This window comes from Onishia taeanensis, from assembly GCF_003268885.1.
In the GTDB taxonomy this organism is placed as follows: Bacteria; Pseudomonadota; Gammaproteobacteria; order Pseudomonadales; family Halomonadaceae; genus Onishia; species Onishia taeanensis_A.
Map to the genome: position 1 here is coordinate 115,344 of NZ_QLSX01000002.1, position 56,225 is coordinate 171,568.

50 protein-coding genes, 9 tRNA genes and 2 pseudogenes (2 of these 61 cut by a window edge) are annotated in these 56,225 nt (G+C 63.4%); 26 read left to right on the forward strand and 35 right to left on the reverse strand.

Annotated features, from left to right (window positions below):
• The 6 genes from coq7 to phaR all read right to left on the reverse strand — a co-directional run.
• On the reverse strand, positions 1-70 hold the start of the coding sequence (gene coq7, locus BCL93_RS03255) for a 2-polyprenyl-3-methyl-6-methoxy-1,4-benzoquinone monooxygenase (RefSeq protein ID WP_112053696.1). The gene continues 572 nt to the left of window position 1, outside the view; the window shows 70 of its 642 coding nt (coding positions 1-70); it begins with the start codon at positions 68-70; the stop codon falls past the left edge of the window.
• Positions 71-242: 172 nt separating this feature from the next.
• Positions 243-584 carry a histidine triad nucleotide-binding protein gene (locus BCL93_RS03260; protein WP_112053697.1) on the reverse strand — a complete coding sequence of 114 codons (342 nt, stop codon included), beginning with the start codon at positions 582-584 and terminating at the stop codon, positions 243-245.
• A gap of 74 nt (positions 585-658) precedes the next feature.
• On the reverse strand, positions 659-1,531 hold the full coding sequence (locus tag BCL93_RS03265) for a phosphoribulokinase (protein ID WP_112053698.1): 873 nt from the start codon (positions 1,529-1,531) through the stop codon (positions 659-661).
• Entirely contained in the window at positions 1,531-1,986 is a 456-nt protein-coding gene (locus BCL93_RS03270) for an acyl-CoA thioesterase (protein WP_112053699.1), read from the reverse strand. Before BCL93_RS03270 ends, BCL93_RS03265 begins: the two co-directional genes overlap by 1 nt.
• A gap of 149 nt (positions 1,987-2,135) precedes the next feature.
• Positions 2,136-3,422, reverse strand: coding sequence for a phosphoribosylamine--glycine ligase (gene purD / locus BCL93_RS03275; protein ID WP_112053700.1), 1,287 nt, complete (start codon positions 3,420-3,422; stop codon positions 2,136-2,138).
• Positions 3,423-3,508: 86 nt separating this feature from the next.
• A complete protein-coding gene (gene phaR, locus BCL93_RS03280) occupies positions 3,509-3,988 on the reverse strand; it encodes a polyhydroxyalkanoate synthesis repressor PhaR (RefSeq protein WP_112053701.1) in 480 nt (159 codons plus the stop codon).
• Positions 3,989-4,091: 103 nt separating this feature from the next.
• Here phaR and BCL93_RS03285 point away from each other — a divergent pair, with 103 nt between their 5' ends.
• Positions 4,092-4,805: a 16S rRNA (uracil(1498)-N(3))-methyltransferase gene (locus BCL93_RS03285; protein WP_112053702.1), complete on the forward strand. Its 714-nt coding sequence runs from the start codon at positions 4,092-4,094 to the stop codon at positions 4,803-4,805.
• Positions 4,806-4,811: 6 nt separating this feature from the next.
• Here the strand turns inward: BCL93_RS03285 and BCL93_RS03290 are convergent, their stop codons facing one another.
• The 4 genes from BCL93_RS03290 to BCL93_RS03305 all read right to left on the reverse strand — a co-directional run bounded on the left by BCL93_RS03290 (position 4,812) and on the right by BCL93_RS03305 (position 8,287).
• Positions 4,812-6,104: a lytic murein transglycosylase gene (locus BCL93_RS03290; RefSeq protein ID WP_112053703.1), complete on the reverse strand. Its 1,293-nt coding sequence runs from the start codon at positions 6,102-6,104 to the stop codon at positions 4,812-4,814.
• A 97-nt stretch (positions 6,105-6,201) separates the two neighbouring features.
• A complete protein-coding gene (locus BCL93_RS03295) occupies positions 6,202-6,669 on the reverse strand; it encodes a DUF3429 domain-containing protein (RefSeq protein ID WP_112053704.1) in 468 nt (155 codons plus the stop codon).
• A complete protein-coding gene (locus tag BCL93_RS03300; RefSeq protein WP_112053705.1) occupies positions 6,669-8,138 on the reverse strand; it encodes a DASH family cryptochrome in 1,470 nt (489 codons plus the stop codon). Before BCL93_RS03300 ends, BCL93_RS03295 begins: the two co-directional genes overlap by 1 nt.
• Entirely contained in the window at positions 8,135-8,287 is a 153-nt protein-coding gene (locus BCL93_RS03305) for a DUF2256 domain-containing protein (protein ID WP_112053706.1), read from the reverse strand. Before BCL93_RS03305 ends, BCL93_RS03300 begins: the two co-directional genes overlap by 4 nt.
• A gap of 393 nt (positions 8,288-8,680) precedes the next feature.
• Between BCL93_RS03305 and BCL93_RS03310 the strand changes: the two genes are divergently transcribed.
• The 6 genes from BCL93_RS03310 to BCL93_RS03335 are packed head-to-tail and all read left to right on the forward strand — an operon-like array spanning position 8,681 to position 14,513.
• Positions 8,681-11,494, forward strand: a complete 2,814-nt coding sequence (locus tag BCL93_RS03310) for a monovalent cation/H+ antiporter subunit A (RefSeq protein WP_112053707.1) — start codon at positions 8,681-8,683, stop codon at positions 11,492-11,494.
• The gene (locus tag BCL93_RS03315) at positions 11,494-11,841 is read left to right on the forward strand and encodes a Na+/H+ antiporter subunit C (protein ID WP_112053708.1); all 348 of its coding nucleotides are present in this window, start codon (positions 11,494-11,496) and stop codon (positions 11,839-11,841) included. Before BCL93_RS03310 ends, BCL93_RS03315 begins: the two co-directional genes overlap by 1 nt.
• A complete protein-coding gene (locus BCL93_RS03320) occupies positions 11,841-13,352 on the forward strand; it encodes a monovalent cation/H+ antiporter subunit D (RefSeq protein WP_112053709.1) in 1,512 nt (503 codons plus the stop codon). Before BCL93_RS03315 ends, BCL93_RS03320 begins: the two co-directional genes overlap by 1 nt.
• On the forward strand, positions 13,349-13,846 hold the full coding sequence (locus tag BCL93_RS03325) for a Na+/H+ antiporter subunit E (protein WP_112053710.1): 498 nt from the start codon (positions 13,349-13,351) through the stop codon (positions 13,844-13,846). Before BCL93_RS03320 ends, BCL93_RS03325 begins: the two co-directional genes overlap by 4 nt.
• Positions 13,840-14,109 carry a K+/H+ antiporter subunit F gene (locus tag BCL93_RS03330; protein WP_112053711.1) on the forward strand — a complete coding sequence of 90 codons (270 nt, stop codon included), beginning with the start codon at positions 13,840-13,842 and terminating at the stop codon, positions 14,107-14,109. Before BCL93_RS03325 ends, BCL93_RS03330 begins: the two co-directional genes overlap by 7 nt.
• Positions 14,110-14,123: 14 nt before the next feature.
• A complete protein-coding gene (locus BCL93_RS03335; protein WP_112053712.1) occupies positions 14,124-14,513 on the forward strand; it encodes a Na+/H+ antiporter subunit G in 390 nt (129 codons plus the stop codon).
• 147 nt (positions 14,514-14,660) lie between these two features.
• On the opposite strand, the gene hemH is transcribed toward BCL93_RS03335, so the two are convergent.
• Positions 14,661-15,761, reverse strand: coding sequence for a ferrochelatase (hemH, locus tag BCL93_RS03340; RefSeq protein WP_112053713.1), 1,101 nt, complete (start codon positions 15,759-15,761; stop codon positions 14,661-14,663).
• Between the two features lie 113 nt (positions 15,762-15,874).
• On the opposite strand from hemH, the gene BCL93_RS03345 reads away from it, so the two are divergent.
• Together BCL93_RS03345 and BCL93_RS03350 are read left to right on the forward strand one after the other, a co-directional pair.
• The gene (locus BCL93_RS03345; RefSeq protein ID WP_112053714.1) at positions 15,875-17,566 is read left to right on the forward strand and encodes a cryptochrome/photolyase family protein; all 1,692 of its coding nucleotides are present in this window, start codon (positions 15,875-15,877) and stop codon (positions 17,564-17,566) included.
• Positions 17,566-17,979, forward strand: coding sequence for a thiol-disulfide oxidoreductase DCC family protein (locus tag BCL93_RS03350; protein ID WP_112053715.1), 414 nt, complete (start codon positions 17,566-17,568; stop codon positions 17,977-17,979). Before BCL93_RS03345 ends, BCL93_RS03350 begins: the two co-directional genes overlap by 1 nt.
• Before the next feature lie 315 nt (positions 17,980-18,294).
• On the opposite strand, the gene BCL93_RS03355 is transcribed toward BCL93_RS03350, so the two are convergent.
• The 10 genes from BCL93_RS03355 to rnr form a co-directional block, all read right to left on the reverse strand.
• On the reverse strand, positions 18,295-18,597 hold the full coding sequence (locus tag BCL93_RS03355; RefSeq protein WP_112053716.1) for a DUF6482 family protein: 303 nt from the start codon (positions 18,595-18,597) through the stop codon (positions 18,295-18,297).
• A gap of 259 nt (positions 18,598-18,856) precedes the next feature.
• Positions 18,857-19,150, reverse strand: coding sequence for a hypothetical protein (locus tag BCL93_RS03360; protein ID WP_112053717.1), 294 nt, complete (start codon positions 19,148-19,150; stop codon positions 18,857-18,859).
• Positions 19,151-19,291: 141 nt separating this feature from the next.
• Positions 19,292-20,680: a replicative DNA helicase gene (gene dnaB / locus BCL93_RS03365; protein WP_112053718.1), complete on the reverse strand. Its 1,389-nt coding sequence runs from the start codon at positions 20,678-20,680 to the stop codon at positions 19,292-19,294.
• 208 nt (positions 20,681-20,888) lie between these two features.
• On the reverse strand, positions 20,889-22,406 hold the full coding sequence (locus BCL93_RS03370; protein ID WP_112053719.1) for a carbohydrate porin: 1,518 nt from the start codon (positions 22,404-22,406) through the stop codon (positions 20,889-20,891).
• 411 nt (positions 22,407-22,817) lie between these two features.
• Complete coding sequence (rplI, locus tag BCL93_RS03375) at positions 22,818-23,264, reverse strand: 50S ribosomal protein L9 (protein WP_112053720.1); 447 nt, start codon at positions 23,262-23,264, stop codon at positions 22,818-22,820.
• Positions 23,265-23,279: 15 nt separating this feature from the next.
• Positions 23,280-24,131 (reverse strand): hypothetical protein, encoded by an 852-nt coding sequence (locus BCL93_RS03380; protein ID WP_112053721.1) that lies wholly within the window; start codon positions 24,129-24,131, stop codon positions 23,280-23,282.
• A gap of 12 nt (positions 24,132-24,143) precedes the next feature.
• Positions 24,144-24,371 (reverse strand): 30S ribosomal protein S18, encoded by a 228-nt coding sequence (gene rpsR / locus BCL93_RS03385; protein WP_092523331.1) that lies wholly within the window; start codon positions 24,369-24,371, stop codon positions 24,144-24,146.
• A 24-nt stretch (positions 24,372-24,395) separates the two neighbouring features.
• Positions 24,396-24,779 carry a 30S ribosomal protein S6 gene (gene rpsF, locus BCL93_RS03390; protein ID WP_092523329.1) on the reverse strand — a complete coding sequence of 128 codons (384 nt, stop codon included), beginning with the start codon at positions 24,777-24,779 and terminating at the stop codon, positions 24,396-24,398.
• A gap of 143 nt (positions 24,780-24,922) precedes the next feature.
• Positions 24,923-25,711 carry a 23S rRNA (guanosine(2251)-2'-O)-methyltransferase RlmB gene (rlmB, locus tag BCL93_RS03395; RefSeq protein WP_112053722.1) on the reverse strand — a complete coding sequence of 263 codons (789 nt, stop codon included), beginning with the start codon at positions 25,709-25,711 and terminating at the stop codon, positions 24,923-24,925.
• Between the two features lie 101 nt (positions 25,712-25,812).
• Positions 25,813-28,206 (reverse strand): ribonuclease R, encoded by a 2,394-nt coding sequence (gene rnr, locus BCL93_RS03400; RefSeq protein ID WP_112053723.1) that lies wholly within the window; start codon positions 28,204-28,206, stop codon positions 25,813-25,815.
• 238 nt (positions 28,207-28,444) lie between these two features.
• Between rnr and BCL93_RS03405 the strand changes: the two genes are divergently transcribed.
• The 4 genes from BCL93_RS03405 to BCL93_RS03420 all read left to right on the forward strand — a co-directional run bounded on the left by BCL93_RS03405 (position 28,445) and on the right by BCL93_RS03420 (position 29,028).
• Positions 28,445-28,531 (forward strand) — tRNA-Leu (locus BCL93_RS03405).
• Positions 28,532-28,651: 120 nt separating this feature from the next.
• Positions 28,652-28,738, forward strand: a tRNA-Leu gene (locus BCL93_RS03410).
• 63 nt (positions 28,739-28,801) lie between these two features.
• Positions 28,802-28,888, forward strand: a tRNA-Leu gene (locus BCL93_RS03415).
• A gap of 53 nt (positions 28,889-28,941) precedes the next feature.
• A tRNA-Leu gene (locus BCL93_RS03420) sits at positions 28,942-29,028 on the forward strand.
• Positions 29,029-29,361: 333 nt separating this feature from the next.
• Here the strand turns inward: BCL93_RS03420 and BCL93_RS03425 are convergent.
• Complete coding sequence (locus BCL93_RS03425; RefSeq protein WP_181463021.1) at positions 29,362-30,219, reverse strand: DNA/RNA non-specific endonuclease; 858 nt, start codon at positions 30,217-30,219, stop codon at positions 29,362-29,364.
• A gap of 575 nt (positions 30,220-30,794) precedes the next feature.
• Here BCL93_RS03425 and BCL93_RS03430 point away from each other — a divergent pair.
• Positions 30,795-31,106: a high-potential iron-sulfur protein gene (locus BCL93_RS03430; RefSeq protein WP_112053724.1), complete on the forward strand. Its 312-nt coding sequence runs from the start codon at positions 30,795-30,797 to the stop codon at positions 31,104-31,106.
• Between the two features lie 199 nt (positions 31,107-31,305).
• Here the strand turns inward: BCL93_RS03430 and BCL93_RS03435 are convergent, their stop codons facing one another.
• The 11 genes from BCL93_RS03435 to BCL93_RS03485 all read right to left on the reverse strand — a co-directional run bounded on the left by BCL93_RS03435 (position 31,306) and on the right by BCL93_RS03485 (position 41,682).
• Positions 31,306-32,862: a SpoVR family protein gene (locus BCL93_RS03435; RefSeq protein WP_181463022.1), complete on the reverse strand. Its 1,557-nt coding sequence runs from the start codon at positions 32,860-32,862 to the stop codon at positions 31,306-31,308.
• Between the two features lie 18 nt (positions 32,863-32,880).
• Positions 32,881-34,161 (reverse strand): YeaH/YhbH family protein, encoded by a 1,281-nt coding sequence (locus BCL93_RS03440; RefSeq protein WP_112053725.1) that lies wholly within the window; start codon positions 34,159-34,161, stop codon positions 32,881-32,883.
• 134 nt (positions 34,162-34,295) lie between these two features.
• Positions 34,296-36,218, reverse strand: coding sequence for a PrkA family serine protein kinase (locus tag BCL93_RS03445; protein ID WP_112053726.1), 1,923 nt, complete (start codon positions 36,216-36,218; stop codon positions 34,296-34,298).
• A gap of 269 nt (positions 36,219-36,487) precedes the next feature.
• A complete protein-coding gene (locus BCL93_RS03450; RefSeq protein WP_112053727.1) occupies positions 36,488-37,537 on the reverse strand; it encodes a threonine aldolase family protein in 1,050 nt (349 codons plus the stop codon).
• Positions 37,538-37,699: 162 nt separating this feature from the next.
• Complete coding sequence (locus BCL93_RS03455) at positions 37,700-39,793, reverse strand: NADPH-dependent 2,4-dienoyl-CoA reductase (protein WP_258395951.1); 2,094 nt, start codon at positions 39,791-39,793, stop codon at positions 37,700-37,702.
• Positions 39,794-40,100: 307 nt separating this feature from the next.
• Positions 40,101-40,177, reverse strand: a tRNA-Asp gene (locus BCL93_RS03460).
• A 3-nt stretch (positions 40,178-40,180) separates the two neighbouring features.
• Positions 40,181-40,257: transfer RNA gene (locus BCL93_RS03465), tRNA-Val, on the reverse strand.
• Positions 40,258-40,293: 36 nt separating this feature from the next.
• Positions 40,294-40,370, reverse strand: a tRNA-Asp gene (locus BCL93_RS03470).
• Positions 40,371-40,426: 56 nt separating this feature from the next.
• Positions 40,427-40,503 (reverse strand) — tRNA-Asp (locus BCL93_RS03475).
• 38 nt (positions 40,504-40,541) lie between these two features.
• Positions 40,542-40,617: transfer RNA gene (locus BCL93_RS03480), tRNA-Val, on the reverse strand.
• Between the two features lie 285 nt (positions 40,618-40,902).
• Positions 40,903-41,682 (reverse strand): alpha/beta family hydrolase, encoded by a 780-nt coding sequence (locus BCL93_RS03485; protein WP_258395952.1) that lies wholly within the window; start codon positions 41,680-41,682, stop codon positions 40,903-40,905.
• Positions 41,683-41,867: 185 nt separating this feature from the next.
• Between BCL93_RS03485 and ccoN the strand changes: the two genes are divergently transcribed.
• From ccoN to fnr, 11 genes and pseudogenes are all read left to right on the forward strand, one after another.
• Positions 41,868-43,292: a cytochrome-c oxidase, cbb3-type subunit I gene (ccoN, locus tag BCL93_RS03490; RefSeq protein ID WP_112053729.1), complete on the forward strand. Its 1,425-nt coding sequence runs from the start codon at positions 41,868-41,870 to the stop codon at positions 43,290-43,292.
• A 16-nt stretch (positions 43,293-43,308) separates the two neighbouring features.
• A complete protein-coding gene (gene ccoO, locus BCL93_RS03495; protein WP_112053730.1) occupies positions 43,309-43,917 on the forward strand; it encodes a cytochrome-c oxidase, cbb3-type subunit II in 609 nt (202 codons plus the stop codon).
• Positions 43,918-43,919: 2 nt separating this feature from the next.
• Positions 43,920-44,135, forward strand: coding sequence for a cbb3-type cytochrome oxidase subunit 3 (locus tag BCL93_RS03500; RefSeq protein ID WP_112053731.1), 216 nt, complete (start codon positions 43,920-43,922; stop codon positions 44,133-44,135).
• Complete coding sequence (ccoP, locus tag BCL93_RS03505; RefSeq protein WP_112053732.1) at positions 44,132-45,055, forward strand: cytochrome-c oxidase, cbb3-type subunit III; 924 nt, start codon at positions 44,132-44,134, stop codon at positions 45,053-45,055. Before BCL93_RS03500 ends, ccoP begins: the two co-directional genes overlap by 4 nt.
• Before the next feature lie 125 nt (positions 45,056-45,180).
• Positions 45,181-46,614 carry a cytochrome c oxidase accessory protein CcoG gene (gene ccoG / locus BCL93_RS03510; protein ID WP_258395953.1) on the forward strand — a complete coding sequence of 478 codons (1,434 nt, stop codon included), beginning with the start codon at positions 45,181-45,183 and terminating at the stop codon, positions 46,612-46,614.
• Positions 46,611-47,135 (forward strand): FixH family protein, encoded by a 525-nt coding sequence (locus BCL93_RS03515; RefSeq protein WP_112053734.1) that lies wholly within the window; start codon positions 46,611-46,613, stop codon positions 47,133-47,135. Before ccoG ends, BCL93_RS03515 begins: the two co-directional genes overlap by 4 nt.
• Positions 47,136-47,181: 46 nt before the next feature.
• Positions 47,182-49,665, forward strand: a complete 2,484-nt coding sequence (locus BCL93_RS03520; protein ID WP_112053735.1) for a heavy metal translocating P-type ATPase — start codon at positions 47,182-47,184, stop codon at positions 49,663-49,665.
• A pseudogene (gene ccoS / locus BCL93_RS03525) lies at positions 49,662-49,865 on the forward strand (cbb3-type cytochrome oxidase assembly protein CcoS); the annotation flags it as partial. The gene BCL93_RS03520 and the pseudogene ccoS, both read left to right, overlap by 4 nt.
• A gap of 161 nt (positions 49,866-50,026) precedes the next feature.
• Positions 50,027-50,719 carry a sulfite exporter TauE/SafE family protein gene (locus BCL93_RS03530; RefSeq protein ID WP_112053736.1) on the forward strand — a complete coding sequence of 231 codons (693 nt, stop codon included), beginning with the start codon at positions 50,027-50,029 and terminating at the stop codon, positions 50,717-50,719.
• Positions 50,720-50,821: 102 nt separating this feature from the next.
• Entirely contained in the window at positions 50,822-52,225 is a 1,404-nt protein-coding gene (hemN, locus tag BCL93_RS03535; protein WP_112053737.1) for an oxygen-independent coproporphyrinogen III oxidase, read from the forward strand.
• Between the two features lie 161 nt (positions 52,226-52,386).
• Positions 52,387-53,133 carry a fumarate/nitrate reduction transcriptional regulator Fnr gene (gene fnr, locus BCL93_RS03540; RefSeq protein WP_112053975.1) on the forward strand — a complete coding sequence of 249 codons (747 nt, stop codon included), beginning with the start codon at positions 52,387-52,389 and terminating at the stop codon, positions 53,131-53,133.
• Between the two features lie 151 nt (positions 53,134-53,284).
• Here the strand turns inward: fnr and ttcA are convergent, their stop codons facing one another.
• Positions 53,285-54,208, reverse strand: coding sequence for a tRNA 2-thiocytidine(32) synthetase TtcA (gene ttcA, locus BCL93_RS03545; RefSeq protein ID WP_112053738.1), 924 nt, complete (start codon positions 54,206-54,208; stop codon positions 53,285-53,287).
• A gap of 669 nt (positions 54,209-54,877) precedes the next feature.
• Between ttcA and BCL93_RS17430 the strand changes: the two are divergent.
• Positions 54,878-55,621, forward strand: a pseudogene (locus tag BCL93_RS17430) (glycosyltransferase family 9 protein); the annotation flags it as partial.
• A gap of 32 nt (positions 55,622-55,653) precedes the next feature.
• Here the strand turns inward: BCL93_RS17430 and BCL93_RS03555 are convergent.
• Positions 55,654-56,225, reverse strand: the 3' portion of a protein-coding gene (locus tag BCL93_RS03555; RefSeq protein ID WP_112053740.1) for a 3'-5' exonuclease. 46 nt of this gene lie beyond the right edge of the window; the window shows 572 of its 618 coding nt (coding positions 47-618); its start codon lies off the right edge, out of view; its stop codon occupies positions 55,654-55,656.

The following is a 56,225-nucleotide window of genomic DNA, read 5'->3' on the forward strand; positions in this document are numbered from 1 at the left end:
GCACCAGGGTGCGCAGAATGGTATCGAACTGCTGGATCAGGTGGTCATTGCGGGAAAACTGGCGATTCATGAGGGCCCCCGTGGATGTTATCTCTAGTCTACCCGAGCCGCGACGCAGCCAGAAGTTGTGGCGAAATTCTGGCGCGCCAGCCACCTCGCAAGGCAAGAGCCCCGAGACATGTCAGTGCAGCTAGCGGTGCCTCGGGCATGCAGGCTCGGTCAGCTCGACGCCCTGATGCCGATTACCCCGCCGGCCAGGTGAAGTCGCGACCGCCCATCAGGTGCATGTGGACATGATAAACCGTCTGCCCACCCCGCTCGTTGCAGTTCATCACCACCCGGTAGCCTTCATCGGCGAAGCCCGCCTGCCTGGCCAGGGTTGCCGCGGTGTACTGCAACCGACCGATCAGCGCCAGGTCCTGCTCGGCAATGTCGTTGAGGGTCGAGATATGGCGCTTGGGAATCACCAACTGGTGGGTCGGCGCCTGGGGATTGATATCGTTGAAGGCCAGCACGTCATCGTCTTCATAGACGATATCGGCGGGAATCTCGCGGTTGATGATCTTGCAGAACAGGCAATCCATGGCGCCTCTCCCTTGAATGACAGTCGGTATAGGGTGGTCCAATCAGTGGTGGTCGCTCCGCGCGGCCTGTGAGCCTAGCGGAAACGCCGCTGGGCTAACAGGTGGCGAACCAGCGGGCCCAGAATCAATTCCATGGCCAGCGGCATGCGCGCCCCGGGCACCACTAGGGTGTGGGGACGGCTCATGAAGGCATCCTGGATCATCGCCAGCAGGTACGGGAAGTCCACCGTGGACGGATCGCGGAAACGGATCACCACGAAGGACTCGGCATCGGTGGGGATATCCTGGACCTCGAAGGGGTTGGAGGTATCCACCGTGGGCACCCGCTGGAAGTTGATATGGGTGCGCGAAAACTGCGGCTGTATATAGCGGACGTAGTCATGCATGCGCCCAAGGATGGTGTCGATCACCGCTTCCTGGGAGTAACCGCGCAGCTTGGTGTCGCGATCGATCTTCTGTATCCACTCAAGGTTCATGGTCGGCGCCACGCCCACCAGCAGATCGACATGGCGAGCGATGTCATGCTCGGCGGTGACCAGGCCGCCGTGAAGCCCCTCGTAGAACAGAAGATCGGTGCCGCTGGGCAGCGGCTGCCAGTCGGTGAAGGTACCGACCTGATGGCCAAGCTCGATCATCCGCTTGTCTTCGGCGTGGATATAGTGCCGGAAGGTGCCGGAGCCCTGATCGCCATATTCCTGGAACAGCGCCTCGAGATGCTCGAGCAGGTTGGCTTCCACCGCAAAGTGGGACAGCTCGTCGGTGCGCTCGGGCTCCTCGCGGAAGATCCGCGACAGCTCGTCCTTGGTGTAGCGATGGAAGGCATCGCCATCCACGGTCGCGGCATGCACATCTTCGCGAGCAAACATGCGCTCGAAGGTGCGCCGCACCGTGGTGGTGCCTGCGCCGCTGGAGCCGGTCACGGCGATGATCGGATATTCCCGGGACATCAGGCGTCGCCCTCGAAAGAAGGCCCGGCCGGCGACAGCGCGTCTTGCACGCCGGCGGGCACCGGGACAGGCTTGCCAGACGCGGGGTCGAGCAATACCAGGTTGAGCCGGGCAGTAGCGACGGGCCGCTGGTCATGCTCACGCACCACCCGGTGATAGACACACAGCGACTTGCCGTCGACGGGAGGAATCGCGGTCTCGACGATCAGCATGTCGGGCCAGGCGGCCTCGCCCTGATACTGGATAGCAAGATCGGCAACCACACTGGGGCAGCCGCCGAGATCCCATTCCCTGAGCCCGCGGGAGGCCAGTGCTTCAGTTCTCGCCTCATGCAACAGCGACACCAGGGCATCGTGGCCAAGGTGACGACCGTAGTTCATGTCGGTGATGCGTACCGACAGGGAGTGGCGGTGCAGGATGGCGTCTGTCGGAAATTCCAGGCGTACTCGTGACATATCAACTCCCCGTCGTATCCCGTCCCAGCGCAACGACTCAGGGCCACCCCTGATCACGCAGTTTCAAATGCTTGGCAGCTACCGCGAAGCACTGGGGCAATCACTGCAAAGAAAGGCAATCCTTGAATGGGAGACAGCGCGCCAGGCAATCAGCTCTCGCGGGCGATGGCGCGGAAGCCGATGTCGCGACGGTAGCTCATGTTCTGCCAGTCGATGGCGGCCACCCCTTCGTAGGCCAGGGCCTGGGCGTTAGCCACCGTGTCTCCCAAGGCGGTTACACATAACACGCGACCGCCGCTGGTCGCGACCCGACCTTGGTCATCCTGGGTAGTGCCGGCATGAAACACCCGGCAGCCGGTGTCCTCGGCGGCTTCGATACCGTCGATCACGTCGCCCTTGCGGTAGCTGCCCGGGTAACCGCCGGCGGCCAGGACCACGCCGACCGCCGGTCGCTTGTCCCACTCGATGGATTCGCGATCAAGTGTGCCCTGACTGCCCGCCAGGCACAGTGCGGCGAGGTCGGATTCGAGTCGCATCATGATCGGCTGGGTTTCCGGATCGCCGAAACGGCAGTTGTATTCGATCACCTTGGGCGCGCCGCTCTTGTCGATCATCAGGCCCGCGTAGAGGAAACCGGTATAGGGATGCCCCTCGGCCGCCATGCCCTTGACCGTGGGCAGGATTACCTCATCCATGATCCGCTGATAGACGGCATCAGTAACCACCGGGGCGGGCGAATAGGCCCCCATGCCACCGGTATTGGGGCCGGTGTCGCCGTCGCCGGCACGCTTGTGGTCCTGGCTGGTGGCCATGGGCAGCACGTGCTCGCCGTCGACCATGACGATGAAGCTGGCTTCCTCGCCGTCGAGGAATTCCTCGATCACCACCCGGGCGCCGGCATCGCCGAAGGCATTGGCCTCGAGCATGTCACGGACCGCCGCTTCGGCCTCGGCTGCGGTCATGGCCACGATCACGCCCTTGCCGGCGGCCAGGCCGTCGGCCTTGATGACGATCGGTGCGCCCTTCTCGGCCAGGTAGGCAAGCGCTGGTTCCACGGCGGTAAAGGTCTGGTAGTCCGCGCTGGGAATCGCATGACGAGCCAGGAAGTCCTTGGTAAAGGACTTCGAGCCCTCGAGCTGGGCGGCGGCCTGGGTCGGCCCGAAGATCGCAAGCCCTGCGGCCTGGAAGCGGTCGACCACGCCCTCGACCAGCGGGGCCTCGGGACCGACGATGGTCAGATCAATGGCGTGGTCACGGGCGAAGGCTTCGAGGCCCGCGAGGTCGGTGGCCCCGATGTCGACGTTGGAGACCTTCGGCTCGACCAGGGTGCCGGCGTTGCCAGGCGCCACGTAGATCGTCTCGACCTGAGGAGACTGAGCGACCTTCCAGGCCAGGGCATGTTCGCGGCCGCCGCCGCCGATGATCAGAACCTTCATCTGCAACCTTGCTCGACTGTTGGGTAAGGGGAATGCGCAATAAGCCGCGCATTATGCCAGAAAGGCGGCGGCCGTGTCGGGAGAGCTCAGTCCTTGTCGCGACTTTTGTCGCCGCCCATGTCGTCCTTGTGACTGCCACCGGGGCCCTGTTGAAAGGTCTTCTGCCAGAAGCGCATGTTCTCTTCGGCCATCTCGCGCATCATTTCCATCGGCGTGTGGCGCATGGCTTCCTTCCACTGGTCCTGCATACGCTGCTGCTGTTCCATCATCAGCTGGGTGCCCTGCTCCAGATAGCGGGCCAGCGGCAGCGGCTGGGCCATATCGTAGACGCGAATGAACTGGGCCAGCAGGTCGTTGGAGAATACCTCTGAGTCACCGCCGGACTGCTCCTGTTCGATGATGATCGACAGCAGGATGGTGCGCGTCAGGTCTTCACCGGACTTGGCGTCCTCGACGCGAAACGGCACTTCCTCGAGGATCAGGCTGCGCAGGTCTTCGAGCGTCACATAGCGGCTCTGTTCGGTATCATAGAGCCTGCGGTTGGCATACTTGCGAATCACGCGCACGGACGGTGCTCCTATTATCAGCTTTGCTGGTATTGTGCACCGCGTCTGGCGTTCTAGCCACCGTCGCCGTTTCCTGTCACCCGCTGCGCGCCGCCGAGGCCTCATGAATCTGATCCTGCTCGATCCTGCCGATCTCACCGACGACCACCACGCCTGGGTGCGTGATCCAAGGCGACTGCGCCACCTGCGAGAGGTGCATCGCGCTTGCCCCGGCGATGAGCTGACGCTTGGCGTGAGCGGCGGGGCCATCGGTCGCGGCCGGCTGGTAACGCTCGACGATGAGGGCGCCCACTTCGCCCTCGATGCCTTCGATCAGGCCCCGCCGCCGGCGCTGGATATCGAACTCGTGCTGGCTCTGCCGCGCCCGCGCATGCTGGCGCGTTCGCTGGAGCACGTCACGGCCCTTGGCGTGAAGCGCATCACCCTGCTGCACACCCGGCGAGTAGAGAAGAGCTACTGGCAATCGCCCGAGCTGTCCGCAGAAAAGATCCACCAGCACCTGGTGCTGGGCCTTGAGCAGGCCCGCGACACGGTGATGCCCGAGGTGGAGCTGGAAACCCACTTCAAGCCCTTCGTCGAGGATCGCTTGGCGGCAAGGCTCAATGAACGCAGCGGGCTGCTGGCCCATCCCGGCATGGAAGCGGCCTGCCCTCGCGGACTCAATGCCCCGGCGAGCCTGGTGGTGGGCCCCGAGGGCGGTTTCATTCCCTATGAGGTAGAGGCGCTATTGGCGGCCGGCTGCCAGGGCATTCACCTGGGCAGCCGGATCCTGCGGGTCGAGACGGCCGTCATCGCCCTGCTGGCGCGACTCGGCTAGCCAACCTCACTGCTGCAAGCGCTCGAGCAGCGATACCGTGGCGAAGCCATCAGGCGTCAGACCCTGAGCCGCCTGAAAGGCCCGCAGCCCGGCGCGGGTGTTGGGGCCCATGATGCCGTCCGGCGTCCCTGTGGCGAAGCCACGAGCGTTCAGCGAGCGCTGCAGCTCGCGGACCTGCGCCCTGGAAAGCGGCGTTTCCTGGCGCGGCCAGTCGGCGCGAATGCCAGGCTCTCCCGCCACCCGGCGCGAAAGGGTGCCCACCGCCAGCGCATAGCTGGTGGCGGTGTTGTAGCGAAGGATGGCGCGATAGTTGCCGCCAACCAGGAAGGCGGGGCCACGAGCGCCGGCAGGCGTGAGGATCGATGCCTTGCCAAGCGCCGGCAGCGCCTCGCCGTCTGTCGCGCGCACGCCCTGTGCCGCCCAGGCCTGGCTTGAGCGCCGCGTGGCCAGCTCGGTCTGGGAATAATCGAAATCCGCAGGCAGGCGCACCTCGACACCCCAGGGCTCGCCGGCCTGCCAGCCGGCTCGCGCGAGGTAGTTGGCGGTGGAGGCCATGACGTCGGGAATGCTGCCCCAGATGTCGCGGCGGCCATCACCGTCGCCGTCCTCGGCATAGGCGAGGAAGCTAGACGGCAGGAACTGGGTATGCCCCATGGCTCCGGCCCAACTACCGATCATGCGATCCGGGGCGATATCGCCGTTCTGGATGATCTTGAGCGCAGCGATCAGCTCGTCATGGGCGAAGTCGCGGCGGCGGCCATCGAAGGCCAGGGTCGCTAGGGAATTCAGCGTCGAGAAACTGCCGAAGTTGCTGCCGTAGTTGCTTTCCACCCCCCATATCGCCACCAGCACCTCCGCCGGCACACCGTAGCGACTGGCCATACGCTCCGCCGTGGCACGATGCTCGGCTAGGCGCTTGCGGCCGTTGGTCACCCGGGTCGATGAAACGGCCGTGTCCAGGTACTGCCAGATAGGGCGCACGAACTCGGGCTGGGCGCGATCGTACTCGAGGATCTTGGGTTGGAAGCGAACATCGGCCAGGGCCCGATCGAGCGTCGACTCGGCAATGCCCTTGGCCCGTGCTTCGCGGCGGAAATCGGCGAGCCAGGCCTCGAAAGAGGCCGGCGACTCGGCCTGCGCGTTAACGTCCTGTCTGCTATCGGCGGCCGGTGCCGTCGCCTGATCAGTTGCCTGGGACGAGGATGTTGCCGAGGCTTGGCTCTGGGCTTGGCTGACCTGACTGCTCTGGCAGCCGACCAGGGTGCTCAACAGCAGCGAGCATACGAGGATCCTGCGCATGGCGGGGTGATACTCCATCATCACGAATAAAGGAGAGCATCATCGCGCAGATCGATCCAGGCCACCAGCCTTCCCGCCGCGCCAACCAGCGGTATCGCTACAGAAGCTGCCAAAACCGAAGGATCACAGCCAAGTGGCAGGCGACCACCACGACGGTCAGCACATTGCGCAGCCCTCGATACCACTCGGGTAGCCCAACACTGCCAGTCGCACTCGCCTCATAGCCGCGCACCGCGATATAGCCGAGCATCAGCAGCGCGGTGCCCGGCGCCCCGCCCCACAGCAAGGCCGGCCAGGCCATCAGGCTGGGCACCATGCTCAGCATGACACGGCCGCGAAATGCCGGGCTCTTCGGTGCATCTCGGCCCATGGCGAGCCCCCAGTGGATGCCGCCGAGAAAGGACAGTATCACCGCGCTGTAATAGACAAAGGCCTGTATGGCGAAGACCGACCAAGCCCCTGGCGCCCACCAGGCGCCCAGGGCCGTGGCCACAAAGGGCAGCAGCCCGGCCAGGCCCAGCATGACGGGTAGACGACGATCATCAGATAGGGACAGTACGTGCATCACGTCTCCCTGGCAGCGTCGAAAGGAGGAGTGTCGACAGCGGCAGAATCAACAAGAGATGAGTCGCCAGTAGAGGATGGCAGCGCCATCAAGGCGTCGCCCCAGGCATCGGGGATGACACAGGGTGCAGGGAAGGCGTCGGGGGCCGCGCGCCAGGGCTGATGGCGAGCCTCACCTTCGGCCAGACGCTCAAGCTCGGGTCGCCAATGGCTCACATAGTCGCCGGCCGGGTCGTAGTGCTGCGCTTGCCAGAGCACATTGAAATAGCGCCCGCGGCTCGCCTCTCGTCCGACGCCGGCCACATACCCCCAGTTGCCCCAGTTGCTGGCGACGTCGAAGTCGATCAGGCAGTGTTCGAACCAGGCCGCGCCCAGGCGCCAGTCGATGCCCAGGTCATGCACCAGGAAGCTGGCCACATTCTGGCGCATCCGATTGGACTGCCAGCCGGTGGACGCAAGCTCGCGCATGCCAGCATCGATGAACGGCACGCCGGTCTCGCCGCGACACCAGTCGTGAAAGGCCGGTGGCGGTTCGGGCAACGTTCGAGGGCCAAAGAGCAAGCCCCCTTCCTTTCGAGCGACCCAGTGAAAGTACTCCCGCCACATGAGCTCGAAGATCACCCAATAGCTCGACTCACAGGCGCCATGGTCAAGCTCCCATGTCCGCACCTGGTCATGAACCTGCCGCGCCGACAGACAGCCGGTCGCCAGCCAGGGCGACAGCCGGGTAGAGAACTCGGCGCCCAGCAGGCCATTGCGTGTCTTTTTATAGCGAGCGATGGCGCCGCTATGCCAGAGATAGTGATCGAGTCGCGCCTGAGCGGCTTCCTCGCCGCCCTGAAAACGAAAATCGCCGCGCGGGTCGGGGCGCCAGGCGGCGGCCTCCTCACAGACATCCTTAAGAGGCGGCAGTCCTCTAGGCGCTTTCTCCGGCCATAGCGGCAGCGTGATCGGCGCAGGCTGAGCTGGCGGTACGCTGCTTTCTGCTTCCATGCGCCGACGAAAGGCCGAGAAACTGCCCGGCAAATCCTCAAGAGCAAAGGGCAGCGCCTGATCGTCGAACAGGGTATCGCCCTGGCAGCGACGAAGGTTGCAGCTCTCCGGCAATTGCTCGGTGAGTCTTGTCAGGTCGGTGGCCTCGTCATGTCCTGCAGCGTCACGCACATGAATGCGCAAGACACCTACTGAGGCAGTAAGTTCGGCAATCACCGTCGGCGGATCACCGACGCGCACCAGTAGATCCCCTCCCCGTTTAAGAAGCTCGCCACGCAGGGCGATCAGGCTCTGCCAGAGAAAGCAAAGCCGGGCTGCACCGATGCGACGCGACGACAGACCTGGCGCAAGGGGCGAAAGCCAGCGTTCGTCGAGCACGTAGACACACATCAGGGAGCCCGGCGGCGAATCAAAGTGGAACAGCGGGTTATCGGCCAGGCGCAGATCATCGCGCAGCCAAACCAATTCAGGATTCATGCCGACCGCCTGGCGCGACGCGCCTCTCGGCGACAGCGTTCGCTGCAATGTTGCACCTCATCCCAGCAGCGAGCCCACTTGCGCCGCCAGCGAAAGGGGCGCTCGCACTGGCGACAGGTCTTGACGGGAAGCTCAGCCTTGCGTCGCATGCCATCACCTTAGGAAGTGCCAAGAGGCAGGTCGATAAATTGGACAAATAAATTAATTCGTATAGGTATTGTACACCAAAATATAGGTAACGTACCCGACATCTCCAACGGCGGGCGCAAACCGCTAGCATCATCAATGCCACCGGCCCCACCCACCGATGCCAGAACCGGCAGCGCAGTGGAGCCAATGCAAGACAGACAAGCGTTGATGATTCAAGGCGATAAAGCGGTTAGCAGCACCTGCGTCGAGCGATCCTTTACGCTAGAGTAGGGCGGCGTCTGGCCCTGAGATGGATCACGCCATGCCGCCAACGCCGGCCCAGTGGGCTTGCCTTGGCGAATGACAACGGGTATCACCCCAATTTCCCCGGACCCGCGCAGGACGAACGATCGATGACATTGCTCTGGATTCCCTTGCTGACCCTGCTGGGCGTGCTGGCTCCCATGTGCCTCGAGCGATATGGGCGCAACCTGTGCTCCCTGGGCACGGCCACGCCACCGGCTATTGCACTGCTGCTGACCCTGACCCTGGTACCGGCTCTCTCGGCCGGCGAGGTGCCCCGCATTGCCATCAGTTGGATTCCCCAACTGGGGCTGGATCTGGCCTTCCGCCTGGACGGCCTGTCGCTGCTGTTCACTACGCTGATCCTGGGCATCGGCCTGCTGATCATCCTCTATGCGCGCTACTACCTGGCGCCCGAGGAGCCCTTCGGCCGCTTCAATGCCTACCTGATGCTGTTCATGTTCTCGATGGTCGGCATCGTCATGGCCGACAACCTGCTGCTGCTGTGGGTGTTCTGGGAGATGACCAGCCTGTCGTCCTTCCTGCTGATCGGCTTCTGGTCGTCCCAGAGCGATGCCCGCAAGGGGGCACGCATGGCGCTGACCGTCACCGGTGCCGGGGGCCTTGCGCTGCTCGCGGGCCTTTTGCTGATCGGCGACATGGTCGGCAGCTTCGACATGGGGGTGGTGCTCGATAGCGCTGACGTCATCCTCGCTGACCCGCGCTACCCGGTCATGCTGGTGCTGGTGCTGATCGGTGCTTTCGCCAAGTCGGCCCAGTTCCCCTTCCAGTTCTGGCTTCCCAATGCCATGGCCGCCCCGACCCCAGTCTCCGCCTATCTGCACTCGGCCACCATGGTCAAGGCCGGCATCTTCCTGCTGGCGCGTCTGCATCCGGCGATCGGCGACAGCGCCATGTGGGGCTGGCTGGTCACGCTGACCGGCATGACCACCTTCCTCTATGGGGCCTGGTTCGCGCTGCTCAAAACGGATCTCAAGGGTATTCTGGCCTTTTCCACGGTCAGCCACCTGGGGCTGATCACCGCGCTGTTGGGCATCGGTAGCCCGATGGCGATCCTTGCCGCGCTCTTCCACATTCTCAACCATGCCACCTTCAAGGGTGCGCTGTTCATGAGTTCGGGGATCATCGATCACGAAGCAGGCACCCGGGAGCTTGCCAAGCTGGGCGGACTGCGCCGGGCGATGCCGGTCACCGCCCTGCTGATGACCCTGGCGGCGGCCTCGATGGCCGGGGTGCCGCTGCTCAACGGCTTTCTCTCCAAGGAACTGTTCTTCAAGGAGACGCTGGATGCCGGCCTGCTCGGCGGGCTGGGGTGGCTGCTGCCGCTGCTGGCGACCCTCGGCGGGGTGCTGTCGGTGGCCTATTCGCTGCGCCTGGTGCATGCAGTTTTCTTCAAGCCGGCCAAGACCGCGCCGCCGAAACATCCGCATGAGCCGCCGCGGCTGATGCGAGTGCCGGTGGAATTTCTGGTCATGCTCTGCGTCGCGGTGGGCCTGTTCCCGGCATTGCTGGCCACCGGCCTGCTGGATCTCGCCACCCAGGCGGTGCTGGGCGAATCACTCGAGTTCAAGCTGGCCATCTGGCATGGCGTCAATGCCCCCCTGGCGATGAGCATGATCGCGCTGGGCAGCGGCGTTGCACTCTATGGCGTGCATGCCTCAATCCGACGCTTCGTGCGTCAGTTCGCCACTACCGATGCGCGAATGATCTTCGAGAGCAGCATTCAGCGGCTGGTGGCACGCAGTCAATCGCTGACCGCACGCCTTGAGAACGGCTCACTGCAGCGCTATATGAGCCTGCTGCTGGGCGCGGCGCTACTACTTGCCACCCTGGGCCTCCTGGAGCTGCCGCAGTTGTCGGGCGGAAAGCTAGAGGGCGAGCTTGACGGCGTACTGATGCTTGGCGCGGCGCTGCTGATCTTCGGCGCCCTGGGGACCGTCGTGACCCATCGCTATCGCCTGGTGTCGCTGCTGATGCTGTCGGTGGTGGGGCTGGTGGTTTCATTGACCTTCGCCCGCTTCTCGGCTCCCGACCTGGCGATGACCCAGCTCTCAGTCGAGGTGGTGACCATGATCCTGCTGATGCTGGCGCTGTTCTTCCTGCCTCAGAAGACGCCACGAGAGTCCTCGGCCCATCGCACCATTCGCGACATCGCCTTGGCCGGCGCACTGGGCATGGTCGTGGCAAGCCTCAACTATGCAGTGCTGACTCGCGAGGTCGACAGCATTTCCCGCTTCTTCATTGATAACAGCGTACCCGGCGGCGGCGGCCATAACGTGGTCAACGTCATCCTGGTCGACTTCCGCGGCTTCGATACTCTCGGCGAGATCACGGTGCTGGCGATCGCCGGTCTCGCGATCTTCAAGCTGCTCAATCGTCTGCGGCTGTTCATGCCCCACAGCGACGCCGAGGGCCGCGTCTGGTCAGCGGACCGTTACCCGATGATCCTCACCAGTGTCTCCCAGTGGCTGCTGCCGCTGGCGCTGCTGGTCTCGGTCTTCATCTTCCTGCGCGGCCACAACCAGCCCGGTGGTGGCTTCATCGCCGGCCTAGTCACCGCGGTGGCGCTGATTCTGATCTACATGGCGCGGGGCGTGGAATGGACCCAGAGCCGTCTGGACTTCCCTTACCAGCTGGTGGCCATCGGCGGCGTTGCCGTGGCGACGCTCACCGGGCTTGGTAGCTGGCTGTTCGGCCGTCCCTTCCTGACATCCGCCTTCGGGCACTTCAAGCTGCCGCTGATCGGCGAGTTCGAGCTGGCCACCGCCATGCTGTTCGACCTCGGCGTCTATCTGGCAGTGGTCGGTGCGACCCTGATGATCCTTGCCAACCTGGGCAAGGTGACCACGCCGCACCGCCCGTCCAAGGATGCCCAGCCCGCCACCAGCAAGGAGAAAAGCTGATGGAAAGCCTGTACGCCATCACCACAGGCATCCTCACCGCCTGTGGCCTCTTCCTGACCCTGCGCGGGCGCAGCTTCCCGGTAGTGGTCGGCCTGACGCTACTGTCCTACGCGGTCAATCTGTTCCTGTTTTCGATGGGTGGGCTGACCACCAATGGCGCCGCCATTCTCGACGGCAGCGGCAACTACGCTGACCCGCTGCCCCAGGCGCTGGTGCTGACCGCCATCGTGATCGGCTTCGCCATGACCGCCTTCGCGGTGATCCTGGCCATGCGTGCCCGCGGCGACATGGGCAATGACCATGTCGATGGCCGTCAGGTCGACGAGCCGCGAGAGGAGCGCCGCTGATGCTGCAACATCTGATTGTCCTGCCCGTCGTGCTGCCACTCGTCAGCGGTATTCTGCTGCTGATCAGCCGCCACGGCAGCACCTCTCTCAAGCGAGTGCTGGGCATCGGCAGCACCGCCCTGCTGCTGGCCGTCGCCATCGCACTGGTCGGCAAGGCGACCGGCGGCGAGGTCTCCTACTATGCGCTGGGCGACTGGCAGCCGCCCTTCGGCATCGTCATGGTGCTCGATCGCCTCTCGGCGCTGATGATCCTGCTCACCGCCGTGCTGGCGCTTGGCTGCGTGGTCTTCGCCAGTGCCGGCGACGATGAACAGGGCAGCAACTTCCATGGGCTCTTCCAGCTGCAGCTGATGGGCATCAACGGAGCCTTCCTGACCGGCGATCTGTTCAACCTCTTCGTGTTCTTTGAGGTGCTGCTGCTGGCCTCCTACGCGCTGCTGATGCACGGCGGCGGCAAGGGACGCATCCAGGCCGGCCTGCACTATGTGGTGCTCAATCTGGCGGGCTCGGCGCTGTTCCTGATCGCGGTAGGCGTGCTCTATGGCGCTACCGGCACCCTCAACATGACCCACATGGCGGTGCGCGTAGCCGAGCTCGAGGGCGAACGCGCCGGGCTGGTCAGCGCCGGCGCGCTGCTGCTGCTGGTGGTGTTCGGCCTGAAGGCGGCGATCCTGCCGCTGTATTTCTGGCTGCCAAAGGCCTATTCCTCGGCGCCAGCACCAGTGGCTGCGCTGTTCGCGATCATGACCAAGGTCGGCATCTACACGATTCTCAGGGTCTACTCTCTGATCTTCGGCGATCAGGCGGGCCCGCTGGCCGCCATCGAGCAGCCCTGGGTGTGGTGGCTGGCGCTGGGCACACTGGCGGCGTCCGCGGTCGGCGTGCTGGCAGCCCGGGACCTGCGCCTGCTGGTCGCCTACCTGGTACTGGTCTCGGTGGGCACCCTGCTGGCGGGCATCGGCATGCACACCCCCGAAGCCATTGGCGCCCTGCTCTTCTATCTGATTCACACCACCCTGGTCACCGGCGGCCTCTTCCTGCTGGCCGAGCTGATCGGTCTGCAGCGCGGCAAGGCCGGCACCCGGCTGGTCAAGGGGCGTCCGCTACGCAATGGCGGGCTGCTGGGGGTCCTGTTCCTGATGGGCGGTGCCGCCGTGGCCGGCCTGCCGCCGCTGTCCGGCGCCATCGGCAAGGCACTGCTGATGGTCGCCGCGACGCCGGCACAGCAGCCCTGGCTATGGCCGCTGCTGCTGATCGCCGGACTGTGCTCGCTGGTGGCGCTGTCCAGGGCCGGCTCGACCCTGTTCTGGCGCAGCCACGATGGCGAGCCCAGCGATCGTCCACTGGGCCGGCGCCAGCTGTTCGGCGTGATATGGCTGCTTGGCGCTTCCCCCCTGCTGGTGCTGCTGGCCGGTCCGGTCAGCGACTACACCCAGGCCACCGCAGAACAATTGAGCTCGCCTGCAGTGCAAATCCGTGCCCTGCTGCCTGATGCCGGAGGTGACACATGATCACGCCCCGCTCTTGGCTACCCATGCCGCTACTGTCGGTCCTCTTGCTGGTCGTCTGGCTGCTGCTGGTTAGCAGCGTGTCCTTCGCTCACCTGCTGCTGGGCAGCCTGCTGGCCATCGTCATCCCGCTGCTGAACCGGCGTTTCTGGGACGTTCAGCCTCGCGTCAAGAAACCCTGGCTGCTGGTGCGCTACGGCCTGCGGGTGCTGGGTGACATCATTCGCGCCAACCTGCAGGTGTCCTGGCTGATTCTCAACCCCTGGCGGCGCATGCGTCCGGCCTTCGTCGAGTATCCGCTGATGCTCGAGGACCGGTTCACCATCACGCTGCTGGCCAACACCATCACCCTGACGCCGGGCACGGTATCGGCCAACCTGCGCATGGACAGCCGCACCCTGCTGATCCACGCCCTGGACGCTCCCGATGAACAGGCGCTGATCGACGAGATTCGCGAGCGCTACGAGCAGCCGCTCAAGGAGATCTACGAATGCTAGATACCGCGCTGTGGATCAGCCAGGCGCTGATCCTGATGGCCCTGATGCTCAACGTCTACCGTATGGCTGTGGGCCCGTCGATGCCCGACCGGCTGCTGGCGCTGGACACCATGTATGTCAATTCCATCGCCCTGATCGTGCTGATGGGGCTGTGGCTTAACACCAAGACCTATTTCGAGGCGGCACTACTGATCGCCATGCTCGGTTTCATCAGCACCGTGGCGGTATGCAAGTACTTGCTGCGCGGCGACATCATCGAATAGGCAGGGAGATCCCTATGAACTGGTACGTGTTTCTGGAGGGGGTGATCTCGGTGCTGCTGATCGCCGGCGGCGCCTTCGCCTTCATCGGCTCGCTGGGTATGGCCCACCTGCGAGACTTCTACATGCGCCTGCATGGCCCGACCAAGGCGACCACTCTGGGGATCGGCTGCATCCTCAGCGCCTCGATGCTCTACTTCGGGGTCACCAAGGGCGAGCCGGTGATGCAGGAGATGCTGATTACTCTCTTCCTGTTCATCACCGCCCCAGTGTCGGCCCACCTGCTGGCCAAGACCGGCCTGCACCTGAAGCTCAAGCATGCCGACAAGACCCGCGGCCGACCCCACGAAATCCACACGGAAGACGCCAACGAGAAGCCGGTACTGCACCCGGACAAGGGCCACTGAGCGCCGCCCGCGTCAGCCATCCGCATCAAAAAGGCCCCGGACGATATGTCCGGGGCCTTGTCGTTCACGGGGGCCATGAAGCACTGGGCGTGGCAAAACTGCGCTTGGCAAGACTGGGCTTGGCAAGACTGGGCTTGGCAAAAAGGCCTAGAGCCAGCCGCCGAGCTCCTGCCTGGCGATCGCCGTAAGCACATCGATATGCGCCTCGTCGGCGTTTAGGCAGGGCACATAGGTGAAGGTCTCGCCGCCGGCGGAGAGGAAGGCCTCGCGGATTTCCTGCTGCACTTCCTCGAGCGTCTCGACGCAGTCCGAGGCGAAGGCCGGCGAGATTACCGCGATGTGCTTTTTGCCCGCCCGGGCAAGCTCGGCCACCTTGTCAACGGTCGCCGGCCCGACCCATTTCTCGGGGCCGAACTTGGACTGGAAGGCGGTCACGATCTCATCGTCCGCCATCTCCAGATGTTCCTTCACCAGCCGCGTCGTCTTCTGGCATTGGCAATGGTAGGGATCGCCATCGAGCAGATAGCGCTCGGGCACCCCATGATAGGACGCCACCAGCACCTCGGGGCGGCCACCCTGATCGGCCTGGGCCCGGTCATAGGCCACCTGGATCGAGCCGCCCAGGGCCGCGATATAATCCGGCCGATCGAAGTAGGCCGGCACGGTACGCAGCGCCGGCTGCCACTTCAGCGTCATCAGGGTACGAAAGACCTCATCGTTGGCGGTGGCGGTAGTCGGCGAGCCGTATTGCGGGTAGAGCGGAAAGAACAGCAGCCGCTCGCAGCCCTGCTCATGCAGCCGGCGAATCACGCTGTCGGTCGAGGGGTTGCCATAGCGCATGCAGAAATCGACCACCACCTCATCGCCGAAGGCCGCCTCGAGGCGCTCGGCGACTTTTTCGGCCTGTTCGCGGGTAATGGTCAACAGCGGGCTCTCGTCGCGCTCGGTGTTCCAGATGCTTTGATAGGCCTTGCCGGAGATGAAGGGGCGGCGAGTCAGGATGATGCCCTGCAACAGCGGCTGCCACAGCCAACGGGAGTAATCGACCACCCGCTGATCGGAGAGAAACTCCGACAGATAGCGGCGCATCGACCAGTAGTCGGTGGCATCCGGGGTGCCCAGGTTGGCCAATACCACGCCCACCTTCTTGCGCGGCACCGGCGGATGATCGGCGCCGGCATGAGCAAGGCGCCCTTCGCCGGGCTGTTCGAGGGTGGCGGTGGGCGAACGGGGACTGGCTGCGGACATCGTGGAATCCTTGTGACGTAACCGACTGATGGATCGACAGCTTATCAAAGGGATGCCATCGAGAAGAATGCAGTTATACTATCATCCATATTTGTATAACTTCAGGTCAATATATGTCTAAGCCGCTGATCCTGGTGCTGGGTGATCAGCTCAGTCCGTCGATGGCGAGTCTTCAAGACCTGCCGGACAGCGCCGTGGTGGCGCTTTGCGAGGTCGACGAAGAAGGTCGCTACGTGCCCCACCACCCGCAGAAGATCGCGATGATGTTCGCCGCCATGCGCCACTTCGCCATCGAACTCGAGGCATCGGGCGTACAGGTGCATTACAGCACTCTTGACGATGACGACAATTGCCAGCAGCTGCTCGCCGAGGCCGAGCGAGTGGCCGCCCTCCATGGCTGCGACGAGATCCGCGTGGTCCGCCCCGGTGAGTGGCGGCTGCATGCGGCCATTCAGGCTCGCGCAACTGCGGGTCAGTCCCTCGCCAATGCGAGTGGCGAAGGTGAAAGGGGCGAAAGTGGCGAAAGTGGCGAAAGTGGCGAAAGACAGCATACCGCCCTGCCCTGGCGGCTAATCGAAGACGACCGCTTCTTTACCACACCAGCGGACTTCAACGCCTGGGCCCGGGGCCGCAAGACCTATCGCCTCGAACACTTCTACCGGCATCTTCGCAAGCGCAGCGGGCTGTTGATGGAAGACGGCCAGCCCGCCGGCGGCCAGTGGAACTTCGATCACGATAACCGCGAGCCGCTGCCCGAGCATCTCGCCTTTCCCGCGCCGCCGACCCATGAACACGACGCCACCACCAAGGCGGCACTGGAGCTGGTGGCCTCGCGGTTCGGGGAGCATTTCGGCTCTCTCGACACATTTCACTGGCCGGTGACCAGGACACAGGCACTTGCCGAACTTGAGCATTTCCTCAACGCCTGCCTGCCGGACTTCGGCCGCTATCAGGACGCGCTGAGTGACCAGGCGCCCTTCCTCTTCCACTCACGGCTGTCGGCGGCGCTGAACCTGGGTCTGCTGTCGCCCGTCGAGGTCTGTCAGTCCGCCGAGGTCGAGTATCGCGAAGGGCGTGCGCCACTCAACTCGGTGGAGGGCTTCATCCGCCAGATTCTTGGTTGGCGAGAATATGTGCGAGGGCTCTACTGGACGCGCATGCCCGACTACAAGCGCAGCAACGGCCTAGGCGCCAAGCGTGACTTGCCGGCCTTTTTCTGGACCGGCGACACCGAGATGCGCTGCCTCAAGCGGGCCATCGAGATGACCCGCGATCACGCCTATGCCCACCACATTCAGCGGCTGATGGTCACGGGTAACTTCGCCCTCCTCTGCGGGGTCAAGCCGGAAGCCCTCTGCGACTGGTATCTGGCGGTGTATGCCGATGCCTGTGAATGGGTCGAGCTGCCCAACACCCTGGGCATGGTGCTGCATGCTGACGGCGGCCTGATGGGCTCCAAGCCCTACTGCGCCTCGGGCAAATACATCGATCGCATGGGCGATCACTGCAAGCACTGTCGCTATGACCCAAAACACGTCACCGGCACTCATGCCTGCCCCTTCAATAGCCTCTATTGGAATTTCATCGAAGCGCACCGCGACGTCCTGGCCGACAACCCGCGCATGAAGCTGATCTATGGCTCACTTGGCCGCATGAAAGACGAGAAGCGTGAGGCCATGCGCCAGCAGGCCGACGCCTTCCTGGCGCGCCTGGACACGGCGCCCGCCTATGGGCGAGGCCAGCACCTGGCAGGCTATCGTGACGCCGATAGCTCAGCCCCCACCACCTACCAGGAGCCTTCCTGATGTCCCCAACCGCCCCGCCACCCCGCCATGCCGTCTCCCCCGTGACGCTCTTTCACGACGGTCACTGCCCCTTCTGCCAGCGCGAAGTCGCTTGGCTCGAGCGGCATCCGCGCCGCGACCGCGTCAGGCTGGTCGATATCCAGGCCGATGACTTCGATGCGGCCGCTTGGGGGCGCTCCTTCGACGCCATGATGGGCCGCCTTCACCTCGCTGATGCCAAGGGCGCCTGGTTCGTGGGCATGGATGCCAGCCGGGCACTGTATGCCGTGCTGGGCTATCGGCGGCTGGTAGGACTGACGATGCTGCCGGGCCTGGCCTGGTGTTTCGACCGCGGCTATGCGTTCTTCGCCCGCTATCGGGTCAGGCTGGGTAACTGGTGGCAAGCAAGGCAGCGCCGGCAAGAGAAGGCCTGACGGGATAAGGGCTTGAGAGAGAGCGCTTTAGTGGGAAAGCCTGCCCATGGAAGTGCGGCTTGATAGCACAGATTAATAGTGCAGCTTGATAGTGAGGCTTGATAGTGCGGGATAACCCGCCACCGGTGGCATGAACGCTCGTTCAAGGAGCGAGGGTGGCAAGTCGTAATAGTGGCAAGTCAATGAAGCCGGCGATATGCCGGAAGTGCTGATTGAGTCGTGGTCTGAAGCGCGCGGTGTGAGGCGCACAGTATGAAGCGGAAGCTCGGCAAAGGGCATGATCCACACCGATGATGCGGTGCCCAACCATGGCGCCTAGAAGACCAGCGGCATACGCGAGCTGAGCGCATCGTGGTAGTGGGCGTCACGGCCGATCACCTCGTCGTGGGCCACATACTGCACCAGATAGGCCCGGTGGACGCCGACCCGCTTGAGTTCCAGATAGATATCATCGAGGGCGCGAAAGAGCATCGGCTTGCCGCGCTGGGTCAGCAGATGACGCGCGCCCTCGATATCTTCCAGTTCCACTTGATAGAAGCGGCTGCCGGCGTGGCTGATGACGCGAATTTCGAAGTTGTCGTGTCGCTTGGCGAAAGCCTTGAAGTCTTTAAGTTCCATGCTGTCCTCCTGGATCGCAGGCTGGTGGCCGGACTCGATGACAGCCTGCCATGAGGCCCGGTAGTGGCGGCTCTGAATATAACGGGACCCGATAGGCTGGCTCCAGATATACCTGGGGCACAGTTTGGCTGTGCCCCATGACGGCAATATGACATGTCGCCCTCACCGTTGTGACCCTGGCCGCTACGCCATGTTCCACTCAAACAGCACTTCCGCCACCACGTCAGCCAGCACTGACGCCATCAGTGATAATCCGCCATCACTGATAGTCGGCGGGATCGATGGCCTTGCCAAGGGAGTTGCGGTCGACCCAGTTGCCGGCCTTGGTTTCCTTGTAGCGGAACACCACCTTGTCGCCGACCGCGACCGGGATCTCGGAATCCTCAGTCTGATAGCTGAAGGTCTCGCCATCGACCACTAGTCGGTAGCGATACAGATCGGGCATGCCGAGCCATTCCTTGAAGGGCCCTTCGCGCTCGACTTCCTGAAGTTCGCCGCGTCCCTCGAGTTTTGGGGTCCGCTTGCGGTTGCCGCGTCGAAATCCGCCTGCCATAAGCTATCCTCGTTCCACTGACTGATTCATCTGACTGATTCATCTGACTGGTTCATTAAACTGGTTCATGGGACCAAGCCGGGCATTATACGGCGGCCCATTGCAGTCTCAACCATGATCCCCGCGCCGTGGCAGGTGCGACTATTCGCCGAAGTGCTGACCGTAGCTGTCGGGCGCCAGATCCTCAAAGCGGGTGTACTTGCCGATGAAGGCCATGTGCACCGTGCCGATGGGACCGTTACGCTGCTTGCCAATGATCAACTCGGCCAGTCCCTGGTTATCGGGGTTGTCCGGGTTGTAGACCTCATCGCGATAGACGAAGGCGATGACGTCGGCGTCCTGCTCGATGGCCCCGGACTCGCGCAGATCCGACATCACCGGGCGCTTGTTGGGACGCTGCTCCAGGGAGCGGTTGAGCTGAGATAGCGACACCACCGGGCAGCCGAATTCTTTGGCGAGCCCCTTCAGGGAGCGCGAAATCTCGGAAATCTCGCCGGTGCGGTTCTCGGAAAAACCGGGAATCTGCATCAACTGAAGGTAATCGATCATCACCAGGCCGATATTGCCGTGCTCGCGCACCACCCGGCGGATGCGCGAGCGCATCTCGTTGGGCGACAGCGCGGCGGTATCGTCGATAAATAGCTGCTTGTCTTTCAGCAGATTGACCGCCGATGTCAGACGCGGCCAGTCCTCGTCCTCGAGCTGACCGGTACGCACCCGGGTCTGGTCGATGCGACCAAGCGACGACAGCATACGCAGCATCAGCGCCTCGGCGGGCATCTCCATGGAGAACACCATCACCGGCTTGTCGCTTGAGATCACGGCATGTTCGACCAGGTTCATGGCGAAGGTGGTCTTGCCCATCGAGGGACGCCCGGCAATGATCACCAGGTCCGAGGGCTGCAGACCCGAGGTCATGTCGTCGAGATCGCGAAAACCGGTCGACAGCCCGGTCATCTCGCCTTCCATGTTGAACATTTCATCGATGCGATCCACCGCCTTGGCGAGCAGGTCGCTCATGCCGATGGGGCCGCCGGTCTTGGGGCGATCCTCGCTGATCTGGAAGACCAGCCGCTCGGCCTCGTTGACCAACTCATCGGCCGGTCGCCCCTGAGGCGCAAAGGCACTCTCGGCGACCTGGCTGGCCGCTTGAATCAGCTTGCGAAGCGTGGCCCGCTCGCGAACGATCTCGGCATAGGCGCGGATATTGCTCGCCGACGGGGTGTTACGGGCAAGCTCGGCCAGATAGGCGAGCCCGCCGACGGTATCCAGCTGATCGCGGTTCTCCAGCGCCTCTGACAGCGTCACCACATCCAACGGGTGCGAGCCCTCGGCCAGGCCTGCCATGGCATTGAAGATCAGTCGGTGCTCGTAGCGGTAGAAGTCGCCGGCCACCAGCTGCTCGGAGACCGCATCCCAGGCCGAGTTGTCCAGCATCAGACCGCCCAGGACGGACTGCTCGGCCTCCAGCGAATGGGGCGGCACCTTGAGCGCAGCAGTTTCCTGATCGAGCTCGACGGGTTCGTTCATGGAGTCGGGCACCTTCGGTGATTCGGTAAGCGGCGCTCATTCTACCCCATCCCTGCGACACACCCCATTCCTGACCGGGCTTCCTGGCAACGAAAAAACCCGCTGGCCCTGAGGCACGCGGGAAGGATCGATACACCGAGCTGGCGACGAGGGCGGGCGTCGCGACACGCCCGCCCTGTCGTTACATGCAGTATGGTTGAGTTTTACATTAGAACCAGACTTCTGTTTGCACGCCAAAGCTCCACTGACCGCCGGTGAAGCCGTCTTTGCCGAAATCATCGGAAATATCGTCACCGGCGCTGTCGGTCGCCGTGTTCAGGATGTAATCGTTGAGCTCGTCGTCCCAGTCAGTGTAAGAAGCAAACACGCGGATCTCGGGACGCTGCCAGAAGCCGCCCACCTGAGGCTTGAAGGTCGGAGCGATGGTGAACTTGCTCCAGTTGCCGCTGACCGCATTGCGAGACTTGTAGTCTTCGGGCTGCAAGTCCATGTACTGATAGCTGGCCTCGTACTGCATCTCGAAGTTCTCGGTCAGCTCATTGGCCAGACGCACGTTCACCCCTGACCACTGGTATTTATCTCCCGCATCGAAGCGATCTTCACTGGTTTCCGCGAACACGGAAGGCGCGATCCGCCAACGAGGTGCCAGGTAGGTGGTGCCATAGACGGCCAGACGCGCCGCCGAGGCATCCTCGGTGAGGTCACCGTTGGTCCCCAGCGACTTCACTTCGGCCCCCAGGCCCTGACCATACAGCAGCGCGGCCTTGAAGCTGCCCTCATTGATTCCGAAGAAGCTGTCGCCATGGTAGGCCAGCATGGTGTGGATACCGCTGTCTGCCGCCTGGGAACCATTGCCCAGATCGCGTTTGTCGTTGTCGGACGCCGACATGGCGTTGATCATCCACTGCACCTTGCCGAAGTAATTATTGGCGGTGAAGATCAGGTTATCGGTGTTGCCGGTCAGGTTGGGCGATGTGCTGTCGACGGGATACTCGCTGAAACTGCGGCCATAGAGTGAGAAGTTGGCCTTCCAGCTATCGCCAAGCTGTACGTCGTAGATACCGCCGCCGGTCCCCGACAGGAAGATGACATCGGAATCGATCCAGTGGATGTCGAAGTTATCGCGATCAAAGCGCTTGCCCGCCCAGATCGAAGCATTGGCGAAAGCGCCGGTAAAGCTCGGCAAATCGCTGAACTCGGCATAGACCTGGCGCACATTGAGACTGGATTCATCGGCGGTCCAGTCGTTACTGGTGGTCACTCCATCGGCGATCATGGTGCGGTAAAGAGCCTTGGCACCGTTGTCGTAGGTCTTGCGGTAGTTCAGAACCGACTCGACGTAGGTATCCGGTTCATTACCCAGTCGGCCCACATAGCCTCCCACACTGCCCGCAGGCGTCACGGTTGGGCCACCCGGAATACTCTTGCCATCGTCACCGACCAACAAGCCGGAGCGGGCATAGGCGTTGAAGGAGAAGCCTTCTTCACCGCTGGCTTGGCGGGCGACCTCATCCAGACGCTCCTGGCCGGCATCAACGGTCTCCTCGACCGAAGCGGCGCGGGCTTCGGCGGCATCGGCGCGTGCCTCGGCGGCGGCGACACGGGCTTCGAGATCGGCCAGGCGCTGTTCGATATCGCTTTGCTGGGCGCTGGCCAGGCCGCTCAGGGTGAAGCTGGCAACGGCTATAGCGGCGACGAGCGGGGTTCTCAGCATGGCTGCATTCATGGGGGCGAGTCCTTTTATGCTTGTTGTGTGTAACACCGGGGCTAGCAGTCTTTATCGATTAAGATGACCGGCGAGAATGGATATCGCCGATGTCATCGAATAGCCCCTGAACGACCCCTTCCACAAAACAGGAGTCATCGTTCAAAGCAAAACTTAATCGTTTAAGCCCGCCCCCGCAAAAGGAAATCGACCCTGTTCCGACCAATGTCTAAACAAGATGGGGGAGCGCTATCAGTCGAACCGTCATCCGCAGTGGCAGTTCCATCAGGCGGCGGACTGCCCATATCGGGAAGGTCGAAGGACGAAAAGCGCGCACAAAAAAAGACACACAGGGAAATCCCCGTGTGTCTCTTCATGTCGTGCGTCACGTCATGCGCATCGAAGATGCAGCGTGACTCGCTCGGCGACGACTTACTCGGCGACGATTACCACGCGCACGCTGGATGCCACTTCGGCATGCAGCTGCAGGTCGATATCGTATTCGCCAGTCCGGCGAAGCGGACCTTCCGGCATGCGGACTTCGCTCTTGGCGAGGTCGATGCCGGCCTGGGCGATGGCTTCGGCCAGGTCGCGCGGACCGATGGAACCGAACAGCTTGCCGTCTTCGCCAGACTTGGCGACCAGCGAGAGCTCGATTTCGGCCAGCTGTGCAGCGCGGGCTTCGGCTTCGGCCTTGCGCTCGGCGGCCTGAGCTTCAAGCTCGGCACGCTGGGCTTGGAAGGCTTCCAGGTTTTCTTTGGTTGCCGGAACGGCCAAGCCGTAAGGCATCAGGTAGTTACGGCCGTAACCGGGCTTGACGGTGACCTTGTCACCCAGGCCGCCCAGCTTGCCAATGTTGTCGAGCAGAATGACTTCCATCTCGTGAACCTCTTGTCAGACGCTGCGGGCCAGACGCGTGCGGAAGTCCGCAAACGTATCGATCAGAGCCAACAGCAGCACAATCAGAATCGTGGGCCAAGTAGTGATCAGCAGTACGTAAAAGATCACCAACCAGAGCCCCTTCATCCCCTTGAGACCAATAATTCCGTGAATCAGCGCGATGCCCGCGATCAGCAGGGGTACCCAGGCAAGAATCGCCAGCCCCGGCAACGCCAGCAGCGAGCCGAGAATCCCCAGCACCACCAGGGTCACCAGCTCCCGCGGCGCCAGCCGCAAGGAGTGAAACTCCTCGCGGAAGCCGCCGGGGTTATAGAGCCCGGATTGCCAGCCGCGCGCCATGGCCAGGCAGGCCACGGCGAGCAGCAGCACGATGATGCCGCTGACACCACCGACGATCAGGGTCGCGAGTGCCTCGGTGGAGATGCCCTGACGGGTCAACTCCTCCAGCATTCGCTGGGCCTCCGGCGAGCTCTGACTGAGCTGATCGATCAGTGCCTGGCTGCCACCCGGTGGCAGAAAGACCCCCAGCTGGACCATGGCGGCTCCGGCTAGCGAGCCGCTGATCAGCGCCTCGGACCAGCGCAGGCGCTCTCTGAGCACCACGCCCATCAGAGTCACCAGCAGCAGGGTCGCCAGCGGGATCACATCTCCCTGAACCCACCACCATCCTGCAGGCAGGCCGGCAGCCAGGATCACCGGCAACGCCGATGCCATGCCCTGGCGCAGAGTGACCAAGCCAGCGATGGCGGCACTCATCCAGAACAACCAAGGCACCAGCCCTGCAAGCGCGGCCCCTCCGGCAGCGTAGGGCAGCCCCCGCATCATCCAGCGGGCAATCGACAGCATCACGCGAACGGCTTACTGGTGGCTATCGGAGTACGGCAGCAGAGCCAGGTAGCGCGCGCGCTTGATAGCGCTGGACAGCTGACGCTGGTAGCGTGCCTTGGTACCGGTGATGCGGCTCGGAACGATCTTGCCGGTCTCGGTGACGTAGGCCTTGAGAGTGTCCAGATCTTTATAGTCGATCTGCTTCACGCCTTCGGCGGTAAAACGGCAAAACTTACGGCGACGGAAAAAGCGTGCCATGTAAAATCCTCCTGGCGGTGCGTATCAGTTAGCTTCAGCGGTTTCGGTACGTTCGCGCGGCTTGTCTTCGCGACGCGGACGCTTTTCTTCCGCCGGCTTCATCATCGGTGAAGCTTCGGTGATGGCTTCCTTGCAACGCACGACCAGGCTACGGATGATCGCATCGTTGAAGCGGAAGATATTCTCGATTTCTTCGAGGGTCTCGCCGCTGCACTCGACGTTCATCAGCACGTAGTGAGCCTTGTGGATCTTGTTGATCGGATACGCCAGGTGACGACGGCCCCAATCTTCCAGACGATGAACGCTGCCGCCGCTCTCGGTGACGAGGCTGGTGTAACGTTCGACCATCGCCGGAACCTGTTCGCTCTGGTCCGGGTGGACCATGAACACGATTTCATAATGACGCATAGTGTCTCCTTTCGGTTTGACAGCTTCCATAGGGCTATGTCGAAGGTCAGCCTTCGCAGCACCAGGGGAAGCAAGGAGTGATTTAACGGGTGTGTTGTCTGGCCGCAGTCCGACCAAGCCGGACAATTGTAGTGACCGTCTGGCTAGCTTGCAAGCTGGCGCTGCCGCAGAGCCTCGAACAGGCAGATACCGGTGGCCACCGAGACGTTGAGGCTCGACACGCTGCCCACCATCGGCAACTTGACCAGGTTATCGCAGGCTTCGCGCGTCAGCCGCCGCATGCCCTTGCCTTCGGCGCCCATCACCAGCGCGCAGGGCCCGCTGAAATCGCCGTCGAAGACGCTGGCGTCGGCTTCGCCGGCGGTGCCGGTGATCCATACGCCGTGATCTTTCAGCTTGCCCATGGCCCGCGCCAGGTTGGTGACCTGATAGACCGGCACGCTCTCGGCAGCCCCGCAGGCGACCTTGCGCACGGTGGCGTTGAGCGGCGCGGCCTTATCCTTGGGCACGATGACGCCATCCACGCCGGCCGCATCGGCGCTGCGCAGGCAGGCACCGAAGTTGTGCACGTCGGTGACACCATCGAGGATCAGCAACAGCGGCGGCGTGTCCTTGGTCCAGCCCTTGAGCCGGAGCCACAGAGACTCTTCGCCCTCGACCGATAGCGGCGGACAGAAGGCCACGATGCCCTGATGCGCCGCGCCCTGGGCCAGCGCATCGAGGGTGTCGCGGGGCTGGAGCTGGACGCGGGTACCGAGACGACGAGCTTCGTCGAGCAGCTCGGCCAGGCGAGCCCCTGCATTGCCGTCCTGCACCCAGAGTTCGCGCGGGGCCTCGCCCCTCGCCAGCAGGGCGCGCACCGCGTGCACGCCATATACCGCATCGAGGCCAGCGGGGGCCTTGGGCCCACGCTGGCCGGGACGTCGTTTCATGATCGGCTTTTCCTGATAGTTCGTAGCATGCCGGCGCCTGGCCATGATGCTCAGCGATAAGCACCTGGCCTTGTTTTAAGCACCTGGCCTTACGCCTTTGCTCAGCGCTTGGCGCCGCCGCCCCGCGGCTTGCGCGGCCCGCGGCGACGGCCTGACTTGGGCTTGTCGCCCTTGGGCTTATCACCTTGCGGCTTGTCGCTGCCCGCCTGCTCGGTGCCCGGCTTGCGGCGCGGCGCACGCTTTTGACGCGGCTTGTCGTCGACCAGATCGAAGTCGATCTTGCGGTCGTCGAGATCGACCCTTGCGACCTGCACGGTGACACCGTCGCCCAGCCGATAGCTGACGCCGGAACGCTCGCCCTTGAGGCGATGCTTCTCGGCCTCGTAGTGGTAGTAGTCGGAGGGCAGCGAGGTGACGTGCACCAGCCCTTCGACATAGACATCATCGAGGCGCACGAAGATACCGAACTGGGTAACCGAGGCGATGGTGCCTTCGAAGACATCGCCGACCTTGTCGGACATGAACTCGCACTTGAGCCAGTCTTCCACGTCGCGGGTGGCATCGTCGGCGCGCCGCTCGGTCATCGAGCAGTGCTCGCCGAAGTGCACCATCTGCTCGAAGGAGTACGGTGCCCAGCGGCTGGGCGGCTCCACCGAGGCGCCGTCGGCGCGCAGCACGGTCGAGGTCTGGCGCGGCCCACGGATCACCGAGCGAATGGCGCGGTGCACCAGCAGATCCGGATAGCGGCGGATCGGCGAGGTGAAGTGAGCATAGGCCGGATAAGCCAGGCCGAAGTGCCCTTCGTTCTGGGGCGAATATACCGCCTGGTTCATCGAACGCAGCATCACCGTCTGGATGATATCGGCATCCGGGCGATCCTTGATGACCTCGCGCAGCGCCTGATAGTCCTGCGGCGTCGGCTCGTCGCCGCCCCCCAGGGAAAGACCCAGCTCGTTGAGGAACAGGCGCAGGCGATCCAGACGCTCAGGCGTCGGCGGCTGGTGAATGCGATACAACGCCGGGAGATCATGCTTGTCGAGGAAGCGCGCGGTGGCGACGTTGGCTGCCAGCATGCACTCTTCGACGATCTTGTGGGCGTCGTTGCGCGAGCGCGGGACGATGGAGTCGATCTTGCGCTCTTCGTTGAAGAGGATCGCCGTCTCGGTGGTCTCGAAGTCGATGGCCCCGCGCTCGCTGCGCGCGGTGCGCAGCAGCTGATAGAGCTCGTGCAGCTGCTTGATCGACGGTACCAGGGAGGCGTACTCATCACGCAGTGCCTGGCCTTCGGGGCTCTCCGGCTCCTGCAGGATCTTGCCGACCTTGTTGTAGGTCAGTCGCGCATGAGACTGGAAGACCGCCTCATAGAAGCGGTAGCGGCTGATAGCGCCGGTTTTGGAGATATTCATCTCGCAGACCAGGGCCAACCGGTCGACCGCCGGGTTCAGCGAGCACAGGCCGTTGGAGAGCAGCTCGGGCAGCATCGGCACGACCTGGCCCGGGAAGTACACCGAGTTGCCGCGCACCAGTGCCTCTTCATCCAGCGCACTGCCGGGCCGCACATAGTGCGAGACGTCGGCGATGGCGACGATCAGCTTCCAACTGCCGGACTTGGTCTGGTAGGCGCAGATAGCGTCGTCGAAGTCTTTGGCGCTTTCATCATCGATGGTCACCAGCGGCAGGTGACGCAGATCGATGCGATGCGCCTTGTCGTCCTCGGCGACCTCGGCGGACATCGAGCCGATCTGCTCGTCCACCGCCGGCGGGAATTCGTCCGGGATATTGTAGCTGCGGATGGCGATGCCGATTTCCATCCCCGGGTCCATGCGCTCGCCGAGCACCTCGGTGACCTCACCCACTGGCTGCTTGCGGGTCTCGGGCTGCTGGACGATCCGCGCCGATACGACCTGTCCGTCCTGAGCGCCACCGCTGGCGCTATGGGGAATCAGCACTTCCTGAGAGATGCGGCTGTTCTCGGGAATCAGCACCGCGAACTCGTCGTTGTTCTGACGATAGATGCCCACCACGGTCTGGGTGTTGCGAGCGATGACTTCGGCGATGGTTGCCTCATCACGGCCACGGCGATCGCGGCCGCTTACACGCACCAGCACATGATCGCCGTGGAAGACACGGCGCATCTGGCGTGGCGGCAATACCAGGTCAGGCTTTTTGCCGTCGTCGCGGAGGATGAAGCCGAAGCCGTCGCGGTGCCCGAGCACCTTGCCCTTGATCAGATCGAGCTTGTCGATCAGCGCGTAGGCGCCGCGGCGGTTGCGCAGCACCTGGCCGTCGCGCTCCATCGCCGCCAGGCGACGGCGCACGGCTTCTAGCTGATCGTCGTCCTCGAGGCCCAGCAGCCGGCTCATGTTCTCATGAGTCATCGGCTTGCCGGCCTCTTCGAGGCGGCGCAGGAGGTATTCGCGGCTGGGTACCGGATTATCGTACTTGTGGGCTTCACGTTCCGCGTGGGGATCGTCGCTGAGCGTCCACTGAGTCATACGCAAGGCGTCCTTAATAAGGGAAAAACGATGCACCACGGACGTGAGGCAAGAATTCGTGTGTTCATTAACATCGCGCCAGTATAGCGTCGCAAAGAGCCCGACCCAACCATAACCGTGACTACGTCTCAAGCATTCGGCGGTCAGATCCTGGTTGGCCCGCGCGCAGAAAAATCTTTCTGGCGCCCCGGCCCACGTCTTGCATTGTCACATGGAATCGGTATTATACCGCCCACTTGCCCGGGTGGCGGAATTGGTAGACGCGCTAGCTTCAGGTGCTAGTGTCCGTATGGACGTGGAGGTTCAAGTCCTCTCCCGGGCACCATCGATGATCTCAATGCTTCGGCCCGATCATCACGGGATGAAAATCCCACCGGCAGTAATGGCTGTTAGAAGTACCAGCAGGACCCGTTGATCACTCAACGGCACAACTTGGCTTGTGTTCGCCCAGGTGGCGGAATTGGTAGACGCGCTAGCTTCAGGTGCTAGTGTCCGTATGGACGTGGAGGTTCAAGTCCTCTCCTGGGCACCATCCTGATCACTTTTACAAGATGATCTCGATACACCAGCACGCGAACACCGGCCAGCATGATGCGCCCGGGTGGCGGAATTGGTAGACGCGCTAGCTTCAGGTGCTAGTGTCCTTATGGACGTGGAGGTTCAAGTCCTCTCCCGGGCACCAATTCGCATCATGTAGCAACACCTTCCCGATACGCCGGTCCCGGCGACCCCGCTGCCCAGATGGCGGAATTGGTAGACGCGCTAGCTTCAGGTGCTAGTGTCCTTATGGACGTGGAGGTTCAAGTCCTCTTCTGGGCACCATCGCTTTTCCCGCTTTATCTTGCCTGTTCTCCCAACAAGCTCCTCTCCCCCATATCTTGTTTCCCCATACGTTGTTTTTGCTTAACTTTGTTTCCACCTATCCTACTCTGCACACGTTGTCCGGTATTCTTTGCCCCGCACACGTTGTCCGGTAATCCTTGTCCGGTATTCGGTGAACCCTTCCCTTTGCTGCCCCAGCTCTTGTGCTCGCCCCCTATCCGTTAGGCCTACTCTGTACGCTACGTCTCGCACGCCTGCGCCGTGATGCACGCGACTGCCACCTAAACCGTCTCGCCTTGAGCCACCCACTTTGGCACATGCCGGGAACCAGGGTTACTGAAAGCGTCCGGGACGCCGTGATACTGCCTGCAGAGCCCAACCACGGTCGTTAACGTTGCCCTCGAGACGCGCCGCCGCTGCCGAGGGCAGGTTCGGGAAGAAGTCCAGGCCAGTGCGGGCCTCTATCTCGTCGACGCTAACCAGGAACCGGTCCAGCGGCTCGCTGCCACTGACATCCTGGGGCATGATGAAGGCCAGCACGCGAGGCGTCTCGGAGGGCACGACCAGGATCTTGTAGAACGCCTCGGGCACCTGCGTGAAGCCCACCCGACGAAAGGCCCCATCGAGAAAGTCTTGGGGGTAGATGGGCCCGGTAATCACCTGAAGGGTGCCGAACCGCGGCACGAAATAATCCATGACCGCCTCCTCCAATCGCTGCCAAAGCTGGCGATTGAGGCTGGGCCGCTGGGGCGACATATTGCTCATCAGAAAGGTCTGGCGCTGGGCCTCGCGACCATAGACGGCGGCGATGGCATAATTGGGCGCCAGGTGACCACGATCATAGCCGCTGCCGCTATAGCTATCGGTACTCACCGGCCAGAGGGTGCGCCAGTCACGCTGAAAACCGGGGCGATCGCCGATCCGCGATGTCCCCACATCGTTCAGCCAGTAGCTGACCCACAGCGGATTGACCCTCAGATCGGACCAGCCCACCAGATATCCATCGTTGCGCAGTACGCGATGCAGGCTCAGCGGAGTGGGGGTCTCCCAAGTCGTGATGCCCATCCAGCTCAGGCTGTCGCGATATTCGGCCTCCTGGCTATACCAGAGCCCGGTGGCCACTGCCGCGAACAGCCCCATGATCATCAGGCGACGCAGCCCGGCACGCCCCATCGACAACAACATCCCCATTCACGCCCCCGGCTGTAGTTTCAGCATTCCCGACGCCAAACCAGGACGCTTCCCGGCCGCCGCCTGGCCCACATCGGGCCGACCGGCGGAGTATACCAGCGTCACCTGATGCGCACAGGCGGCGCTGGGGCGGCTATGGGCCGATACAGCACGCCGAGGATTCCCTGCTCCCAGTGTCATGCACTAAACTACCCCTATCGAACTAGCCGTACTTAGCTCCCTTACATAACTACCTGTATATAACTACCTGCATGTCACAACATGCACTGGACGACATGCACTGGACGACATGCACTGGACGACATGCACTGAATTGAGAGGATAGCGCGCCGTGAGGCGCTGTTGATCGAAATGGTAGCGAGACGGCGCGGCAGTGAGGTGCAATAGTAGCTAGGTGCAGCGCTAGCCAAACGAAGCGCTAGCAAGGCATAGGAAGAAGCAAGAGGCAGGACCAGCGAGGCAAGGTAGCCTCGCCCAAACCAGAGGCGGCCCGAGCCGCCCCTTTGACCGTGAAGCGGGTCCCGCCCCTGGCAAGGCATCCAAGGACCCGGAAAGACCAATCCCAAGGAGATACCATGGCTAATCAGAGTCGTCGCGACTTTATGCGTAACAGCCTGCTGGGCCTTGCCGCCCTGCCGCTGGGTGCGGGCATCCTGTCACGCCAGGCCCTGGCTCAGGATCTACCGCCTCTGGACCCGGAAAATCCGCAAGCCAAGGCACTGAACTACGTCGCCAAGGCAAGCGATGCCAGCGACCATCCGGCCTACGCTGATGGCGAACAGTGTTCCAACTGCATGTTCTATAACGCCGATACCCAGGGCTGCCAGCTGTTCCCGCAGAACAGCGTGGCGGCAGGCGGCTGGTGCCAGTCCTGGACCGCTGCCTAAGGCCCCGATGCTGCCGTCCCGGCGGCAGCACTGCGCTGAGGGCCAACCCATTGTGCCCAGGCACTACGACAAGACCCGCCAATTGGCGGGTCTTGTCGTTGCTGGGCTTGTATCAATCCTAGCTTTGCTCGACCAAGGGTTGTCTCGATCCTCGCTTGGTACAAACCATGAGCAAGCATCACCCCATATCGGTGGCTGGTTACTCCTGCCCCCCTTCGCTGGGCAGCGGCCACTGATAGCGACGCACCACCTCATCTTCTTCGATCGATTCGAGCCGCACCGTGAAACCCCAGAGCTGGTGCAGGTGACGCATCACCGGATACACGCTCTTGGCCAGCGGCCGGCGACGGTCCTGGACATGACGCAGCGTCAGCGAGCGATCGCCGCGAATATCGGCGGCATATATCTGGATATTCGGCTCCCGCACCGACAGCGCGTACTGAACCGATAGCGCCTCGCGCAGCCGCCGATAGCCGCGCTCATCGTGGATGGCGGCCACCGTGAGCATCTCGTCCTGGTCGTCGTCGATCACATTGAACAGCTTGAGGTCACGAATCACCTTGGGTGACAGGAACTGCTGGATGAACGACTCGTCCTTGAAGTTACGCATCGCAAAATGCAGCGTATCGAGCCAGTCGCTGCCAGCGATGTCGGGGAACCACTCGCGATCCTCATCGGTTGGCGCTTCGCAGATGCGGCGAATGTCGGTAAACATCGCAAACCCTAGGGCATAAGGGTTGATGCCATTGTAGTAGGGGCTATCGAAGGGCTGCTGATGAACCACGGCCGTGTGCGATTGCAGAAACTCGAGGATCAACCCTTCATCGACTAGGCCCTCGTCGAACATCCGGTGCATGAGGGTGTAATGCCAGAAGGTAGCCCAGCCCTCGTTCATTACCTGCGTTTGACGCTGCGGGTAAAAGTACTGCGCCAGCTTGCGCACAATACGGACGATTTCCCGCTGCCAGGGCGCCAGCAAGGGAGCGTTCTTCTCGATGAAATAGAGCAGGTTTTCCTGAGGTTCAGGCGGGTAGCGACCGGCCTGATGCAACCCCAGAGGGTCATCGCCATCGTCCTGCACGCTCTCTTCCAGGCCAGAACCGGCCAGTGGAATGGTCCGCCAAAGCGTATTCACCTGCGCCTGCAGGTATTCTTCGCGTTCGGTCTGTCTCAGCGCCTCTTCCTCGGCGGAGATCGGCGAAGGGCGCTTATAGCGATCAACGCCGTAGTTCTGCAACGCGTGGCAGGCGTCCAGCAACTGCTCGACTGCCGCCACCCCGTAACGCTCCTCACACTCGGCGACGTATTTACGTGCGAACACCAGATAATCGATGATCGAGCTGGCGTCGGTCCAGGTACGAAACAGGTAGTTGCCCTTGAAGAAGGAGTTATGGCCATAGCAGGCGTGAGCCATGACCAACACCTGCATCATCAGGGTGTTCTCCTCCATCAGATAGGCGATGCAGGGATCCGAGTTGATGACCAGCTCGTAGGCCAGACCCATCTGGCCGCGGCGATAGGCCTGCTCGACGGACAGGAACTGCTTGCCGAAGGACCAGTGATGGTAGCCCACCGGCATGCCCACGCTGGCGTAGGCATCCATCATCTGCTCGGACGTGATCACCTCGATCTGATTGGGGTAGGCATCGAGCCGGTATTCGTCGGCAAGCCTGGCAATCTCACGTTCGAACTCGGCGAGCACCTCAAAATTCCAGTCCGAACCGGTGGCGATGGGAGTCTGACGGGTCATGCTCATGCTGCCTCCTGGAGCCGATCAGGCCTCGACCTTGCGAAACAGCTCGCGAAACACCGGATAGATATCCCCCGGCTCGACAATCTGGCGCATGGCGAAGCGTGAGGGGAAGTCCTGTTCGACGGCCTCGTACTCCTCCCACAGCGCCTGATGGGCGTGGGGCGTAATCTCGACGTAGGTGAAATAGGCGAGCTGTCGCATCAGTGACTTGGTCAGAACTTCACGGCAGGTCGTGGAATCGTCGTCCCAGTTGTCGCCATCGGAGGCCTGGGCAACGTAGAGGTTCCACTCGGTGGGCGGGTAGCGGTCACGGATGATCTCGTCGACCAGGGTCAGGGCGCTGGACACGATGGTGCCGCCGGTCTCCCTCGAATAGAAAAACTCTTCCTCGTCGACCTCCTTGGCGGCGGTGTGGTGGCGCACGAAGACCAGCTCGACCTTCTCGTAGTTACGCTCGAGGAACAGATAAAGCAGTAAGAAAAAGCGTTTGGCGATGTCTTTGTGGGATTGGGTCATTGAGCCCGAGACGTCCATGACACAGAACATCACCGCCTTGTTGGACGGCGTGGGCTGGTTGACCAGGTTGTTGTAGCGAAGGTCATAGGTATCGATGAAGGGCACCGCCTCCAGGCGCTTTTCTAGCCGTTCGATCTCGGCCTTGAGCTCCTGAATGCGTGAGGGGTTGCGCAGCACCGGGTCCTTGCGCTCCTCCTCTGCCAGGGCGTCCATGGCCTCACGCAAGGCACGACGGATCGGCGCACGCATGGCGATGCGCCGGGCCTGAGCCTCGCGCATCGAGCGCACGATATTGATCCGCGACGGCACCCCGTCGCGGGTGATGCCGGACCGCACTGGCTTGACCTCTTCGAGATCCATCAGCTGCTTGCGCTCGAGATGCGGCAGCTCCAGGCCGTCGAAGACGAAATCGAGAAACTCATCGCGAGTCAGGCTGAAGGCGAATTCATCCATGCCCTCGCCCTGGTTGGAGGCCCCACCCTCGCCGCTGCCATCACCCCCGCCGCCACCGTTGGGGCGACGCAGCCGATCGCCCTCATCGAATTCGCGGTTGCCGGGACTGACGATGGAGCGATGCCCGCCCTGACCGTGCTGGAAGACCGGCTCGGAGATATCCCGCGTCGGGATAGAGACCTTTTCACCGTGCTGCATGTCGGTGATCGAACGGCGATTGACAGCTTCCTCCACCGAACGTTTGATATGAGTGCGATAGCGATCGAGGAAACGCTGCCGATTGACCGCACTCTTGTGCTTGGCATTGGCCCGTCGATCGATGAAATAACTCATGCTGCCCTCCCGGCGCATCGCGCCGCTGGCCGGGCCGGTCACCCGGCCCGGCGATGCGCCTCACGGCGCCACCCCGTCCAGGTCTCAGTCGCGCGCTACTGAGGCCTGGGGTATCACTGGGACCTTATGAAGCGTCACTGGGACTTGCGAACGCGCAGGTACCATTCCGACAACAGCCGCACCTGCTTCTCGGTGTAGCCGCGATCGACCATCCGCGCGACGAAGTCTTCGTGCTTTCTCTGATCCGACTGGGACGCCTTGGCATTGAAGGAGATTACCGGCAGCAGCTCCTCGGTGTTGGCAAACATCTTCTTCTCGATCACGCCCCGAAGCTTCTCGTAGGAGCCCCAGCTGGGGTTCATGCCGTTATTCTGCGCCCGCGCCCGCAGCACGAAATTGACCACCTCATGGCGGAAATCCTTGGGATTGGAGATGCCCGCCGGCTTCTCGATCTTCTCGAGCTCCTCGTTGAGCGACTGGCGGTTGAACAGCTCGCCGGTCTCAGGGTCGCGGTATTCCTGATCCTGAATCCAGAAGTCCGCATAGGTCACATAGCGATCGAAGATGTTCTGACCGTATTCGGAGTAGGACTCCAGGTAGGCGGTCTGAATCTCCTTGCCGATGAAATCGACGTAGCGCGGCGCCAGGAACTCCTTGATGAAGCGCAGATAGCGCTCGAAGACTTCCTTGGGCAGCTGCTCCTGTTCCAGGCGCTGTTCCAGCACATAGAGCAGATGGACTGGGTTGGCGGCGATCTCATGGGTGTCGAAGTTGAACACCTTGGAGAGGATCTTGAAGGCAAAGCGGGTCGAGAGCCCGTTCATGCCCTCATCGACCCCGGCTCCGTCGCGATACTCCTGAATCGACTTGGCCTTGGGATCGGTATCCTTGAGGTTCTTGCCGTCATACACCCGCATCTTCGAGTAGATGCTGGAGTTTTCAGGCTCCTTGAGCCGGGAGAGCACCGTGAACTGGGCCAGCATGCGCAGAGTGTCAGGCGCGCAAGGCGCCTGGGCCAGCGACGAGTGCTCGAGCAGCTTCTGATAGATCTTGACCTCTTCGGTCACCCGCAGGCAGTAAGGCACCTTGACCATGTAGACCCGGTCGAGGAAGGCCTCGTTGTTGCGATTGTTGCGAAAGGTCTGCCACTCGCTTTCGTTGGAGTGCGCCAGCACCACGCCATCGAAGGGAATCGCCCCCATGCCCTCGGTGGGGTTGTAATTGCCTTCCTGAGTGGCCGTCAGCAGTGGATGCAGCACCTTGATCGGCGCCTTGAACATCTCCACGAATTCCATCAGCCCCTGGTTGGCCTTACACAGCCCGCCGGAGAAGCTGTAGGCATCCGGATCGTCCTGTGAATAGAGCTCGAGCTGGCGAATATCGACCTTGCCGACCAGCGAGGAGATATCCTGGTTGTTCTCGTCACCGGGTTCGGTCTTGGAGATAGCGATCTGATTGAGGCGCGACGGAAAGAGACGCACCACCCGGAACTCGGAAATATCGCCGCCGTACTCCTTGAGGCGCTTGGATGCCCAAGGCGACATCACGCTCTTCAGACAGCGCCTGGGAATGCCGTACTCGTCCTCGAGCAGCTCGCCATCTTCCTCGGGGGAGAACAGCCCCAGCGGTGACTCGAACACCGGTGAGCCCTTGATGGCATAGAAGGGCACATGCTCCATCAGCAGTTTCAGGCGTTCGGCCAGGGACGATTTACCGCCCCCCACCGGGCCCAGCAGATAGAGGATCTGCTTGCGCTCCTCCAGGCCCTGGGCGGCATGACGGAAATAGGCAACGATCTGCTCGATGGCCTCTTCCATGCCGTAGAACTCGGAGAACGCCGGGTAGCGTCGAATCACCTTGTTGGAAAAAATGCGGGATAGCCGGGAATCCTTGGCAGTATCGATCACCTGGGGCTCCCCGATCGCCACCAGCATGCGCTCGGCGGCCGAGGCGTAGGCGGTGGGATCGCTACGGCAGAGCTCCAGGTACTCCTTGAGACTGAGTTCCTCCTGCTGAACGCGTTCGTAGCGATTCTGGACATGATCGAAGATGCTCATCGAAGCCTCCTTAAGCACGATTCCTCGACGATGACGGGATATGTCAGTTCGAGGCGGGCACATCTATCAGCGTAGACAGATTCGGTTGCCAGGGGCTTCCTGCACACTTCAACGCAACGACTATCTGACGCCACTGCCCTATAAGAGCTCAGAAGCGGGAAGATCGTTCGTTGAAAGTCGCCGAGATTTTGAACGCTAGGCGAAAAAGCCGCCGACCGCCAGTGAATGGCGGTCGGCGGGGAGGAGATCAGGCGGGTGGGAAAAGCGGCTCAAGCCTGGCTCAGGGCATCACGCATATCGTCGAGCAGCGCATCGAGCAACTCGGTGGTGGTGTTCCAGGAACACACGAAGCGCGCCCCGCCGGCGCCGATAAACGTGTAGAAGGTCCAGCCGCGAGCCTTGAGCTCCGCGATCGCCGCCGGCGGCAGGCTGACGAAGACGCTGTTGGCCTCGGTCGGGAACATCGCCTCGACGCCGGGCAGCCCAATCAGGCCGTCGGCCAGATAACGGGCCATGGCATTGGCATGTTCGGCGTTGGTGCGCCAGGCGCCGCTTTCCAGGAGCCCCAGCCAGGGGGCGGCAATGAAGCGCATCTTGGAGGCCAGCTGGCCGGCCTGCTTGCAGCGGTAGGCGAAATCCTCGGACAGCTCACGGTTGAAAAACAGGATTGCCTCGCCCATCGCCATGCCATTCTTGGTGCCCGAAAAGCACAGCGCGTCGATGCCGACCTGCCAGGTCAGCTCGGCGGGCGACACCTTCAGCGCCGCACAGGCGTTGGCAAAGCGCGCGCCGTCCATATGCAGACGCAGGTCATGCTTGTCGGCCATGGCGCGAATCGCCCGCAGTTCATCGAGGCTGTAGAGAGTGCCGACCTCGGTGGCCTGGGTCAGTGAGATCACTCGGGGCTTGGGATAGTGGATATCGCTGCGTTTGGTGACCAGCGCCTCGATGCCCTCTGGCGTCAGCTTGCCATGCTCGCCCGGCGAGGTCAGCAGCTTGGCGCCGTTGGAGAAGAATTCCGGCCCGCCGCATTCGTCGGTCTCGATATGGGCGAGCTCGTGGCAGATCACGCTGTGATAGCTGCGCCCCATGGCGGCCAGCGTCAGCGAGTTGGCGGCCGTGCCATTGAAGACGAAGAAGACGTCGCAGTCGTAATCGAAGAGTTCACGAAAGCGGTCGGTCGCCCGCTCGGTCCAGCTGTCGTTGCCATAAGCGAGATCATCGCTGCGATTGGCCTCGAGCAGGTATTCCATGGCCTCTGGACAGATCCCGGAGGTGTTGTCACTGGCCAAGTAGCGCGGAGTGCAGTCGGGTTCCATCTGAGGTGTCCTTACACACAGTGTTCACGAAGGCGCATTGCGACGGGGTTCATCGCAACACCCTGGCAGTCGGCGTGGATTGCACGCTAAAGCCAGTCTATCACCCTCGTGAGAGGCTGCACCTGCTTGCCCTCATCGCCCATTCCACGGCGACCCAAAGCGCTAGAGACGCGCCGCCAGCCGCGTGCCCTGGTCGATGGCCCGCTTGGCATCAAGCTCGGCGGCCTCGTCGGCACCACCGATCAGGTGCACCGCCACCCCGGCGGCCTCGAGCGGAGCGAAAAGCTCGCGCACCGGCTCCTGGCCGGCACAGACCACGATGCTGTCGACCTCGAGCAGCCGCGGCTCGCCCGCCACGCGCACATGCAACCCGGCATCGTCGATAGACAGATACTCGCAGCCTGCCAGCGTCTCGACGCCACGATGACGCAGCGAGGCCCGGTGCACCCAGCCCGTGCTAGTGCCGAGCCCCTTGCCGGGCTTGCTGGCCTTGCGCTGCAGCAGGGTCACGCGGCGCGTCACCGGTGGACGCTGGGCAGCGGTAAGCCCCGCACCCTCGTGGGCCGAGAGATCGACGCCCCACTCCCGACACCAGTCGCCCAGCGCCTGTTGTGAGCCCGGGTCCCAGCTCTTGTCTGAGACCTGATCTGAGTCCTGGCCTGCTACCTGCTCCGCTGCCTGATCCGAGGCACCCTCCTGCGCGCCATGGGTCAGCAGTTCCGCGACATCGAAGCCGATGCCACCGGCACCGATGATCGCCACCCGCGGGCCGACCCGTTCGGGGTGGCGAATCGCCTCGGGGTAGCTCAGCACACTGGGGTGTTCGCTGCCCGGCAAGTCGAGGCGACGCGGGCGGACGCCGCTTGCCAGCACCACGGCCGAGAAGCCCTTGAGAGCCTCCAGGGTCGCTTGGGTGTTCAGGCGCACGTCGACGCCGTATTTATCGAGCATCACCGTGTAGTAGCGCAGCGTCTCGTTGAACTCCTCCTTGCCGGGAATCCGCCGGGCATAGTTGAACTGCCCGCCCACCTCGCCCGCGCGCTCGAAGAGCACCACCCGATGGCCGCGGCTGGCGGCGGTGACCGCTGTCGCCAGCCCCGCCGGCCCGGCGCCGACCACGGCGATGTCCTGGGGCGATTCGGCCGGCGTGATCGAAAGCTCGGTCTCATGACAGGCCCGCGGGTTGACCAGACAGGAGGTCAGCTTGCCCTGAAAGGTATGATCGAGGCAGGCCTGGTTGCAGGCGATGCAGGTGTTGATCTCGTCGCTGCGCCCCTCATGTGCCTTCGACAGCCAATCGGGGTCGGCGAGGAAGGGTCTGGCCATGGACACTAGGTCGGCGTGCCCCTCGGCCAGCACGCGCTCAGCGACCTCTGGCATGTTGATGCGATTGGTGGTGATCAAGGGCACCGAGAGCTCCGCCTTCATGCGCCGCGTCACCTCGGTGAAGGCGGCCCGTGGCACGCTGGTGACGATGGTCGGCACCCGCGCCTCGTGCCAGCCGATGCCGGTATTGATGAGATCCACTCCGGCTTCTTCGAGGGCGCGACCCAGTGCGACCACTTCCTGCCAGCTGCTGCCCTCATCGACCAGATCCAGCATCGACAGGCGAAAGATGATCAGGAAGTCCGCCCCCAGAGCGGCGCGGATGCGGCGCACGATCTCCACCGGAAAGCGCATGCGGGCGGCGAAATCCCCGCCCCAGGCATCCTCGCGCTGGTTGGTTCGCCGGCACAGAAACTGGTTGATCAGATACCCCTCTGAGCCCATCACTTCGACGCCGTCATAGCCGGCATCCAAGGCCAGGCGGGCACAGCGCACATAGTCCTCGATCTGCTGCTCGACCTCGTCACCTTCCAGCGCTCGAGGAGTGAAGGCGCTGATCGGCGCGCGAATCGCCGAAGGAGCCACCAGCTCGGGGGAGTAGGCATAGCGGCCGGCATGCAGAATCTGCAGGCAGATGCGCCCGCCCTCGCCGTGCACCGCCTCGGTCACCGGGCGGTGAGCGCGCGCTTCATGCGCGTTGGTAAGCTTGGCGGCGCCCTGGAAAACCGCGCCCTCCGGGTTGGGGGCGATGCCGCCGGTGACGATCAACCCTACGCCGGCCCGGGTCCGCTCAGCGTAGAAGGTCGCCAGCCGGTCGAAGCCGTCGGGCGCTTCCTCGAGGTTGGTGTGCATCGAGCCCATCAGCACACGATTGGGCAGGGTCAGGTTACCCAGCGTCAGCGGTTGGAACAGATGCGGATAGGTCGTCACGGCGAGTCCTCGCACGATGGCACGGCTTGATTTCAAACAACCGTATGACAGTCCAGCCAGGGCCGCAAGACGGCCAAGGTCGACCATCGACCCCGCAGGCGCCTAGGACAGTAAAACCAGATCGTGCGGACAAGCAATTAAAGCAGACGTAAGGACAGACGTAAGGACAGGTGTTAGGAGAGAGAAGTAAACAGGCGCAACGAGGGCAGGATACAACCAGAGCGCCTCGAGGCGGCGAGGAAACCACAGGGCCAGAAACGACAAAACCCCAAGCCACAAGGCTCAGGGTTAATATCGGGTATCGAAATGGCGGACCGGACGGGACTCGAACCCGCGACCTCCGGCGTGACAGGCCGGCATTCTAACCAACTGAACTACCGGTCCGCGTGGTGGGTGATACTGGACTCGAACCAGTGACCCCCAGCATGTGAAGCTGGTGCTCTAACCAGCTGAGCTAATCACCCACATATTCGATAGGCGGCGCGTAATTGAATGATCGATGGCGGACTGGACGGGACTCGAACCCGCGACCTCCGGCGTGACAGGCCGGCATTCTAACCAACTGAACTACCAGTCCATCGAACAACAAGTCAACACTTGCCTTGGTACTGCTTAACTACTAAATGAGAAAAGTGGCGGACTGGACGGGACTCGAACCCGCGACCTCCGGCGTGACAGGCCGGCATTCTAACCAACTGAACTACCAGTCCGCATTTTTTCTCTACGCCTCCAGGGCATCTCGAAGAGATGGTGGGTGGTACTGGGCTCGAACCAGTGACCCCCAGCTTGTAAGGCTGGTGCTCTTCCAACTGAGCTAACCACCCTTGGGGACGTGGCGCTGCATTCTACAGGGCGACGGACCAAAGTCAACGCCAGCGACACAAATAATTCGTCAGAGAGCAGCCCGAATTTCACAGGGCATTCATCAACTTGCGCTCTTAACGTGCGCAAAGCCGCGCCATGCGCGGGCGGTGGGCAATTCAGTGCTCGATCACCCCGTCTTGCGCTACCGGAAGATTCATCTGATTCCGCTGGCGCCTGTTGGCGCATTCGGCCCATACGCGCCCAAGGATTTCATCTACCGGCAACTCGCCTATCGATGCAGAGGCTTATGCATCGGCTTTGGCGAGGGCCATGCGGGCGGCGATCGCTTCTGCCGCCTCAGCAATCAAATCAGACTGACGCAACCCGCTGCGGCGGGTCGGCGTCCAGTCATGATCTCCCGCCTCCAGAAAGTGAACCTCGGCGCAGGCGGGCAGCGCATAGCCCTCCACTTCCTCGCGTCGGCCGAAGGGATCACGTGTGCCTTGCAGCACCAGCGTCGGACAGGCAAGCGCCGGCCAATGCGCCAGCCGGGTTCGCTCGGGCTTGCCAGGCGGATGAAAGGGATAACCACACAGCACCAGGCCGGCCACCATCGGCTGATTCGCCCGCTCGCTTCCCGTTGCGGTCTGCGGTGAGTCACCCAGCTCGGCGGCCAGCAGGCTCGCCACGCGCCCCCCCATCGACTTGCCGCCGAGCCAGGGAGCGGGCAGCCCAGCCTGCGACAAAAAGTCGCACCAGCCGGCCAGCTCTTCCACCAGCCGTTCGACCTTGGGCGGCGGTCGCCGGCGGCCTTCCTGTCGCATCTGCTGCAGGTAGGCAAACTCGATCGCCAGCACCTGCACCCCGGCCTGGCCAAGCGCCTCGCGCAGCGCGACCAGGAAAGTCGAGTCCTGGCCGGCCCCGGCACCGTGGGTCAACAGCAGTCGACCATGGAGCGCCTCGCCGCTGACGTCGATTGGCCCTCGCTCTGCGATCCACCAGGTGCCCGTCTGCCCCTGAGCGAGTCGTTGCCCGAGTTCAGCCGGTGTTTTCAGCGACTCGCTGGCGTCGATGGGGTATGCCACTTACTCTCCTATTAATAATCAAAAAGTAATAACGGAAATGTGCATGAGCTTCTGGTGCGGGTGCCACGAGCGCTGGGCTAGAATCGCTTCCAGACTCTTGATCTGCATCATTATGGCGGCGGCATGCCTCGGGCACACTCCGGTTTTGGACGTCTCCCCGACACCGCGTTCAACGGGAACCTGACATGAACACAGCATTTGAGCATCCGGTCTACAACTACAAGGTAGTTCGGCAGTTCGCGATCATGACGGTGGTATGGGGCATCATAGGCATGAGCCTGGGTGTGATCATTGCCGCGCAGCTGGTCTGGCCGGAACTCAACCTGGGGTTGCCGTGGACGAGCTTCGGCCGCCTGCGCCCGCTGCACACCAATGCGGTGATCTTCGCCTTCGGCGGCTCGGCGCTGATGGCGACGTCGTACTATGTGGTGCAGCGCACCTGTCAGGTTCGCCTCATCTCCGACCGGCTCGCCGCCTTCACGTTCTGGGGCTGGCAGGCGGTGATCGTGTCGGCGGTCATCACGCTGCCGCTGGGCTTCACCACCTCCAAGGAGTATGCCGAGCTCGAGTGGCCGATCAACATTCTGATCGCGGTGGTCTGGATCAGCTATGCCATCGTGTTCCTGGGCACGATCAAGCAGCGCAAGACCGCGCATATCTACGTGGCAAACTGGTTCTATGCCGCCTTCATCCTGACGGTGGCCGTGCTGCACATCGTCAACAACGCCGCCATTCCGGTCGGGGCCTTCAAGTCTTACTCGATCTATCCCGGCGCAGTGGACGCCATGGTGCAGTGGTGGTGGGGCCACAACGCCGTGGGCTTTTTCCTGACGGCGGGCTTCCTCGGCATGATGTACTACTTCGTGCCCAAGCAGGCCGAGCGTCCGATCTATTCCTATCGTCTGTCGATCGTGCACTTCTGGGCGCTGATCACCACCTACATGTGGGCCGGCGCTCACCACCTGCACTACACCGCCCTGCCCGACTGGGCGCAGTCGCTGGGCATGATCATGTCGATCATCCTGCTGGCCCCCTCCTGGGGCGGCATGATCAACGGCATGATGACCCTGTCCGGCGCCTGGCATAAGCTGCGCACCGACCCGACCCTGCGCTTCCTGGTGGTGGCGCTGTCGTTCTACGGCATGTCGACCTTCGAGGGACCAATGATGGCGGTGAAGACCGTCAATGCGCTGTCCCACTACACCGACTGGACCATCGGTCACGTGCATTCGGGGGCTCTGGGCTGGGTGGCCATGATCACCATCGGCTCCATGTACCACCTGATCCCACGGCTTTACGGAGACACCGAAATGTACTCGGTCAAACTGATCGCCGTGCATTTCTGGCTCGCGACCATTGGCACCGTGCTCTATATCGCCGCGATGTGGGTCAACGGCATCCTGCAGGGCCTGATGTGGCGGGCGGTCAACGCCGACGGCACCCTGATGTACACCTTCGTTGAAGCCCTCGAGGCCAGCCATCCCGGCTATGTGGTGCGCTGGATCGGCGGCCTGTTCTGGGTCACCGGCATGCTGCTCATGGCCTTGAACGTCTACATGACGGTCAAGCGCAGCAACACCGAGCCCCAGCCGCTTCCTCAGACCGCCTAACAGGGAACCTGCACCGATGAGACACGAGATAGTCGAAAAGAACGTGGGGCTGCTCGCCGTGCTGATCCTGTTGGTGATCAGTTTCGGCGGCCTGGCCGAGATCGTCCCGCTGTTCTTCCAGAAGGAGACGACCCAGCCGGTGGCGGGCCTCGAACCGCTGAGCCCGCTGGAACTCGAAGGCCGCGATATCTACATCCGCGAGGGCTGTGTCGGCTGCCACTCGCAGATGGTGCGCCCCTTCCGCGCCGAGACCGAGCGCTACGGGCACTACAGCGTCGCCGGCGAGTTCGTCTACGATCACCCCTTCCTGTGGGGCTCCAAGCGCACCGGCCCGGACCTGGCGCGGGTCGGCGGCCGCTACTCGGACGACTGGCACCGGGCGCACCTGTACAACCCGCGTGACGTGGTGCCGGAATCCAAGATGCCGGCCTATCCCTGGCTGTTCGCCAACACCCTCGACGGTGAGGCCACCGAGACCAAGATGCGCGCCCTGCAAAGCATGGGCGTGCCCTACACCGACGAGCAGATCGCCGGCGCCGGGGACAGGATTCGCGGCGAACAGGAAATCACCGCGCTGGTCGCCTACCTGCAGCAGTTGGGCACCGTACTCAAGGGTGCGCGCTGATCATGGACATGGGCACCTTTCGCGGCATCACCACCCTGCTGATCCTGATCGCCTTTCTGGGCATCGTGGCCTGGGCCTACTCGAAGCGTCGCCGCAAGGACTTCGATGAGGCAGCCAACCTGCCCTTCGCCGACGAACAGGACGACGTGATGCATGACGACCGTGCCTCGCCGGACGAGGTGGATTCCCGACAGGACAGGGGAGACAAGAACACATGAACAACCTATGGGGCGACTCCCTTTCAGGCTTCTGGAGTGGTTGGATCATCGTCATCACGCTGGGCACCATCGCCTTCTGCTGGTGGATCCTGTTTGCCAACCGCAAGACCGACAAGGTCCCGGACGCCGAGGGCAACGTGGGCACCACCGGCCACCAGGCCGATGGCATCGAGGAATATGACAACCCGCTGCCACGCTGGTGGTTCATGCTGTTCGCCGGCACCATCATCTTCGCGCTCGGCTATCTCGCCCTCTATCCCGGGCTTGGCAACTATGGCGGCCTGCTCGGCTGGACCCAGGAAAGCCAGTGGGACCAGGAAGTGGCGCGCGCCGAGGAGCGCTATGCGCCGATCTTCGCTCAGTACAACAACGTGCCGGTGCCGGAGCTTGCCAAGGACAGCGAGGCCATGCGCGTCGGCGAGCGCATCTTCCTCAATAACTGTGCGGTCTGCCACGGCTCCAACGCCCAGGGCGGCTACGGCTTCCCCAACCTGACCGACGACGACTGGCTTTACGGCGGCGCGCCGGAGAACATCAAGACCACCCTGCGCAACGGGCGCAACGGCCTGATGCCCGCCTGGCAGCAGCTCGGCGAGACCAACATCGACAATGTGGCCAACTACGTGATGTCGCTCTCCGGCGCCGAGCATGACGCCGACGCCGCCGCCCTTGGCCAGCCGATCTTCGCCGCCTCCTGCGTGGCCTGCCACGGGCCGCAAGCCAAGGGCAATCAGGCGCTGGGCGCCCCCAATCTGACCGACGACATCTGGCTCTACCGCCAGCCCGGCCAGCCGCTTGGCGACGCCATCCGTCAGACCCTGCGCAATGGCCGCAACGGTCATATGCCCGCTCAAGCCCCCTACATCGGCGAGAACAAGGTGCACCTGGTCGCCGCTTACGTTTACAGCCTCTCGAACTGAGCCATCGCTCGCCGGGTGCGTCTCGCCGTCGCACCCGGCCGCCTGCCAGCTAACCGCCCGCTACAATAGCGATGTGCCCGGCATCCGCCGGGCCCCCAAGAGCCCCGAGCCGACGCGGTGATGTCATGTCCGACAGGATTCCCACTCAAGACGTAACGACAGACGCAAGCGTCGGCCACCATGACCCGGCGCCAGCGACGTCCACCGCCATGTACCAAAGCCGGCGTCACATTTACGTGCGCGAGATCAAGGGCGTCTTCCAGCGTCTGAGACGCGCCTCCAACTGGGTGTTGATGGGCCTGTTCTTCGGTCTGCCCTGGCTCTCCTGGGGCGGTCGTCCGCTGATCCTGTTCGACCTGCCCGCCCGCCAGTTCCATATCTTCGGCGGCACCTTCTATCCCCAGGAATTCATACTGCTGTCCTGGCTGTTAATCATCTGCGCCTTCGGACTCTTCTTCATCACCGTCTTCGCCGGCCGGGTGTGGTGCGGCTATACCTGCCCGCAGAGCGTCTGGACCTGGCTCTACATCTGGGCCGAGAAAGTCACCGAAGGCCGTCGCAACCGCCGCATCAAGCTCGACCAGCAGCCCATGAGCCTCGACAAGGCCTGGCGCAAGGGGACAAAGCACCTGCTGTGGCTCATCATCGCCCTGGCCACCGGACTGGCATTCGTCGGCTACTTCACGCCCATCGAGGGGCTTATCGCCGACCTCGCCCACTTCGAGCTGGGCGGCTGGGCGCTGTTCTGGACCGGGTTCTTCACGGTATTCACCTACTTGAACGCCGGCTGGCTGCGCGAACAGGTGTGCATCTACATGTGCCCCTATGCCCGTTTCCAGTCGGTAATGTTCGATCAGGATACCCTCGTCGTGTCCTATGACATCGCCCGCGGCGAACCGCGTGGCGCCCGCAAGAAGTCCACCGACCACCGTGCCGCCGGGCTCGGCGACTGCATCGACTGCGATCTGTGCGTGCAGGTCTGTCCCACCGGCATCGATATCCGCGATGGTCTGCAGTACGAATGCATCAGCTGCGCGGCCTGTATCGATGCCTGCGACAGCGTGATGGACAAAATGGGCTACCCCCGTGGCCTGATCCGCTATACCACCGAGCATGCCCTGGAAGGCGGCACGACCCATATCCTGCGTCCGCGGCTGATCGGCTATCTGGCGGCCCTGCTGGTGATGGTCGGGCTATTCGCCTGGGCGGTGAGCGACCGAGACACCCTGGAGTTCGATATCGAGCGAGACCGTAACCAGCTCTACCAGATGACACCGGACGGGCGCATCAGCAACGCTTATACCCTGACCATCCGCAACCTGGATGACCGCGAGCATACCTACCGCATCAGCATGCAGGGTCTGCCGGGCATCGAACTGATCGGCAGCGAGGCGGTCACCATTGGCGCGGGCGACAGCCGCCTAGTCACCCTGCAGGCCGTCGTCGACGCCGATACCATCAGTCTGCCCAGCCACGAACTTCAGGTGATTCTTGAGGCCAGCGATGACGACATTCGCCAAGAGCATGAGACCCGCTTCATCGGACAGATCAGGAGATGACCTTGAACTCACAGCCGACTAACCCGTGGTACAAGGAGTTCTGGCCCTGGATGCTTCTGGCCGTGCTCGGCTCATCGATCATCGCCGGCACCACCTTTCTGGTGCTGTCGATCACCAGCTACGACGGCATGGTCGAGGACAATTATTACAAGACGGGACTGGCCATCAACCAGGTGATCGCCCAGGACCACCGAGCCACCGAGATGGGCATGGCCGCCAGGATCCGAGTCGATGACCTGACCGGTGACATCAATGTCGATCTCAGCGGCGAGGCCCGGCCCCAGCGACTCCTGCTGACGCTGACCTTCCCCACCCGCGACGATCGCGACCAGCAGTTGATCCTTGAGCACGTCCGCGGCAGACACTATGTCGGCCAGGCGCCAAGCCAGCTCGAGTATCGCTGGTACCTGCAGCTGGAGCCCGACGTTCAGGACCCCGAATGGCGCCTGCAGGGTGAAGCGACCTTCCCCAGTGCAGAGGCCTTCCGCCTGAAGGCCCAGGCGCCCGACGATAGCCAGTGAGCGCCATGACCGATAAGCGCATCATTCAGATCACGCCAGCCGCCTCATGAGTGTCGAGGCGGCGTCACAGGGTGTCGACACCGGCTGCTATCACTGCGGCAGCCCGGTGCCCGCCGGCGCCCCCTGGCAGCTGGTGCTCGATGACCGGGCCCACTCGCTGTGCTGTCCCGGCTGCGAGGCGGTGGCCCACGCTATCGTCGAGGGCGGACTCTCGAGTTACTACCGCTTTCGCACCGAACTGCCCGAACGGCCCTCGAGCGATTCGAGCACCCGGCGCGCCCAGGCTGAAACCTGGCAGGTGTTCGACGACCCGGCACTGCAAAGCGAATTCGTGCACGCCAACGGCGATGGCCTGACCGCCACTCTAGCGGTAGATGGCATCACCTGCGCGGCCTGCGCCTGGCTGATCGAGCATCGCCTGAACGCGCTCGATGGCGTCACCTCAAGCGCCGTGAACCTGAGTCATCACCGGCTAAGCATCAGCTGGGACCCGGCGCGCATCGCCCTCTCGCAGCTGCTCGCCGAGCTCGCCGCTATCGGCTATCCCGCTCAGCCTTACGCGCCCGACCAGGCGCAGCAGCGGCTCAAGCATGACGAGCGCATGGGCGTGCGCCGGCTGATCGTCGCCGCCGTGGCGATGATGCAGGTGATGATGTTCTCCGTGCCGATCTACTTGAGCGACCCCGGCGAGATGTCCAGGGACTTCCTGGTGCTCTTTCACTGGCTGTCCTTCGCCCTGGCCACCCCGGTGGTGCTGTTCTCGGCGGCGCCCTTCTTCCACAACGCCCTGCGCGATCTGCGCAACCGCACCCTGGGCATGGACGTACCGGTGTCGCTCGCGATCGGTGGGGCCTATCTCGCCAGCGGCTACGCGGTGCTTTCCGGTCAGGGCGAGGTCTACTTCGACTCGGTGTCGATGTTCACCTTCTTCCTGCTGTTCGGACGCTATATCGAGATGCGCGCCCGACGCCGCAGCGGCCATAGCGGCAATGCGATGGCCGGGGTGCTGCCCGCCTCGGCGACTCGCCTCGAGGCCGATGGCAGCGAGCGCGTGCTGCCCGCCAACCGCCTGACCGCCGGCGACCGGGTGCTGGTGCGACCCGGCCATGGCGTGCCTGCCGACGGGGTGATCGAAGACGGCACCTCGAGCCTGGATGAATCGATGCTCACCGGCGAGTCCCGCCCGGTCACCCGCCGCCCGGGAGACGCCGTTACCGGCGGCAGCCACAACGTCGATAGCCCGCTGGTGGTGCGCGTTACCCATGTCGGCCACGAGGCCCGTGCTTCGGCGATCCTCGATCTCACCGACCGGGCCTTTGCCAAGCGCCCGCGCATCGCCGAACTGGCCAGCCGCTGGGCGCACCTCTTCGTGCTACGCCTGCTGGTAGTGAGCCTCGGCGTGGCCATTGCCTGGGCCTTCATCGACCCGTCACGGGCGCTGTGGGTAACGCTCTCGGTGCTGGTGGTGACCTGTCCCTGCGCTCTGGCGCTGGCCACGCCCACGGCGCTGACCGCAAGCCACGGCCGGCTGCGCCGCCGTGGATTCCTGATCACCCGCGCCCACGCCCTCGAGGGACTCGCCCAGGCTAGCCGGGTCATCTTCGACAAGACCGGCACCCTGACCACCGGCCGCATGACGCTTGTCGAGACGCATCCTGTGGCCGGGTTCGAGACACAGCGGGCGCGCGCCATCGCCGCGGCCCTGGAGGCGCACTCCGAGCACCCCATCGCGCGGGCGTTCAGCCCTCACCGAGACGTCACCATCAGCGCCGAGACAGTGATCAACCGCCCCGGACAAGGACTGGAAGGCGGCCTCGAGGGTCGCCGCTGGCGGCTTGGCAAGCCCGCTTTCGCCGCCGGCAGCGACGCCCCGCCGCCACCCGGCCAAGGCCAGTGGCTGCTGCTCGCCTGCGAGGGGAAGCCGCGCGCCTGGTTCGCGCTCAAGGATGATCTGCGCGACGACGCCCCAACCACCGTGCAAGCTCTAAAGCGCCTGGGGCTGTCGGTCGAGCTGCTCTCCGGCGACCAGGAGGCATCGGTTGAGGACCTCGCGCAGCGGCTGGGCATCGAGGACTGGCGTGCCGGCGCCAGCCCCGAAGACAAGCTCGCCCGTGTCGAAGCCCTTCAGGCGCAGGGGGAATCGGTGGTGATGGTCGGCGACGGCATCAACGACGTGCCGGTACTGGCCGGCGCCGAGGTGTCGATCGCCATGAACGGCGCCACCGATCTGGCCCGTACCCGTGCCGATGCCGTGCTGCTCAGCCCGCATCTGTCGCGTATCGTCGAGGCCATCGAGGTCAGCCGTGCCACCCGCCGCATCATTCGCCAGAACTTGGGCTGGGCGCTTTGCTACAACCTGACCGCCCTGCCGCTGGCCGCCTGCGGCCTGGTACCGCCCTGGCTCGCCGCCATCGGCATGTCGGCAAGCTCGCTGGTGGTGGTCGGCAACGCTCTGCGGCTGGGCCGCCCCCATCGAAGCGTAGTCACCGCTGCCACGCCGCCGCCTCACGCCCGAACAGAGCCTCTATGAGCATTCTCTACCTGCTGATCCCGTTATCCCTGCTGCTGCTGTCGCTGGCCGTCTGGGCGTTCTTCTGGGCGGTCAAGAACGACCAGTTCGATGACCTCGAAGGTCCAGCGCATCGCATACTCTTCGACGATGACGACAATGACCTCTCGCCGGCCGCCCGCCTGCGCCGCGAACAGGCGAAAACCACGCCCGCGAATAAGCCCCAGGCCCAACCCGGTGATGCCCAGCCTAATGAAGAGACGACCCCGCAGGGCGCAGACGACAACAGTCGCGCTGAACTCAAGGAAGAAGGAGCAAGGCAAGAAGAAAGAGAAGGAGAAGAAACAAGCAATAAAGACGATGGCCGGGAGGCCGGGCCGCGATGAACCCAACCGGCCTCGATCTGCCGCCGCTGGCCGCCGCCTTCGTCTTCGGCCTGCTCGGGGGCGCCCACTGCATCGGCATGTGCGGTGGCATCATGAGCGCGCTGAGTTTCGCCGTACCGCCCAGCATGCGCCATCCGGCAAGGCTCACCGGCCTGTTGCTCGGCTACAACCTGGGCCGCATTGGGAGCTACATGCTCGCCGGCGCCCTGGTGGCCGGGCTCGGCACCCTGATCGGCGGGCTCGCCAGCGGGGTGCGCCTGGCGCTGTCGACGCTTTCCGCCGTCATGCTGATCCTGATGGCGCTGTATATCGCCAACTGGTGGAAGGGCCTGCTCAGAGTCGAGGCCCTGGGGCGGCGCCTGTGGCGCCATCTGGAACCGGTCGGCCGACGCCTGATGCCGGTAGTTAGCCTGCCCCAGGCCGTCGCCTTGGGGGCCGTCTGGGGCTGGCTGCCCTGCGGGCTGGTCTATTCGATGCTGGCCTGGAGCCTGGCCACCGCCGAGCCCCTCGCGGGCACCGCCCTGATGGGGGCCTTCGGGCTCGGCACCCTGCCCGCTCTGCTCGCCACTGGCCTCGCCGCACGCTCGCTTGGCCGCCTGATCCGCCACCCAGCAACCCGCGCCCTGGCGGCGGGGCTGATCATCGCCTTCGCGCTCTGGCAGCTGGCCAGCGCCTGGCGGCTGATATAAACCTGGCGGGCCGCCATTTCCACGGGACTTGACCTGGCGCAAGGGGCCAGGCCTCTGGCGACACTAGACTGGAGGCATTCGCATCCAGTGGAGTATGCAGTGATGTTTAGCCCCATGCCCGCCCCCTCGTCGTCCCATGCCTGGGACCCGGCGCTGCTCAAGCGCTATGACATCAGCGGGCCGCGCTACACCTCCTACCCGACCGCGCCCTCCTTTCACCAGGGCTTCGGCGCCGAGGACTTCGAGGCGGCGCTGGTGCGCAGCAACGCAAGGTCCCGTCCGCTGTCGCTGTATGTGCATGTGCCCTTCTGCCGGCGCATCTGCTTCTACTGCGCCTGCAACAAGATCGCCACCAAGAACACCCGGCTGGCCGAGCCATACCTTTCCCGAATCGATCGCGAGATGGTGCTCACCAGCCGCCGGTTGGACACCGCCCGCGAGGTCACCCAGCTGCACTGGGGCGGCGGCACCCCCACCTTCCTGACGCTTGGCCAGATGGGGGATCTGTTCGACCGCCTGGATGCGCGCTTCGGCCTCAGCAACGCGCCCGATCGCGACTACTCCATCGAGATCGACCCTCGGGAGGCGAACGTGCTGACCCTGCGTCACCTTCAGGCACTGGGCTTCAACCGGCTGAGTCTCGGCGTTCAGGACCTGGACCCCAAGGTCCAGCAGGCCATCAACCGGGTCCAGCCCCGGGTACTGACCGAAACGCTGATCGACGAGGCCCGACGGCTGGGATTTCGCTCGCTGAACCTCGATCTGATCTATGGCCTGCCGCACCAGACGCCGTCGAGCTTCGCCGCAACGCTCGCCCAGGTCATCGAAATGACCCCGCCGCGGCTGTCGGTGTTCAACTATGCCCACCTGCCCAGTCGTTTTGCGCCCCAGCGTCGCATCCGTGAGGCCGACCTGCCGGACAGTGACGCCAAGCTGGCCATGCTGCAGACAAGCATCGACATGCTCGAAGACGCGGGCTATGTGCACATCGGCATGGATCACTTCGCGCTGCCCGACGACAGCCTGGCCCGCGCTCAGCGCCAGGGCACCATGACCCGCAACTTCCAGGGGTATTCGACACACGGCAACAGCGACCTGGTAGGGCTGGGCGTTTCGGCCATCAGTCGGGTGGATGACTGCTATGCCCAGAATCCCACGGCGCTCGGCGACTACGAAGTGGCGCTGGACGCCGGGCGGCTGGCCACCGTCAAGGGCATCCGGCTGAGCCTCGACGACCGCCTTCGCCGCCGCGCCATCGAACGGCTGATGTGTGACATGGCGCTCGATCTTGAGACGCTGGGGCACGAATTCGGCCTCGACGCGATGCTCTGGCTCGACGATGCCCTGGCCCGCCTGGCTTCCAGCATCGAGGATGGCCTGATCGAACAGCACGGCAGCCGGCTGACCGTGACGCCGCGTGGGCGCCTGCTGATCCGGCATCTGGCCATGGCCTTCGACGCTCGGCTGCCCGAGCAGGCCAAAGAGCGCTATTCGCGCATCCTATGAGCCTGGAGCCTGTAGACTTATGTCTATGGCCCAGCAGCGGCGCTCACAGCGCCACTGCCCGAGTTCGAGAACCAAGGAAACTTTGCCTCCTCCGCTCTCTCTTCCATAATGGGCCCCGCGGATGAACTAGAATGTATAAGGATGCAGCCAAGGAGAAGGACATGCCCGCCAATGCGCTCGGTCACCGAGCCCGCCTCACCGAAACCCGCTGCCAGACCTGCAGCCTCAGTTCGCTGTGCCTGCCCCTCGCGCTGGAAGTGGAGGACATGGACCGCTTCGATGCCATCATTCGTCGTCGCGCGCCTCTCAAGAAGGGCGAGACGCTGGTGCGTCAGGAGGCGCCCTTCTCCAGCGTCTTCGCGGTACGCTCGGGCAGCCTCAAGCAGCTCATCAGCGCCGGCAGCGGCGATGAACAACTGAGTAACTTCTATCTGCCGAGCGAACTGGTCGGCCTGGACGGCATCGACGAGGAACGCTATCCGGGCACGGTAGTGGCGCTGGAGACCACCACCGTCTGCGAGATTCCCTTCGACCGGCTCGACGGGCTGTCGGAGCACCTGCCGGAACTGCGTGCCCAGCTCTATCGCAGCCTGAGCAAGGAGCTGCGCGACGACCGGCGCATGCTGCGCCTGCTGTCACGCATGACCGCCGACGAGCGGCTGGCAAGCTTTCTGGTCAATCTGTCGTCGCGCTTTCGCCGCCGCGGTTACTCGGCCTACAGCTTCCGGCTATCGATGTCCCGCGCGGACATCGGTAACTATCTGGGGCTCGCCGTGGAAACCGTCAGCCGCATCCTGGGACGCTTTCAGCAACAGCAGCTGCTGGCCGTATCGGGACGCGAGGTCAACATCATCGATCTCAAGAACCTGGCCGAGCTGGCCAACGATGGCTGCCCTTACGACGGTTAGCCACCCAGAGCGCTCATACAACGCAAAACGCCAAGCCCTGAGGCTTGGCGTTTTTTTATGGGGCTGATCTGGACGACGCGCCTGGACAAAGCGCCTGGACAAAGCGCCTGGCCGATACGTCTGGTCAATGCGTCTCGGAGCGGCGCGTCGGCTAGGCCTCGCCGCCAAGGTCCAGCGCATCGATACGATTCTCCCGGCGGCGTGCCTGTTCGGCTTCAAGGCCCTTGAAGTCGAAGAGTTCGCGATCCGCCAGCTGTGACGGCGCCACATTGGTTACCGCCTTGAACATGCTTTCCAGGCGCCCGGGATGTTTGGTTTCCCATTCGGCCAGCATCTCCTTGACCACCTGACGCTGCAGATTGGGCTGCGAACCGCACAGGTTGCAGGGAATGATCGGAAACGCCATGCGCTGGGAAAACTCCTCGATATCCGCCTCGCGACAGTAGGCCAGCGGACGAATCACGATGTTCTTGCCGTCGTCGGAAAGCAGTTTGGGCGGCATCGACTTGAGGCTGCCGCCGAAGAACATGTTCAGGAACAGCGTCTCGAGGATGTCTTCGCGATGATGGCCAAGCGCTACCTTAGTGGCCCCGATCTCTTCGGCGAAACCGTAAAGCGAGCCGCGCCGCAGGCGTGAGCAAAGCGCGCAGGTGGTCTTGCCTTCCGGGGTCTTTTCCTTGACCACCGAATAGGTGTCACGCTCGAGGATGTGGTAATCGACGTCGAGCTTGTCCAGGTATTCCGGCAGCACGTGTTCGGGGAAGCCCGGCTGCTTCTGGTCCAGATTGACCGCCACCAGCGAGAAATTCACCGGCGCATTGCGCTGAAGGTTCCTGAGGATCTCCAGCATGGTGTAGGAGTCCTTGCCGCCGGACAGGCAGACCATGACCTTGTCGCCCTCTTCGATCATGCCGTAATCGATGATGGCGTTGCCGACCTGACGCCGCAGGCGTTTCTGCAGCTTGTTGAAGGCGCGCTTGTCATTGGCGGCAGCGTCCGCCGCCGCAGCGTCGGCTACATCGTTAGCAGAGGTATCGGAGACGCTCGGGGGGTAAGTCACGGCAGTATCGGTCATGATCGCAGCAAAAGGGGACAGAAATGAGGCGCCATCTTACCACCGGCACCCGGGGCTAGCGACCGGGCATGCCATTAAGGCTGCGTTAATTCCTTTAGCGTAATGTCATTTGCGGTAGGGTCCTGCCACGACATAGAGTCCTTCATCGAAAGGTCCTGCCACGCGGAGCCCTGCCATGCAGAGCCCTGCCCCGGCAGAGACCTGTTTCGACAGAGTGTTCTGCTACGAGGTCATGAGCCCGACGCTCAACATGGAGCGTGTAACTGCCAAGACGGCGGCGACGCGTCCGGTGCTGGCCATTTCGACGCCTCCCCGGCGTGGAATATTTCCATCTACCGGAGTATTGCCCCGATGTCGCTTGCGCAACGCATTCGCACCAATACCATCCTGAAGACCCTCGCTCAGAGCGCCGAGAAACGCCTGAAACGCCGACTGACCAGCCTGCTGTGGCGGCTGCTGCGAGCTCCCGAGGCCACCGCGATCGATGAACTGGGCGACGTCCGGCGGATTCTGCTGATCCGGCCCAACTATCGTATCGGCAACGCGCTGATCAGCACGCCGGCAATCGACGCTTTCCGGTCACGCTTTCCCGACGCCCGCCTCGACCTGCTGGCCACCGACAAGACTCGGGGGCTGTTCGACCATCTGCCGGTGGATCATTGCCACACCATGACGCGGCGCGCCATCCTGCGTCCCTGGCTGCTGGTAACACTGCTTGCCCGCCTGCGCAGGGAGCGCTACGACCTGGCCGTGCAGCTGGTGCCGGGCTCACTGACCGGGGCCATCTGCACCCGACTGATTGGCGCCCAGACCACTATGGGGCGCGCCAAACCCGAACAGCGCTGGTTCGACATCGAAGTGGAAGGCGCCACACCGCATGCCTATGATGCACCGCGCCCCTTCGCGCATGCCCTGGGGGTGGCCTGTCGCAACCGCCCGCGCCTGCACCTTAGCCACGACGAACAGGCCCGCGCCGAGGCGACCCTGGCGCACTGCCTGCCCGCCGTCGAACCAGCATCTGTCAAGCCTGACACCGCTGGCGTGACGCCTACGTGCGAGCCCTTCGTCGCCGTCTTTATCGGCGGTCATCTGGACAAACGCCTTCCCTGGGCGCAATGGTTCGACATCCTGAACGCCCTGGAAGCGGCCAATCAACGCCACCTGGTGTGCCTGGGCCCGGAGGAGGCAGATCTCGCACCGACCATCTCGCATCACCTGGAGGGCAGCCGCTTCGGGGCCCTGTGCCCACCGCAACCCCTGCGAGACTTCGCCGCTCTGGTGGCTCGATCCGGCGTGCTGATCAGCCCCGACTCGGGGCCCCTGCACCTGGCAGCCGCCCTGGAGGTGCCCACCATCGCCCTGATGCAGGTAAAGAAATCGCAGAAGTTCGTGCCCCGAGAGCCCCATGATCAGGCCCTGTGGCGGCCCACCGCCGAAGAGGTCGTTCAGGCCGTGACGCGGCTTGATTTGTTCAGGCGCACGTACATCAAGGCCGTGGTAACGGCATCGCCAAGTGCCGTATGGCGCCCCATGACCGGCACGCCGAGGGACTCGGCCATGGCCTCGAAGCGCAGGCTGGGCTCTATGTCCGGGCTTACGCGACGCACTGCCCGGGCATAGCGCTGGGCGATATCGACGGTGGCATTGGGCAAGTCGAAGCCGAAACGAGGACGCAGCTGGCGATTGAGCATGGCAATATCGAAGGCCACGCACCAGCCCACCAGCGGCCGGTTACCGACGAAATCCAGAAACTGCGCGAGGGCATCCTCGACGCTCGCGCCGCCTTCCAGGTCGATGCCGCGCAGGCCATGGATGCAGATCGAGTCACCGGTCAGGCGGGCCGGACGCGACAATCTCAGATCCAGCGACTCGCTGGTCAGCACCCGGTCGCCGCGTACCTTGACCGCGGCGATCGAGACCAGCTCGTCGCGACGCGTATCGAGGCCGGTGGTCTCGCAGTCGATGGCCACCATCTCGTCGCCGGTATAGGGATTGAACAGCCAACCGTAATCGCCAC

What these genes read in the sequence shown, in the direction of transcription:
- BCL93_RS03445 (WP_112053726.1), bottom strand. Translation starts at nt 36,218, where the DNA reads ATGAGCATCTTCGATCATGTCCAGAATCGCTACGAACGCGTTCAGCAG.
- BCL93_RS03360 (WP_112053717.1), bottom strand. Translation starts at nt 19,150, where the DNA reads ATGGCAGGCGGATTTCGACGCGGCAACCGCAAGCGGACCCCAAAACTC.
- BCL93_RS03270 (WP_112053699.1), bottom strand. Translation starts at nt 1,986, where the DNA reads ATGTCACGAGTACGCCTGGAATTTCCGACAGACGCCATCCTGCACCGC.
- rpsR (WP_092523331.1), bottom strand. Translation starts at nt 24,371, where the DNA reads ATGGCACGCTTTTTCCGTCGCCGTAAGTTTTGCCGTTTTACCGCCGAA.
- BCL93_RS03425 (WP_181463021.1), bottom strand. Translation starts at nt 30,219, where the DNA reads ATGGGGATGTTGTTGTCGATGGGGCGTGCCGGGCTGCGTCGCCTGATG.
- BCL93_RS03330 (WP_112053711.1), top strand. Translation starts at nt 13,840, where the DNA reads ATGCTAGATACCGCGCTGTGGATCAGCCAGGCGCTGATCCTGATGGCC.
- ccoP (WP_112053732.1), top strand. Translation starts at nt 44,132, where the DNA reads ATGAACAACCTATGGGGCGACTCCCTTTCAGGCTTCTGGAGTGGTTGG.
- ccoN (WP_112053729.1), top strand. Translation starts at nt 41,868, where the DNA reads ATGAACACAGCATTTGAGCATCCGGTCTACAACTACAAGGTAGTTCGG.
- ttcA (WP_112053738.1), bottom strand. Translation starts at nt 54,208, where the DNA reads ATGACCGATACTGCCGTGACTTACCCCCCGAGCGTCTCCGATACCTCT.
- purD (WP_112053700.1), bottom strand. Translation starts at nt 3,422, where the DNA reads ATGAAGGTTCTGATCATCGGCGGCGGCGGCCGCGAACATGCCCTGGCC.
- BCL93_RS03265 (WP_112053698.1), bottom strand. Translation starts at nt 1,531, where the DNA reads ATGTCCCGGGAATATCCGATCATCGCCGTGACCGGCTCCAGCGGCGCA.
- BCL93_RS03435 (WP_181463022.1), bottom strand. Translation starts at nt 32,862, where the DNA reads ATGAGCATGACCCGTCAGACTCCCATCGCCACCGGTTCGGACTGGAAT.
- BCL93_RS03260 (WP_112053697.1), bottom strand. Translation starts at nt 584, where the DNA reads ATGGATTGCCTGTTCTGCAAGATCATCAACCGCGAGATTCCCGCCGAT.
- BCL93_RS03315 (WP_112053708.1), top strand. Translation starts at nt 11,494, where the DNA reads ATGGAAAGCCTGTACGCCATCACCACAGGCATCCTCACCGCCTGTGGC.
- BCL93_RS03305 (WP_112053706.1), bottom strand. Translation starts at nt 8,287, where the DNA reads ATGCGACGCAAGGCTGAGCTTCCCGTCAAGACCTGTCGCCAGTGCGAG.
- BCL93_RS03295 (WP_112053704.1), bottom strand. Translation starts at nt 6,669, where the DNA reads ATGCACGTACTGTCCCTATCTGATGATCGTCGTCTACCCGTCATGCTG.
- rplI (WP_112053720.1), bottom strand. Translation starts at nt 23,264, where the DNA reads ATGGAAGTCATTCTGCTCGACAACATTGGCAAGCTGGGCGGCCTGGGT.
- BCL93_RS03500 (WP_112053731.1), top strand. Translation starts at nt 43,920, where the DNA reads ATGGACATGGGCACCTTTCGCGGCATCACCACCCTGCTGATCCTGATC.
- BCL93_RS03320 (WP_112053709.1), top strand. Translation starts at nt 11,841, where the DNA reads ATGCTGCAACATCTGATTGTCCTGCCCGTCGTGCTGCCACTCGTCAGC.
- BCL93_RS03430 (WP_112053724.1), top strand. Translation starts at nt 30,795, where the DNA reads ATGGCTAATCAGAGTCGTCGCGACTTTATGCGTAACAGCCTGCTGGGC.
- dnaB (WP_112053718.1), bottom strand. Translation starts at nt 20,680, where the DNA reads ATGAACGAACCCGTCGAGCTCGATCAGGAAACTGCTGCGCTCAAGGTG.
- BCL93_RS03300 (WP_112053705.1), bottom strand. Translation starts at nt 8,138, where the DNA reads ATGAATCCTGAATTGGTTTGGCTGCGCGATGATCTGCGCCTGGCCGAT.
- hemN (WP_112053737.1), top strand. Translation starts at nt 50,822, where the DNA reads ATGTTTAGCCCCATGCCCGCCCCCTCGTCGTCCCATGCCTGGGACCCG.
- BCL93_RS03285 (WP_112053702.1), top strand. Translation starts at nt 4,092, where the DNA reads ATGAATCTGATCCTGCTCGATCCTGCCGATCTCACCGACGACCACCAC.
- rpsF (WP_092523329.1), bottom strand. Translation starts at nt 24,779, where the DNA reads ATGCGTCATTATGAAATCGTGTTCATGGTCCACCCGGACCAGAGCGAA.
- BCL93_RS03325 (WP_112053710.1), top strand. Translation starts at nt 13,349, where the DNA reads ATGATCACGCCCCGCTCTTGGCTACCCATGCCGCTACTGTCGGTCCTC.
- rlmB (WP_112053722.1), bottom strand. Translation starts at nt 25,711, where the DNA reads ATGAAACGACGTCCCGGCCAGCGTGGGCCCAAGGCCCCCGCTGGCCTC.
- BCL93_RS03530 (WP_112053736.1), top strand. Translation starts at nt 50,027, where the DNA reads ATGAACCCAACCGGCCTCGATCTGCCGCCGCTGGCCGCCGCCTTCGTC.
- ccoO (WP_112053730.1), top strand. Translation starts at nt 43,309, where the DNA reads ATGAGACACGAGATAGTCGAAAAGAACGTGGGGCTGCTCGCCGTGCTG.
- BCL93_RS03515 (WP_112053734.1), top strand. Translation starts at nt 46,611, where the DNA reads ATGACCTTGAACTCACAGCCGACTAACCCGTGGTACAAGGAGTTCTGG.
- BCL93_RS03380 (WP_112053721.1), bottom strand. Translation starts at nt 24,131, where the DNA reads ATGCTGTCGATTGCCCGCTGGATGATGCGGGGGCTGCCCTACGCTGCC.
- BCL93_RS03345 (WP_112053714.1), top strand. Translation starts at nt 15,875, where the DNA reads ATGTCTAAGCCGCTGATCCTGGTGCTGGGTGATCAGCTCAGTCCGTCG.
- fnr (WP_112053975.1), top strand. Translation starts at nt 52,387, where the DNA reads ATGCCCGCCAATGCGCTCGGTCACCGAGCCCGCCTCACCGAAACCCGC.
- hemH (WP_112053713.1), bottom strand. Translation starts at nt 15,761, where the DNA reads ATGTCCGCAGCCAGTCCCCGTTCGCCCACCGCCACCCTCGAACAGCCC.
- BCL93_RS03310 (WP_112053707.1), top strand. Translation starts at nt 8,681, where the DNA reads ATGACATTGCTCTGGATTCCCTTGCTGACCCTGCTGGGCGTGCTGGCT.
- BCL93_RS03440 (WP_112053725.1), bottom strand. Translation starts at nt 34,161, where the DNA reads ATGAGTTATTTCATCGATCGACGGGCCAATGCCAAGCACAAGAGTGCG.
- BCL93_RS03355 (WP_112053716.1), bottom strand. Translation starts at nt 18,597, where the DNA reads ATGGAACTTAAAGACTTCAAGGCTTTCGCCAAGCGACACGACAACTTC.
- BCL93_RS03450 (WP_112053727.1), bottom strand. Translation starts at nt 37,537, where the DNA reads ATGGAACCCGACTGCACTCCGCGCTACTTGGCCAGTGACAACACCTCC.
- BCL93_RS03290 (WP_112053703.1), bottom strand. Translation starts at nt 6,104, where the DNA reads ATGCGCAGGATCCTCGTATGCTCGCTGCTGTTGAGCACCCTGGTCGGC.
- ccoG (WP_258395953.1), top strand. Translation starts at nt 45,181, where the DNA reads ATGTCCGACAGGATTCCCACTCAAGACGTAACGACAGACGCAAGCGTC.
- BCL93_RS03520 (WP_112053735.1), top strand. Translation starts at nt 47,182, where the DNA reads ATGAGTGTCGAGGCGGCGTCACAGGGTGTCGACACCGGCTGCTATCAC.
- BCL93_RS03335 (WP_112053712.1), top strand. Translation starts at nt 14,124, where the DNA reads ATGAACTGGTACGTGTTTCTGGAGGGGGTGATCTCGGTGCTGCTGATC.
- BCL93_RS03370 (WP_112053719.1), bottom strand. Translation starts at nt 22,406, where the DNA reads ATGAATGCAGCCATGCTGAGAACCCCGCTCGTCGCCGCTATAGCCGTT.
- BCL93_RS03350 (WP_112053715.1), top strand. Translation starts at nt 17,566, where the DNA reads ATGTCCCCAACCGCCCCGCCACCCCGCCATGCCGTCTCCCCCGTGACG.
- rnr (WP_112053723.1), bottom strand. Translation starts at nt 28,206, where the DNA reads ATGACTCAGTGGACGCTCAGCGACGATCCCCACGCGGAACGTGAAGCC.